At 41.7% G+C, this 57671-nt stretch carries 58 protein-coding genes and 1 other RNA gene (2 of these 59 only partly in view); 24 read left to right on the forward strand and 35 right to left on the reverse strand.

Annotated elements, in window-relative coordinates; translation table 11 throughout:
• The 3 genes from F885_RS10360 to F885_RS10350 all read left to right on the forward strand — a co-directional run.
• Positions 1 to 93 carry the 3' portion of an RNA-binding S4 domain-containing protein gene (locus F885_RS10360; protein WP_004807958.1) on the forward strand. 336 nt of this gene lie to the left of the window's left edge, so the window shows 93 of its 429 coding nt (coding positions 337-429); its start codon lies beyond the left edge, outside the window; it ends in the stop codon at positions 91 to 93.
• A gap of 169 nt (positions 94 to 262) precedes the next feature.
• Positions 263 to 1309, forward strand: a complete 1047-nt coding sequence (gene recA / locus F885_RS10355) for a recombinase RecA (RefSeq protein WP_004807961.1) — start codon at positions 263 to 265, stop codon at positions 1307 to 1309.
• Between the two features lie 39 nt (positions 1310 to 1348).
• Positions 1349 to 1831: a regulatory protein RecX gene (locus F885_RS10350; RefSeq protein ID WP_005202859.1), complete on the forward strand. Its 483-nt coding sequence runs from the start codon at positions 1349 to 1351 to the stop codon at positions 1829 to 1831.
• A gap of 10 nt (positions 1832 to 1841) precedes the next feature.
• Here the strand turns inward: F885_RS10350 and ffs are convergent.
• An RNA gene (gene ffs / locus F885_RS20670) (signal recognition particle sRNA small type) lies at positions 1842 to 1938 on the reverse strand.
• A 324-nt stretch (positions 1939 to 2262) separates the two neighbouring features.
• Here ffs and F885_RS10345 point away from each other — a divergent pair.
• The gene (locus tag F885_RS10345; RefSeq protein ID WP_005316353.1) at positions 2263 to 3120 is read left to right on the forward strand and encodes a YbgF trimerization domain-containing protein; all 858 of its coding nucleotides are present in this window, start codon (positions 2263 to 2265) and stop codon (positions 3118 to 3120) included.
• A gap of 62 nt (positions 3121 to 3182) precedes the next feature.
• Here the strand turns inward: F885_RS10345 and F885_RS10340 are convergent, their stop codons facing one another.
• The 3 genes from F885_RS10340 to F885_RS10330 form a co-directional block, all read right to left on the reverse strand.
• Positions 3183 to 5054, reverse strand: coding sequence for a SurA N-terminal domain-containing protein (locus tag F885_RS10340; protein WP_005316356.1), 1872 nt, complete (start codon positions 5052 to 5054; stop codon positions 3183 to 3185).
• Between the two features lie 139 nt (positions 5055 to 5193).
• Positions 5194 to 5466: an HU family DNA-binding protein gene (locus F885_RS10335; protein WP_004639426.1), complete on the reverse strand. Its 273-nt coding sequence runs from the start codon at positions 5464 to 5466 to the stop codon at positions 5194 to 5196.
• A gap of 168 nt (positions 5467 to 5634) precedes the next feature.
• Complete coding sequence (locus F885_RS10330; RefSeq protein ID WP_004807968.1) at positions 5635 to 6090, reverse strand: phasin family protein; 456 nt, start codon at positions 6088 to 6090, stop codon at positions 5635 to 5637.
• A 208-nt stretch (positions 6091 to 6298) separates the two neighbouring features.
• On the opposite strand from F885_RS10330, the gene F885_RS10325 reads away from it, so the two are divergent.
• The 8 genes from F885_RS10325 to fdx all read left to right on the forward strand — a co-directional run bounded on the left by F885_RS10325 (position 6299) and on the right by fdx (position 12419).
• A complete protein-coding gene (locus F885_RS10325) occupies positions 6299 to 6946 on the forward strand; it encodes a hypothetical protein (protein ID WP_005316359.1) in 648 nt (215 codons plus the stop codon).
• A gap of 107 nt (positions 6947 to 7053) precedes the next feature.
• Positions 7054 to 7527: an Rrf2 family transcriptional regulator gene (locus tag F885_RS10320; protein ID WP_004807972.1), complete on the forward strand. Its 474-nt coding sequence runs from the start codon at positions 7054 to 7056 to the stop codon at positions 7525 to 7527.
• A gap of 1 nt (position 7528) precedes the next feature.
• Positions 7529 to 8746, forward strand: a complete 1218-nt coding sequence (locus tag F885_RS10315) for an IscS subfamily cysteine desulfurase (RefSeq protein ID WP_004807975.1) — start codon at positions 7529 to 7531, stop codon at positions 8744 to 8746.
• Between the two features lie 79 nt (positions 8747 to 8825).
• Positions 8826 to 9212: a Fe-S cluster assembly scaffold IscU gene (gene iscU, locus F885_RS10310; protein WP_005316362.1), complete on the forward strand. Its 387-nt coding sequence runs from the start codon at positions 8826 to 8828 to the stop codon at positions 9210 to 9212.
• Positions 9213 to 9241: 29 nt separating this feature from the next.
• Entirely contained in the window at positions 9242 to 9562 is a 321-nt protein-coding gene (gene iscA / locus F885_RS10305; protein WP_004807977.1) for an iron-sulfur cluster assembly protein IscA, read from the forward strand.
• A gap of 84 nt (positions 9563 to 9646) precedes the next feature.
• Positions 9647 to 10165, forward strand: coding sequence for a Fe-S protein assembly co-chaperone HscB (gene hscB, locus F885_RS10300; RefSeq protein ID WP_004807979.1), 519 nt, complete (start codon positions 9647 to 9649; stop codon positions 10163 to 10165).
• Between the two features lie 38 nt (positions 10166 to 10203).
• Positions 10204 to 12063, forward strand: coding sequence for a Fe-S protein assembly chaperone HscA (hscA, locus tag F885_RS10295; RefSeq protein WP_005316366.1), 1860 nt, complete (start codon positions 10204 to 10206; stop codon positions 12061 to 12063).
• Between the two features lie 17 nt (positions 12064 to 12080).
• A complete protein-coding gene (fdx, locus tag F885_RS10290) occupies positions 12081 to 12419 on the forward strand; it encodes an ISC system 2Fe-2S type ferredoxin (protein ID WP_004652975.1) in 339 nt (112 codons plus the stop codon).
• A 34-nt stretch (positions 12420 to 12453) separates the two neighbouring features.
• Here the strand turns inward: fdx and F885_RS10285 are convergent, their stop codons facing one another.
• The gene (locus tag F885_RS10285) at positions 12454 to 13359 is read right to left on the reverse strand and encodes an NAD(P)/FAD-dependent oxidoreductase (RefSeq protein ID WP_005316370.1); all 906 of its coding nucleotides are present in this window, start codon (positions 13357 to 13359) and stop codon (positions 12454 to 12456) included.
• Positions 13360 to 13466: 107 nt separating this feature from the next.
• Between F885_RS10285 and F885_RS10280 the strand changes: the two genes are divergently transcribed.
• Positions 13467 to 13901: an Rrf2 family transcriptional regulator gene (locus F885_RS10280; protein ID WP_005316373.1), complete on the forward strand. Its 435-nt coding sequence runs from the start codon at positions 13467 to 13469 to the stop codon at positions 13899 to 13901.
• Between the two features lie 32 nt (positions 13902 to 13933).
• Here the strand turns inward: F885_RS10280 and F885_RS10275 are convergent, their stop codons facing one another.
• The 6 genes from F885_RS10275 to aceI form a co-directional block, all read right to left on the reverse strand.
• Positions 13934 to 15370: an adenylate/guanylate cyclase domain-containing protein gene (locus tag F885_RS10275; protein ID WP_005316376.1), complete on the reverse strand. Its 1437-nt coding sequence runs from the start codon at positions 15368 to 15370 to the stop codon at positions 13934 to 13936.
• 51 nt (positions 15371 to 15421) lie between these two features.
• A complete protein-coding gene (locus F885_RS10270) occupies positions 15422 to 15856 on the reverse strand; it encodes an HIT domain-containing protein (RefSeq protein WP_004807988.1) in 435 nt (144 codons plus the stop codon).
• Positions 15857 to 16054: 198 nt separating this feature from the next.
• Positions 16055 to 19513 (reverse strand): transcription-repair coupling factor, encoded by a 3459-nt coding sequence (gene mfd, locus F885_RS10265; RefSeq protein WP_032859297.1) that lies wholly within the window; start codon positions 19511 to 19513, stop codon positions 16055 to 16057.
• A gap of 106 nt (positions 19514 to 19619) precedes the next feature.
• A complete protein-coding gene (locus tag F885_RS10260) occupies positions 19620 to 19994 on the reverse strand; it encodes a hypothetical protein (protein ID WP_005316381.1) in 375 nt (124 codons plus the stop codon).
• Positions 19995 to 20089: 95 nt separating this feature from the next.
• A complete protein-coding gene (locus tag F885_RS10255; protein ID WP_004652967.1) occupies positions 20090 to 20485 on the reverse strand; it encodes a tautomerase family protein in 396 nt (131 codons plus the stop codon).
• A gap of 192 nt (positions 20486 to 20677) precedes the next feature.
• Entirely contained in the window at positions 20678 to 21109 is a 432-nt protein-coding gene (aceI, locus tag F885_RS10250) for a chlorhexidine efflux PACE transporter AceI (RefSeq protein WP_005316384.1), read from the reverse strand.
• An 87-nt stretch (positions 21110 to 21196) separates the two neighbouring features.
• On the opposite strand from aceI, the gene aceR reads away from it, so the two are divergent.
• The 4 genes from aceR (at position 21197) to F885_RS10230 (ending at position 25200) form a co-directional block, all read left to right on the forward strand.
• Positions 21197 to 22090 (forward strand): HTH-type transcriptional regulator AceR, encoded by an 894-nt coding sequence (gene aceR / locus F885_RS10245; protein ID WP_005316387.1) that lies wholly within the window; start codon positions 21197 to 21199, stop codon positions 22088 to 22090.
• A gap of 110 nt (positions 22091 to 22200) precedes the next feature.
• Entirely contained in the window at positions 22201 to 23190 is a 990-nt protein-coding gene (gene tal / locus F885_RS10240; RefSeq protein WP_005316390.1) for a transaldolase, read from the forward strand.
• Between the two features lie 72 nt (positions 23191 to 23262).
• A complete protein-coding gene (gene leuE, locus F885_RS10235) occupies positions 23263 to 23913 on the forward strand; it encodes a leucine efflux protein LeuE (protein ID WP_004807998.1) in 651 nt (216 codons plus the stop codon).
• A 108-nt stretch (positions 23914 to 24021) separates the two neighbouring features.
• Positions 24022 to 25200 (forward strand): benzoate/H(+) symporter BenE family transporter, encoded by a 1179-nt coding sequence (locus F885_RS10230; protein ID WP_005202837.1) that lies wholly within the window; start codon positions 24022 to 24024, stop codon positions 25198 to 25200.
• Positions 25201 to 25244: 44 nt separating this feature from the next.
• On the opposite strand, the gene F885_RS10225 is transcribed toward F885_RS10230, so the two are convergent.
• The 6 genes from F885_RS10225 to pepN form a co-directional block, all read right to left on the reverse strand.
• On the reverse strand, positions 25245 to 27077 hold the full coding sequence (locus tag F885_RS10225) for a monovalent cation:proton antiporter-2 (CPA2) family protein (RefSeq protein ID WP_005316394.1): 1833 nt from the start codon (positions 27075 to 27077) through the stop codon (positions 25245 to 25247).
• 115 nt (positions 27078 to 27192) lie between these two features.
• Entirely contained in the window at positions 27193 to 27912 is a 720-nt protein-coding gene (locus tag F885_RS10220) for an MgtC/SapB family protein (RefSeq protein WP_005316397.1), read from the reverse strand.
• Positions 27913 to 27968: 56 nt separating this feature from the next.
• On the reverse strand, positions 27969 to 28661 hold the full coding sequence (locus F885_RS10215) for a hypothetical protein (protein WP_005316400.1): 693 nt from the start codon (positions 28659 to 28661) through the stop codon (positions 27969 to 27971).
• A 311-nt stretch (positions 28662 to 28972) separates the two neighbouring features.
• On the reverse strand, positions 28973 to 29410 hold the full coding sequence (locus F885_RS10210) for an RDD family protein (protein ID WP_004808009.1): 438 nt from the start codon (positions 29408 to 29410) through the stop codon (positions 28973 to 28975).
• A 67-nt stretch (positions 29411 to 29477) separates the two neighbouring features.
• Positions 29478 to 30164: a dienelactone hydrolase family protein gene (locus F885_RS10205; RefSeq protein ID WP_005316403.1), complete on the reverse strand. Its 687-nt coding sequence runs from the start codon at positions 30162 to 30164 to the stop codon at positions 29478 to 29480.
• A 111-nt stretch (positions 30165 to 30275) separates the two neighbouring features.
• Complete coding sequence (pepN, locus tag F885_RS10200; protein ID WP_005316406.1) at positions 30276 to 32882, reverse strand: aminopeptidase N; 2607 nt, start codon at positions 32880 to 32882, stop codon at positions 30276 to 30278.
• Positions 32883 to 33315: 433 nt separating this feature from the next.
• Here pepN and F885_RS10195 point away from each other — a divergent pair, with 433 nt between their 5' ends.
• Entirely contained in the window at positions 33316 to 33573 is a 258-nt protein-coding gene (locus tag F885_RS10195; protein ID WP_004652954.1) for a hypothetical protein, read from the forward strand.
• Positions 33574 to 33631: 58 nt separating this feature from the next.
• On the opposite strand, the gene F885_RS10190 is transcribed toward F885_RS10195, so the two are convergent.
• The 3 genes from F885_RS10190 to F885_RS10180 form a co-directional block, all read right to left on the reverse strand.
• Positions 33632 to 34105: a DUF2147 domain-containing protein gene (locus tag F885_RS10190; RefSeq protein WP_005316409.1), complete on the reverse strand. Its 474-nt coding sequence runs from the start codon at positions 34103 to 34105 to the stop codon at positions 33632 to 33634.
• A 215-nt stretch (positions 34106 to 34320) separates the two neighbouring features.
• Entirely contained in the window at positions 34321 to 34797 is a 477-nt protein-coding gene (locus F885_RS10185) for a DUF2147 domain-containing protein (RefSeq protein WP_004808019.1), read from the reverse strand.
• Positions 34798 to 34940: 143 nt separating this feature from the next.
• Complete coding sequence (locus F885_RS10180) at positions 34941 to 35414, reverse strand: DUF2147 domain-containing protein (RefSeq protein WP_005316412.1); 474 nt, start codon at positions 35412 to 35414, stop codon at positions 34941 to 34943.
• A gap of 230 nt (positions 35415 to 35644) precedes the next feature.
• On the opposite strand from F885_RS10180, the gene F885_RS10175 reads away from it, so the two are divergent.
• Together F885_RS10175 and thiM are read left to right on the forward strand one after the other, a co-directional pair.
• Positions 35645 to 36805 (forward strand): hypothetical protein, encoded by a 1161-nt coding sequence (locus F885_RS10175; protein WP_005316417.1) that lies wholly within the window; start codon positions 35645 to 35647, stop codon positions 36803 to 36805.
• 24 nt (positions 36806 to 36829) lie between these two features.
• Positions 36830 to 37645 (forward strand): hydroxyethylthiazole kinase, encoded by an 816-nt coding sequence (gene thiM, locus F885_RS10170; RefSeq protein ID WP_005316420.1) that lies wholly within the window; start codon positions 36830 to 36832, stop codon positions 37643 to 37645.
• Positions 37646 to 37757: 112 nt separating this feature from the next.
• On the opposite strand, the gene F885_RS10165 is transcribed toward thiM, so the two are convergent.
• Genes F885_RS10165 through F885_RS10155 form a run of 3 tightly spaced genes read right to left on the reverse strand, consistent with a single transcriptional unit; the run spans position 37758 to position 40102 of the window.
• Positions 37758 to 38933 (reverse strand): cyanate transporter, encoded by a 1176-nt coding sequence (locus tag F885_RS10165; protein ID WP_032859361.1) that lies wholly within the window; start codon positions 38931 to 38933, stop codon positions 37758 to 37760.
• A gap of 19 nt (positions 38934 to 38952) precedes the next feature.
• A complete protein-coding gene (locus F885_RS10160) occupies positions 38953 to 39414 on the reverse strand; it encodes a nucleoside deaminase (RefSeq protein WP_005316426.1) in 462 nt (153 codons plus the stop codon).
• A gap of 1 nt (position 39415) precedes the next feature.
• On the reverse strand, positions 39416 to 40102 hold the full coding sequence (locus F885_RS10155) for an ankyrin repeat domain-containing protein (protein ID WP_005316429.1): 687 nt from the start codon (positions 40100 to 40102) through the stop codon (positions 39416 to 39418).
• A gap of 169 nt (positions 40103 to 40271) precedes the next feature.
• Between F885_RS10155 and F885_RS10150 the strand changes: the two genes are divergently transcribed.
• The 3 genes from F885_RS10150 to F885_RS10140 all read left to right on the forward strand — a co-directional run bounded on the left by F885_RS10150 (position 40272) and on the right by F885_RS10140 (position 43095).
• A complete protein-coding gene (locus F885_RS10150) occupies positions 40272 to 41129 on the forward strand; it encodes a LysR family transcriptional regulator (RefSeq protein WP_005316432.1) in 858 nt (285 codons plus the stop codon).
• Between the two features lie 183 nt (positions 41130 to 41312).
• Positions 41313 to 42176, forward strand: coding sequence for an alpha/beta fold hydrolase (locus F885_RS10145; RefSeq protein ID WP_005316435.1), 864 nt, complete (start codon positions 41313 to 41315; stop codon positions 42174 to 42176).
• Positions 42166 to 43095, forward strand: a complete 930-nt coding sequence (locus tag F885_RS10140) for a metal-dependent hydrolase (protein WP_005316438.1) — start codon at positions 42166 to 42168, stop codon at positions 43093 to 43095. Before F885_RS10145 ends, F885_RS10140 begins: the two co-directional genes overlap by 11 nt.
• Positions 43096 to 43200: 105 nt before the next feature.
• Here the strand turns inward: F885_RS10140 and F885_RS10135 are convergent, their stop codons facing one another.
• A complete protein-coding gene (locus tag F885_RS10135; protein ID WP_005316440.1) occupies positions 43201 to 44682 on the reverse strand; it encodes a flavin-containing monooxygenase in 1482 nt (493 codons plus the stop codon).
• Between the two features lie 344 nt (positions 44683 to 45026).
• Here F885_RS10135 and F885_RS10130 point away from each other — a divergent pair, with 344 nt between their 5' ends.
• Positions 45027 to 46022: an AraC family transcriptional regulator gene (locus F885_RS10130; RefSeq protein WP_005316442.1), complete on the forward strand. Its 996-nt coding sequence runs from the start codon at positions 45027 to 45029 to the stop codon at positions 46020 to 46022.
• Between the two features lie 67 nt (positions 46023 to 46089).
• Here the strand turns inward: F885_RS10130 and F885_RS10125 are convergent, their stop codons facing one another.
• The 11 genes from F885_RS10125 to F885_RS10075 all read right to left on the reverse strand — a co-directional run.
• Positions 46090 to 47283 carry a hypothetical protein gene (locus F885_RS10125; RefSeq protein ID WP_005316446.1) on the reverse strand — a complete coding sequence of 398 codons (1194 nt, stop codon included), beginning with the start codon at positions 47281 to 47283 and terminating at the stop codon, positions 46090 to 46092.
• Positions 47284 to 47432: 149 nt separating this feature from the next.
• The gene (locus tag F885_RS10120) at positions 47433 to 49073 is read right to left on the reverse strand and encodes a thiamine pyrophosphate-binding protein (protein WP_005316449.1); all 1641 of its coding nucleotides are present in this window, start codon (positions 49071 to 49073) and stop codon (positions 47433 to 47435) included.
• Positions 49074 to 49111: 38 nt separating this feature from the next.
• Positions 49112 to 50578, reverse strand: coding sequence for an aldehyde dehydrogenase (locus F885_RS10115; RefSeq protein WP_005316453.1), 1467 nt, complete (start codon positions 50576 to 50578; stop codon positions 49112 to 49114).
• 11 nt (positions 50579 to 50589) lie between these two features.
• Positions 50590 to 51381 (reverse strand): aspartate dehydrogenase, encoded by a 792-nt coding sequence (locus F885_RS10110; protein ID WP_005316456.1) that lies wholly within the window; start codon positions 51379 to 51381, stop codon positions 50590 to 50592.
• 9 nt (positions 51382 to 51390) lie between these two features.
• Entirely contained in the window at positions 51391 to 52185 is a 795-nt protein-coding gene (locus tag F885_RS10105) for an SDR family oxidoreductase (RefSeq protein ID WP_005316459.1), read from the reverse strand.
• A 22-nt stretch (positions 52186 to 52207) separates the two neighbouring features.
• The gene (locus F885_RS10100) at positions 52208 to 53023 is read right to left on the reverse strand and encodes an alpha/beta fold hydrolase (RefSeq protein ID WP_032859301.1); all 816 of its coding nucleotides are present in this window, start codon (positions 53021 to 53023) and stop codon (positions 52208 to 52210) included.
• A 33-nt stretch (positions 53024 to 53056) separates the two neighbouring features.
• Complete coding sequence (locus F885_RS10095; RefSeq protein WP_004652930.1) at positions 53057 to 53578, reverse strand: cupin domain-containing protein; 522 nt, start codon at positions 53576 to 53578, stop codon at positions 53057 to 53059.
• A gap of 34 nt (positions 53579 to 53612) precedes the next feature.
• The gene (locus F885_RS10090) at positions 53613 to 54836 is read right to left on the reverse strand and encodes an MFS transporter (protein ID WP_005316465.1); all 1224 of its coding nucleotides are present in this window, start codon (positions 54834 to 54836) and stop codon (positions 53613 to 53615) included.
• A 40-nt stretch (positions 54837 to 54876) separates the two neighbouring features.
• Positions 54877 to 56088 carry an NAD(P)/FAD-dependent oxidoreductase gene (locus tag F885_RS10085; protein WP_005316468.1) on the reverse strand — a complete coding sequence of 404 codons (1212 nt, stop codon included), beginning with the start codon at positions 56086 to 56088 and terminating at the stop codon, positions 54877 to 54879.
• A 27-nt stretch (positions 56089 to 56115) separates the two neighbouring features.
• Entirely contained in the window at positions 56116 to 57048 is a 933-nt protein-coding gene (locus tag F885_RS10080; protein WP_005316471.1) for a VOC family protein, read from the reverse strand.
• 11 nt (positions 57049 to 57059) lie between these two features.
• Positions 57060 to 57671, reverse strand: the 3' portion of a protein-coding gene (locus F885_RS10075) for an SDR family oxidoreductase (protein WP_005316474.1). 153 nt of this gene lie beyond the right edge of the window; the window shows 612 of its 765 coding nt (coding positions 154-765); its start codon lies beyond the right edge, outside the window; its stop codon occupies positions 57060 to 57062.

Below are 57671 nucleotides of genomic sequence, written 5' to 3' on the forward strand. Positions count from 1 at the left end.
CGACCTGATCATCGACCAAGTAAAAAAGATCGTCGTGATATCAATCGTTTTAAACAAGAAAATGTAGAATCCTGGTCTTATCATGATGAATAGACGGGATGAATATTTTCTATTTTTGGATGCGTCATCTCGTGTCGCATAGACACAGATCAGATGTAGAATAAACAACTAGAATCTGCCACTATACTCAAGTCCCAACAAGTTGAGATTCAATACATCCACTTGGGTTAGTCGTTAAGAAATAAAGTTTTGAGGTTTTGAGATGGATGATAATAAAAGTAAAGCGCTACAAGCTGCCTTAGGTCAGATTGAAAAGCAATTTGGTAAAAATACCGTGATGCGCTTAGGTGATAACACTGTATTAGCAGTTGAAGCTGTTTCTACGGGTTCTTTAACACTCGATATCGCATTAGGGATTGGTGGATTACCTAAGGGTCGTATTGTTGAAATTTACGGTCCTGAATCTTCAGGTAAAACCACTATGACATTGCAAGCGATTGCACAATGTCAAAAGAATGGCGGTACATGTGCATTTATCGATGCAGAACATGCCTTAGACCCTGAATATGCACGTAAACTCGGTGTAGATATTGATAACCTATTGGTTTCACAGCCCGACCACGGTGAACAGGCATTAGAAATTGCTGACATGTTGGTTCGTTCAGGTGCAATTGATCTCATCGTTGTCGACTCCGTTGCTGCATTAACGCCTAAAGCTGAAATTGAAGGCGAAATGGGTGATTCACACATGGGCTTACAAGCGCGTTTGATGAGTCAGGCACTGCGTAAAATCACAGGTAATGCAAAACGTTCGAACTGTATGGTGATCTTCATTAACCAAATCCGTATGAAGATTGGTGTCATGTTTGGTAGCCCAGAAACAACGACTGGTGGTAATGCGCTTAAATTCTACGCTTCAGTTCGTTTAGATATTCGTCGTATCGGTGCAGTAAAAGAAGGCGATGAAATTACAGGTAACGAAACACGCGTTAAAGTTGTTAAAAACAAGATGGCACCTCCGTTCAAAGAAGCGGTCTTCCAGATCATGTATGGTCGAGGTACCAACCAGTTGGGCGAACTCGTTGACTTAGCCGTTCAACAAGATATCGTTCAAAAAGCAGGTGCTTGGTATTCATACCAAGGTAACAAAATTGGGCAAGGTAAAAATAATGTGATTCGTCATTTTGAAGAGAATCCATTGATGGCTCAAGAAATTGAAAAAATCATTCGTGAACAGCTTCTCACCAAGAATAAAAATGAAGCAGCTCAAAATGAGATTGAAGAAGAACCAGATTTACTAGAAATCTAAACTGAAACGCCCTTCGGGGCGTTTTTTAATGAGGAAGGCATGTTTAATTCAGATCAAACCGAGAAACCCAAAACACTGACTGGGCAACGATTACGCTCCTATGCTTTTGCCCTGCTCACGCGTCGTGATTATTCAAAAGCTGAATTAATCAGCAAACTAAATCTCTATGCAATCAATCCAGATGAAGTGGCCAACCTTGTCGAAGAATTAGCACAACAGAACTATCAAAGTGATCAACGTGTCGCTGAGCTGACGCTCGCCAGCCAAATTAGAAAAGGTAAAGGCTTACAACGAATCAAACAGGCATTAAAAGCAAAACAACTGGATGCAGAGCTGATTACTGAGGAACTTCAAGAAGTAGACTGGGTTGATCAAGCCTATCAGCTTAAGGTCAAAAAATTTGGAGAAGAAGTCGCAACTGACCCTAAAATCAAAGCTAAACAAGTTCGATTTTTGCAATATCGTGGTTTTGATATGGGGGTAATTATGAAAGCGATTGCTCGAACGAGCGAAGAGGAATAAATGGTGGCAGCCCTACCAGCATGACTTCGGCACATCATAGTTCTACTACCGTTGCTACCTTCCGGTCCTGGCGGGGTTCGTAGAGTACAATTGCGAAGCTACCAGCAGGGCTACCATTGCCTGACAAAGTATAGAGATTTTTATCCGGGTTGCAAGCCTTGTCTCTGTTTTTCAGTGAGTTTTCAACTCAACTGCCTAATTCCTCATCAATCTCTATATATTTGTTATCTATTTATTTTAATTGTGTTTAAACATTAAACAACAACCAACCAATTCCCTTCAAAAGTGCTTGAAGATTGTAAATGCTTATTGCATTTAAATGAGTTGCTGTTTTAATGGCTTAATCAAAAATCTATATCTGATGTGTTGCAAGTAAAAGGTGAAGACTTGTTCGACCACAGCTTTATATTTCAACTTATGGATGAATTTTTATGCTAAAAAAGCATTCCGTACTTTTTATTGCCCTGCTCAGCAGTGCACATTTATATGCCAATGTTCCTATTGAATCGCGCTCTTTAAGCCAACAACAGGCCAATAATGTTGTTGCAGGTTCTCCAAGCTTGAACTGGGAAATCATGCAAAAGAACCAAAAACTTGAAGAAGAAATTCGTAAGTTACGTGGTCAACTTGAAGAACATGACAATGCGATAGAGCAATTAAAGAAAGAGCTCACCAATCGCTATACTGATCTTGATCAACGCTTAGAACTGCTTTCGCAAAAAATTGATCCACCAGAAGATAACCCTGAAGCTCAAGATGGAGCTACGGCAGGTGCGGCCACAGATACGGCTGCACCTGTTATTGCACCGACAGCACCCGCAGCACAGCAACAGACACCACCTGTGAAACCACAAGCACCAGCCGCCGAGCAACCACCACAGCCCAATACAGCAACAACCAGCAATACCACCAATCAAATCGAGTTAGAAAAAGCAGCCTATACTGTTGCACTTGATGCCTATAAACAAGGTGGTGCAAAAAAAGCCATTCAACCAATGCAAAACTTCATTAAAAACCATCCGAATGGTATTTATGTTGGTAATGCATATTTTTGGTTAGCTGAATTTTACTTGGCCGTTGAGCCTGTAGACTATAAGGCTGCCAAACAGAACTATAATATTGTAGCAACACGCTATCCAAATTCTGCTAAAGCGTCTCGTGCGGTTTATCAGTTATATAGTATTGCCAAAGAAGTAGACAAAAACCCTGCTTTAGCAAATCAATATAAAAGCAAGCTGCTCAGCCAATATCCACAATCTGAAGAAGCTAAATTTATTCAGAAAAAATAGTTTATCGCCTCCAATAAAAAAGCCAGTTTGTTTAAACTGGCTTTTTTATGCTTAGAACAAACTTATTTGATCTTTGCTTGTGATTTCAAGTATTCAGTATAGTCTTCCAAGACCTGCTGACCACGGAACTGTTGATAAAGCTTATTCAACTCTTGTAACTGTTCTGCTGGTAAAGTGCTTGCTACACTGCTATTTACATTTGAAACTGCAACGATCACTAATTCATTTGGCAACTTGGCAGTCGTTGCAGACCATAAACCATCTTTGCTTGGTACAGGGATACTGAATGCGGCACGTTCAATAGGACGTTTTAAGCCTTGTGAACGAGCAAATGTGCCTGCATTTTCAAAAGTGACTTGAGATTTAGCAACCACCTGAGCCGCTGGCTGAGTTTTAAAGTCAGCAAGGATTGCTGCAATTTTCGCTTGAGCAGCTTTGTATGCTTTTGCTTCAATGACTTTCGCTTTGACATCAGCAGTTGCCTCGTTTAAAGGTTTTACACCTGCTGCATGGTAATTACGTACTTTGATCCAAATCGTATCACCATTCGCCATTTGAATATTTGAAGATGCATTACGATCACCGTTTTTTACATCATCATTGAACAATTTTGCTTTAACGCTCAAATCACTTAAATATGGATTATCGGTTGTTAAGGTTACAGCATCAGCAGATTCAATACGTGCACCTTTTACTTCTTGCGCAACAACATCAAGTGAATCGCCACCAACAACCATTTCGTTTAAATTATTCACTGTATCACTGAATAAATTCGCTGCTTTCGATTTTTCAACCTCAGCCGTTAAGCGTGCTTTTTCAGCCTCAAATGAAGGAATATTGGCAACTGGTGCATTGGCTTCAATGATGTGATAACCATATTGTGTTTTAACAGGTTTAGAAATCTGGCCATTTTTCAATGCAGTAACCGCATTATCAAAGTCAGCTGAGAATACCCCAGGTGCATAGGCTTCAACTAAACCGCCATTTGCTTTAGAGCTTGGGTCTTCAGAGTACTGAGCTGCTGCTTGAGCAAATGACTCACCTGCTTGAATTTTAGCGTAAACTTCATTCGCAAGCTTTTGAGCAGCCGCGTCATCACGCGCATCTGTGGTAATTAAGATATGCTTAACTTCACGCTTTACATCTTTTTGTTGCTTGTCCACAAATGCAGTATAAGCTTGCTGTAAATCAGCTTCAGTTACCGCAAGGTTTGCTTTCGGCAATAATGCTGGTGTAAGTACGACATAATCAACATCGACACTGGCAACTTGCTTAAACTCGTTTTTATGCTTGTTGTAATAGTCAGCAATTTCTTGATTCGATACAGTCACGCCTTTTTTATAATCATCTAGCTTAATACTTGCCAAATGCAAAGTACGTTGTTCCGTTTGCAAATTAGCTAACTGCTGTACATCAGACTTGCTCACCAATGCATAATCCATCAATGATGTTGAAATCATTTTAAGCGCATGGTCTTGACGCAAGCTAGCAATCAACGCCTGATTCGTCATCCCTACAGAACGCAAATAGTTTTCATATAATTTTTGTGAAAACTGTCCATTTTCTTGGAAGCTTGGCTGCTGAGCTAACATTTGCTCAAGCTGTACATCACTTAAAGTCATACCTAACTTTTCAGCTTGCTGTTGCAACAAACTGCGTGCAACAAGTGCATCCAATGCTTTTTCCTGAATGACAGGTAAATTTAAAAGAGACTCATCACCTTTGACCAATGACAAATACTGGTCTTTATAGTTCTTGGTTGCACTTTCTAATTCTTTATTAGAAATATCTTGACCGTTTACCGATTTCGCAACGTCTGCTTTATTGCTACCACTAAAATATCCTTCAATCCCTACAAGTGCTAAAGGGGTCAAAAACAAAACGAGCAGGACTTTACCCAACCAACCCTTAATGAGAGTACGAAACGATTCCATAAGAATTCCAATATTTTATTTCGGGGCAATTTTAACTGAAAAACAAAGACGAATGAATGCAGAATAAAGATCAAATTAACTTTTTCATTCAATAAATAAAAAACGCACCCTGAATGGTGCGTTTATTGATTTAAAAAGATTACGCAACCGAATCTTTTAAACCCTTACCAGCTTTGAAGCTAGGTACTTTGCTTGCTTTGATTTGAAGTTCTTCACCAGTCTTAGGGTTACGACCAGTACGAGCAGCACGTTCTTTCACGCTGAAAGTACCGAAACCAACTAAAGTAACCGTGTCACCTTTTTTAAGTGCTTCAGTGATTGATGCAATTGTCGCATCGAGTGCCTTACCAGCATCCGATTTAGACACTCCCCCTTTTTCAGCAATCGCATCAATTAATTCTGATTTATTCATGATAAAAAATATCCTCTTAATATCGTTTGTTAAGATCCAAGGCTATAGTTTAAAAGGCCATGACGCCTTTATAGCAATGCTTTGGGGGAGAACGCAATACTAGAAAGACCTTTTAATTAAAATAAATACTGAAAAACGACATAAACGGACCAGTTACCAGCATTTTTTTTACTTTTTATTCAATTTAGCCTTCAATTGGTTATTTTCTTCAATCAAAGCATCCACTTTGATATGCAACTGCACAAGAAGCTGTTCGATATGCTGAAGATCCTTCGGCGTCACCAAGCCAATACGATTCAAAGAGTGATTCACGCCCGTATCTAAAATCTTTTCAACTTTGTCTTTGGTATCTGTTACAGACTCTTTGGCTTTCTCTGTGACCTTGCCAACCGTATTGTCTGCGAAATCGACTGTTTTCGACTCAAGCTCTTCACCGACCTTGACCAGTGAGTCAAACAATTTATTTCCTTCTTCTTCAGCACGTGAAAAAGCACCCAAACCAGCAAGCCAAATTTGTTGTGTATATTTTTTGAAATCCAGTGCAGATTTTTTAGAACTCTTTGATTTTGGCTTAGTTTTTACTTCAGCTTCTTCGTTAGGATTTTCTATGTTTGAGTTATCCATTGACCATTACTCCTAAGCTCTTTACAAACAGTATGTCGTATTTAACCATAAAAATGTTTTTATAATATCAAAGTTAAGACTTGATCGTTTTAAAAAACTGTTCTACAAAGCAATAAAGTCATGTAAATTATTTTTAACAATTGAGTAAGGATACTCAAAGTTTACAGATTTTATTGTTTTAACGTTATTGGCAAGGAAAAAGAGATCTATGAGTGATACGCAACAAAGACATAAACACCCCCATTTGTTGCTAAACATTGTCATCATTGTTTTAGAAACTTTTTTCTCCTTCGTCCTTACGCATGATGCGGGATTGCGCTTGCAAGCAAAAAAGCTCATCGATAAAAAGATGACGATTCGCATCAATAGCTACATTCCGTTCTTTGACTTTTATATCCAATTTACCGAAAAAGGTTTGTTGTTCGATATGAAAGCACTGGATCGTAACATCGATTTAGAGATTAATAGCACACTCATCGATCTGATTAAGATTTTTGTGTTTAACAATCAGCGCAGCATTACCAATATGCGTATCCTTGGTGATGCCGTTCTCGCTGAAGAATTTTTAGATTTACTTCCACACCTTACGCTCTCCAGCATTCTGGCAAACTGGAAACAATGGTTAAATCTATTTAATGATGAAGCTGAAGCCGTTGCATCTCAGCAACGCATTGCCCCACTCTTAGATAAAATTGATCAGCAGCGCTCTGAAATCAACACTTTGTTGGTTGAAGTAAAACAATATCAAAACCGTATTCACCGCCTGCAAAAACGTCAGCGCTTGATTAATATCAGCTTTGCGGTATTGAGCTTTATTTTCATTGCCTTTTTTGTTTATAATATGTGGATACAATAATTCCAATATATTTTACTTTTCACACTGATAATGACAATTTAAAACTTGACTATTTTAGTCGGAATTCATAAAATTTACCTATCTAGTCTAACCATGTGTACCGAATCATGCGTCTTACAACTCGCGGTCGTTACGCAGTGACTGCTCTACTTGATTTAGCTTTGCAGCCAACTGAACAAACGATCACGCTTGCGGAAATAGCAGCACGCCAATCCATTTCAGTCGCTTATTTAGAACAGTTATTCGCAAAACTTAAACGTCATGGGTTAGTTTCAAGCGTTCGTGGTGCAAATGGTGGCTATCACCTTGCGCGCACTGCAAGTGAAATCACCGTGCTAGAAATTATCGAAGCTGTAAATGAAACTGTTGATGCAACCCGTTGTGACCACAAAGGCAACTGCCAGAATGGTGCAATGTGTTTAACGCACGACTTATGGCAAGAACTCTCCCACCATATTGCCGATTATCTCGCAAAAATCACGCTTGCTGATTTAATTGCGCGTGACAACGTTCAAACTGTTGCTCTACGCCAAAATTCACCAAGTTTAGATTCAGCCCTTCTATCGGTTACAGGTATTTGACATGAAACGTCCAATTTATCTTGATTACGCAGCAACCACTCCTGTACTGCCTGAAGTTGCAGAACGTATGGTGGAGTGTTTAACGTTCGAAGGGACTTTTGGTAACCCTGCGTCACGTTCACATGCTTATGGTTGGCAAGCCGAAGAAAAAGCTGAGTATGCGCGTGAGCAAGTTGCAAATTTAATCAAAGCAGACCCTCGTGAAATCGTTTGGACTTCAGGTGCGACTGAATCTGACAACCTTGCATTAAAAGGGATTGCTCAATTCTACGGCTCAAAAGGCAAACACATCATTACAAGTAAAATCGAACACAAAGCTGTGTTAGATCCTTGCCGTGAGCTTGAAGAACAAGGTTTCGAAATTACATATTTAGAACCAGAACCACGTACAGGTTTAATTACACCTGAAATGGTTAAAGCAGCTTTACGCCCTGATACCATTCTTGTATCACTCATGATGGTGAACAATGAAATCGGTACCGTAACAGACGTTGCTGCAATTGGTGAATTAACTCGTGCCAATAAAACATTCTTCCATGTCGATGCCGCTCAAGCAGCTGGTAAAGTTGAAATTGATCTTTCAACCATGAAAGTCGACTTGATGAGTTTCTCTGGTCACAAAATTTATGGCCCTAAAGGTATTGGTGCACTTTTTGTTCGCCGTAGCCCACGTGTTCGCTTAAAAGCACAAATGCACGGTGGTGGTCATGAGCGTGGTATGCGTTCTGGTACTTTAGCGACTCACCAAATTGTTGGTATGGGTGAGGCTTTTGAAATTGCTGGCAAAACTATGCAAGCAGAGCAAGAGCGTATCCGTAAATTACGCGACAAGCTTTGGAATGGTTTACAAGACCTTGAACAAGTGTTCTTGAATGGCCACCCAACACAAAACGTTGCAAACTATCTAAATGTCAGCTTCAACTTTGTTGAAGGTGAATCACTGATGATGGCACTGAAAGATGTTGCTGTTTCAAGCGGTTCAGCATGTACATCTGCAACTTTAGAGCCTTCATACGTTTTACGTGCTTTAGGTTTATCTGATGAGTTAGCACACAGTTCAATCCGTTTCAGTTTTGGTAAATACACAACTGAAGCAGATATTGATCACGTGTTAACAATTACCAAAGCTGCAGTTGAGAAATTGCGTGAACTTTCTCCGCTTTGGGATATGTACAAAGAAGGTATCGACCTTTCAACAGTTGAATGGGCTGAACACTAATTCATTGAACCCTCAATTGAAAAACGTGTTTTTACCCTCATATTAATATTAGGCTGACCCCGAGGTTTGGAGAAGCAACATGGCTTATAGCGAAAAAGTAATTGATCATTACGAAAACCCTCGTAATGTTGGCGTTTTAGACAAAAATGCAGAAAACGTAGGTACAGGTATGGTCGGTGCACCAGCGTGTGGCGACGTAATGCGTTTACAAATTCAAGTCGATGACAATGGCATAATTGAAGAAGCTCGCTTCAAAACTTACGGCTGTGGTTCTGCAATTGCATCAAGTTCTCTTGTAACCGAGTGGTTAAAAGGTAAAACGCTTGATGAAGCTCAATCAATCAAGAATATTGATATTGCGACTGAGCTTGCACTTCCACCAGTAAAAGTACACTGCTCTGTATTGGCTGAAGATGCAATTAAAGCTGCGATTGAAGACTATCGTGGCAAGAAAGCGAAAGCTTAATTGATGAACGAAATAACATTGGAGTTTTCATGATCCATTTAACTGAAAATGCTGCGAGTCACATCAGCAATTACCTGCAAAACCGCGGTAAGGGCGAAGGCATTCGTATTGGCGTGAAAACTTCGGGTTGTTCTGGGTTGGCTTATGTACTTGAGTTTGTCGATGATGTCGATACGCATGATCAAGTATTTGAACAACTTGGCGTTAAAGTTTTTGTTGACCCGAAAAGCTTAGTTTATCTCAATGGTTTAGAGATGGACTATGTCAAAAATGGTCTGAATGAAGGCTTTGAATTTAACAACCCAAATCAAAAAGGTGAATGTGGTTGCGGTGAATCATTTACTGTTTAACTGGCAACACCCCTCTTTCTTTTCGTCAAAACAGTGTGTTCCGCACTGTTTTAACGTATTTATCAATAGCGGAATTCATCTCCCATGAATCATTTTGAGTTGTTCCAATTACCCGAAGCACTCGATATAGATTTAGCAGCTTTAAAAAAACAGTTTTTAAGTTTGCAACAGCAATATCACCCAGATAAAGCCACTGACAAAGATCAGGCATTGATCAAGTCGAGCGAAATCAATCAAGCATTTAAAGTACTTTCACAAGTTGACAGTCGTGCTGCGTATCTGCTTGCCTTAAAAAAACAAGATCATCATCTGGATCAATCCATTAGTGATTTTGAATTTTTGCAATCTGCACTCGAAATGCGTGAACAATTAGATGAAGCAACATCTACAGAGCAATTAAATACACTAAAAGTTGAAATTCAACAGTGGATCGATGGTTTAGTTCGCGAATTTAAAATTGATTTTGCTGACGAAGACTGGGCAGAAGCACGTGATACTGTTCGTAAATTACGTTTTTTCCAACGTGTTATGAATGATATTGATAAAGCTGAAGATCGCATGTTGGACGAAGAAGAAAGCTTCGACCTCGATGATGATTTTTAATCCGCTGTTACCGATTATTTTCAAGGGATACCGCACGCATGGCGCTTTTGCAAATTGCTGAACCAGGTCAAGCTACTGCCCCGCATCAACATCGTATTGCGATCGGCATTGACTTAGGGACAACCCACTCTTTAGTGGCGACAGTGCTATCGGGAAAACCGAAAGTTCTACAAGATGACAAAGACCGAGTATTACTGCCGTCTATTGTTCACTATGCAAAGGATGCAACGACGTTTGGCTATGAAGCTAAACCTTTTATGCTGACTGATCCTAAAAATACAGTTGTTTCAGTAAAACGCTTTATGGGTCGCTCACAAGCAGATATCAAATTCCAGCATCCCTACACACTCGTAGGTGCAGAAAATGAAATGCCGGCATTTGAAACCGCTGCTGGTCGTAAAACACCAGTCGAAATTTCTGCTGAAATTTTAAAACAGTTAAAAGATCGTGCTGAAGCAAGCCTGAGTAATCCTGTAAATGGTGCAGTGATTACCGTTCCTGCTTATTTTGATGAAGCACAACGTCAAGCCACCCGTGATGCTGCTCAGCTTGCAGGTTTGAATGTTTTACGTTTATTGAATGAACCCACTGCTGCCGCTGTAGCTTATGGATTAGATCAAGACACCAATCTCAGTACTGACCGCAACTATGTGATTTACGATCTAGGTGGTGGTACTTTTGATGTCTCGATTTTACGTTTTTCGCAAGGCGTATTTGAAGTTCTTGCAACTGGTGGACACACAGCCCTTGGTGGTGATGATCTTGATCGCTTAATCGTAAAATGGGCGAAAAAACAGCTTAATATAGAAACTTTAAGTGATGAAGAATACGCTGTTTTCATCATGGCCGCACGTCAAGCCAAAGAATATTTAACCGATCACGAATCTGCCGAATTAAAATTATTGGATGATCGTCTCACTTTAGATCGCTCAACTTTTGAATCGATTATTCAAGTTGCACTCGATAAAACCATGAGTGTCTGCAAACGTGTATTACGTGATGCTAAGCTTGAACTTGACGACATTGAACATGTAGTTCTTGTGGGTGGTTCTACGCGCTCTTATGCAGTACAAAAAGCGGTACGTGAATTATTTGAACGTGAACCACTTTGTACCATCAACCCTGATGAAGTGGTTGCGATTGGCGCATCAATTACTGCAAACCAGCTCATTGGCAATAGTCAAGATGGCTCATTATTACTTGATGTGACCCCACTCTCTCTTGGTCTTGAAACCATGGGTGGTTTGGTTGAGCGCCTGATTTCACGTAATACAGCGATTCCTGTTGCACGCCGTCAAGAATTTACCACTTATCAAGATGGCCAAACCGCGATGTTGATTCATGTGGTGCAAGGTGAACGTGATCTGGTTGAGCATTGCCGTTCATTGGGCCGCTTTGTATTACATGGCATCCCACCAATGACTGCTGGTCAAGCGCGTATTGAAGTAACGTTCCAAGTCGATGCCGATGGCTTACTCACAGTATCTGCGAAAGAAACAACGTCTGGTGTTCAAGCACAAATCGATATCAAACCATCTTATGGTCTATCTTCGGCAGACACTGAGCGCTTACTGGTTGAAGGTTTCCAATATGCCGAGGAAGATAAACATCTTCGTCACTTGCAAGAAACCAAAGTTGAAGCACAACGTGAGTTGGAGGCTTTAGAGCAAGCGTTAAAAGCAGATACTGATTTACTCTCTCAGCAACAGGCTCGTGACTTAATTCTTGCTGCTGAAGCGTTAAGAGCCCGTCTTAAAACAGATGAGCTGGCAGCGATTGAACATGCCGTTCAACAACTTAAAATTCATAGCGATGCCTTTGCCGCGCTTCGTATGAACCGACATATTGACCATGCCTTAAAAGGTACGAAACTTGAAGATTGGTCAAACTCAAACTAAAGGTATAGGTGATCAATATGCCACGTATTAAAGTTCTTCCTCATGCACAAATTTGCCCTGAAGGTGCAGAATTTGAAGTCGAACATAACGCCAATTTATGCCAAAGCTTATTAAAAAATGGTATTAAAATTGAACATGCTTGTGACATGTCTGCAGCCTGCACCACGTGTCACGTGGTTGTACGTAAAGGTTTTGACAGCCTTGAAGAGATGAATGATGTAGAAGCCGACTTACTTGACCGTGCATGGGGCCTAGAACCAGATTCTCGCCTGTCTTGCCAAGTAGAGATCGTTGATGAAGATTTAGAAATCGAGATTCCTAAATACACCATCAACCATGCTTCGGAAAATCATTAAGTCAACTGGTTTCTCTGACATAAAAAAGCTAGAGTTAATCTCTAGCTTTTTTTATTTGTTCAGTAAAAATTAGAGAACGATGTGCAGCAGCACCTGCCATAGTGCCATCACCAACTGCGAGCGGCACTGAGCTTCCCAAACGAGCAACATCACCACAAGCAAAAATACCGGCTACTGTAGTTTCCTTCATAGCATTGGTCTTTATTGCCTCACCCATCGTATTCTGTTCAATCTCACAACCTAGTTTGAAAATCCAATCTTGTGCGATAGTACATTTGGTGGTTGCAAAAATACCGTCCAACTGAATAACAGAACCATCTGCGAGTAAAACATCACTGTGTCCGATGATTTCTTGAATCAATCGTTTTTCTACACGGACACCTCGAGTGGCTAATTGGTCAAGTAACTCCTTTTCCACCGAATAATCATTCAAAAACAGCGTGGTATCCCCCCAATCGGGCAACATCATCGCCATATGTGCCGCATGCTCAGAGCTTGCAATAATCCCGATCTTGCCTTGATTCAGCTCATAACCATGACAATAAGGACAATGAAAAATGCTTTTCCCCCAACGCTCAACTAAACCCGAAATTTCAGGAAGCTGATCCGTGATTCCAGCGGCAATGATCAATCGTTTTGCTGTGATAAACCGAGTTGCATCAATACATACGGCAAAGCCACCATCAACTTTTTCAACACGCTTCACCCTACCATCTTCCCAATCTACAGTTTGGTAAGCTAAAAGCTGCTGCTTCGCTATCTCTACAATATCACTAGCCTTGCTACCATCCTGTGTTAAAAAGCCATGTGAATGTTCTGCATAGCGATTTCTTCTGTGTCCAGCATCAATCAGTACTACTTTTCTACGGGCTCTCACCAATGGCATCGCCGCCGCCAAGCCTGCATAACTTCCACCAATAATTGCAACATCGTACTGCATAAGTCCAATCCTATATGTAACTTTAAAAGTTACATTAATACTTTTTATTTTAATTTGCAACTTTTGATGTTACATTTAACTTAACTCCTTTTTTACTTATTGACTCAATGCGTACAGACAGCAAACTCTCGCGAATGCTTCATGTGTTACTGCACATGGCAAGACAAAATAAGATCTTTACCTCTGATGAAATCGCGCAGATGCTTTCCACCAATCCAGTCGTGGTCAGACGAACTATGTCAGGTCTCAAAAAGGCAGGTTTTGTCCACTCAGAGAAAGGCGCTGGTGGCGGTTGGCAGTTAACAGGTGATTTAGAAAAAATTACACTTTGGGATATTTATCAAGCTGTGGGTGAACCCACTATTTTCGCGATTGGCAATGAAAGAGAAAATCCAGAATGCTTGGTAGAGCGTGTCGTAAATGCAGCTTTAGATCATGCAATACAAGATGCGCAAAAGATACTGACACAACAGCTCAAGGGAACAACACTCGCCTCTTTAGCGCTTGAATTTGATCATTTATATGAGATTCATGCACACTAACGATGAACTTACAGCATATGTGCACGCTTTGATTATCTGACTTCATCATCCAAAGTCAGTTTTGGGATGCCCTGTGCATTAGTAATTTTTTGCTGGGTCTTGATCCGCTGAACCATATTTTCCAAGATTTCTACCAGTTCAGGATATTCATAGTTCTGCACTTCTTCCAAATTTAAGACCAAATGGAAGCCCTTATAATCGAAATCAAACCATTTTTGCGTATCTGATTTCTTACCTGTAAATTTCTCCATCACTTGCCAAGTTTTAACAGGACCTTGAATGCCTTTTAAATAAATTGGCACCTTAGGCACACACAAAAACCTATTCTTAATCAGTTGATGGGTATCATCGGCAATCAGAATTTCATCAACTTCAGCCGCAGACTGCAAACGTGCTGCTAAGTTTACATCACGACCAACAATGGTATAGGCCATACGATGAGAAGCACCATAGTTCCCGACGTGGCAATAACCTGTACTGATGCCCATACGAATATGCAAAGCGGGATAACCCATTTTCTTCCAGCGTTCACGCAACAGTTTCATTTGCTGACGCATTGCAATGGCCATTTCGACACAAGATTTTGCATCCTGTTCGACACCCTGCGAGTTTGGATCACCAAAGAAAATAAGAATCGCATCGCCCATAAACTTATCGACAGTTGCTTCATACTGCTTGGCAATTTCAGTCATATGACTCAAATAATCATTGAGCAAGAAGGCTAAATCGTCTGGGATTAAGGTTTCAGAAAGTTCAGTAAAACCTTGAATATCCGAGAAGAAAATGGTTAGTTTTTTACGCTTATATTCAATTTTTGCCTCTGCCTCACCACGCATGATTGACTGCCATAACTGCAATGGCGCATAACGGCTAAGCTGATTGGCAAAAGCGATATAACGCGTCATTTGATTATGATAATGCTGGCGTTGTTGACCCAGAATATTTAAACGACGGTGCTGATAATAGTTACCAATCACGATAAACATCATCAAACCAAGCAAACTAACGACTGTTAATTCAGGATTGGTTGGTTCGAAATATTCTTCCGCGCCAAAAATCACAAAAGTACTGAAATAGAAAACAATGACGCCAATCAAACCGATTAAACAAGAGACTGGCAGAGAAATTTTATTGTTCAATCCGACATACAGCAATCCAAATAGGATCGTAAAGGTGGGAACTAAACTGAGATGCAATGCGGCAAGAACCAGCGCAATGATCACAGCCTCATTGCCGAAAAGAACATTTTTTTCTATTTTTTTATCAAATTTATATTGCAGCCATTTTTCTAAACGGGGACAAAACAGAAAATAAATGAGTAATAAAGGAAGAAGGTAGAGTTGATAGCTAGCACTAGTTGAGGTAAATGTATAAATTACCAGAATTAGTGACAGAATCGAATATCCCATCAAACGATGAAAATAAGCAAACTGTCTAGGTTTTTTATCAATCAACCTATCTAGTGGCACTCTATCCTCCTTTTTTTATTATAGAATACTGTATTTATTCTATTTTCTGGATCAGTCCATACGCCAATCAAATGGCATATCACCCTGTCCACGCAATGCTAGCATTAACGTTTGACGCATGTGCGCAAGTACTTCATTGCTATAAGGCACCGCTGGTGTTCCCCACACTGGCTTAGGCCATGCAACATCATTTTGATAACGTACCACATGATGAAAATGAAGCTGAGGAACAACGTTTCCTAAAGCTGCTACATTCATCTTGTCTGCACGGAATACACGTGACAATTGGCTTGATAACCAGCTCGATTCTCGTAAAAACTGTTCTTGGTCTGCTTGGCTTAATTCATATAATTCTGTGACACCTGGAACACGCGGAATCAGGATCAACCAAGGAAATTGCATATCATTCATTAAACGACATGTTGAAAGCGGGAAGTCGCCTACAAAAAATGTATCTTGAGCAAGTTGTGGATGCAAACTAAACATATCTTTATAAATGATGCAGAATAATGATGATCAATACTATCACATCAGTTTTGATGTGAATATTATTAGTAACCCGTTTGATTACAAATAACAATGATTTTCCTCATTTATTGCATGAACATCTGATCAAAAACAGAAATGCTTTTGCTAAAAAACAGAACTTGCTCAATTAACCATCAAATCAAGTGCTTAAAAGCCTCAATTTAACTCACTCAATAACTTATTCAACAAGTCCACAATAAACTGAATCCGTTTGTCGTACTCTGCTAGTTGCACCATAACTTTCAAGCGTTGACCGCCTTCCATTCGGTAATAGGTCGGATTTTTCTGCATTAGTTGAATGATACTGATCGCCTGTACAGGGGTATCAGGTGCAAACTCGATATACCCCCCATTACTATTGATGTCGATTTTGGTAATACCCAACTGCTCTGCACGCAAACGCAGCTGATGCACACTAAACAATTGCTTCACAGGTTGCGGAGGAATACCAAAACGATCAATCAACTCCATACGGATATTGTCGAGCTTCTCTTGGCTATCAGTATTACTGATACGTTTATAGAACAACAAACGTTGATGTACATCACCCAAGTAGTCATCTGGAATCAACGCAGGCATATGCAAATTAATTTCAGCGGTTAAGGACAACGGCGCATCAAAATTAGGTGTTTTGCCTTTTTGAATGGCTTTGGTCGCTTTTTCGAGCATTTCCATATACAGGCTATAACCAATCGCCTGCATTGAGCCGCTTTGCTGCTCACCAAGTAATTCACCCGCGCCTCGAATCTCCAAGTCTTCAGTTGCCAGCATAAAACCAGCACCTAAAGTGGAAGCACGTTGAATGGCATCTAAACGTTTTTCAGCATCACCTTTCAGGTGCTTGATCGATGGAACCAATAAATAGGCATAGGCTTGGTGATGCGAACGTCCGACACGACCACGCAATTGATGTAATTGCGCAAGTCCTAATTTATCTGCACGCTCAATAATGATGGTATTAGCATTCGGCACATCAATACCCGTTTCAATAATCGTTGAACACACCAACACGTTATATTCTTTGTGATAGAACTGCTGCATCACTTGTTCTAGTTCACGCTCTCGCATTTGCCCGTGCGCTACAGCAACCCTTGCTTCTGGCACTAAATTACGAATGGTTTCAGCAGCACGCTCAATGGTATCCACCTCATTGTGCAACAAGTACACCTGACCGCCACGTAGTAACTCACGTAAAATCGCCTCTTTAACCGAATCATCAGTATGCTCTTGTACAAAGGTTTTCACTGCTAAGCGACGTGCGGGTGGTGTTGCAATAATCGAGAGATCACGCATCCCAGAAAATGCCATATTCAAGGTACGTGGAATCGGGGTCGCCGTTAGAGTCAACATATCCACATCGGCACGTAAGGCTTTAATCCGTTCTTTATCACGGACACCAAAACGGTGTTCCTCATCGACAATCATAAGTCCAAGATTCTTGAACTGGATATTTTCTTGCAGAATTTTATGCGTGCCGACCACAATATCGACTTTGCCATCTGCAAGATCTTCAATGATTTTTAAGTGGGTTTTATTGCTGCCAAAACGCGACAATACTTCAATGCGTACCGCTGTATCGGCAAAACGGTCTTTAAAAGATTCATAATGTTGTTGTGCTAACAATGTCGTGGGTACTAGAACTGCAACTTGCTTATTATTTTGTACCGCAACGAATGCTGCACGCATTGCCACTTCGGTTTTACCAAAGCCCACATCACCACAAACCAAACGATCCATCGGTTTGGCCAGCTGCATATCATGAATGGTTGCTTCAATCGCGTTAGCTTGGTCTAAAGTCTCTTCGTAGGCAAAGCCACTGGAGAATTGCATATATCCCGTATGATCCAGCTCAAAAGCAAAACCAGGTTTGGATTGACGACGGGCCTGAATATGTAATAGCTCTGCGGCAACATCATGGATTTGTTCCAAAGCTTTGCGCTTCGCTTTGCTCCATGTATCTGTACCTAATTTATGCAATGGCGCTAAATCAGGATCACCCCCACTATAGCGGCTAATCAGATGTAAATTGGTTACCGGCACATAGACTTTCGCACCATCTGCATAATCAAGCTGCAAGAATTCATGATCCTGCTCATCGATTTCTAGCGTAATTAAACCTGCATAACGCCCTACACCATGATCGATATGCACCACAGGTGCACCAATACTCAGCTCGGTTAAACTACGAATCAAGAACTCTTCAGATACTTCTTGCTGACGCTTACGACGGCGCTGCACCACACGGTGTTCATAAAGTTGATTTTCCGAAATCACCGACAGCTGATTACTCAGCAACAGCCCTCGATCTAGTGGCGCACTGGTAATCGCAACCTGCAACTTATCTTTTTGGAACTGAGCAAAACTGTCTACGTTTTGAATTTCACCCAATACACCACGCAACGCATCTTTTAAGGTCTCACGGCGACCAGCACTCTCAGCGACCAATAAAACAGGATGCTTGGCTTGGTCGATATAATGTTTTACTGCCTCAAACGGTTGTTCTTTTTTCGGATCAACTGCTAGTTTAGGTGGTTGTTCAGCCGCGACATTGAGTACACCCGCCTTGGTCTCGAAAGCTTCTGCTGAAGCCAAAATTCGAGGGAATTGATTTAATGCCTGTAAAACATGGTTAGGCATTAAAAATAATTCTTCTGGCGGTAGGATTGGTTGATCAATGTTATGACGTCGATCTTCATAACGACGCATCACTTCTTTCCAGAAGTTCATTAAATCATCTTCAATTTCACTATTTGTAATGACAACGCAATTATCTGGTAAGTATGTCGTCAACATACTCTGCGCTTCCATCAGCTTCTTATCAAAAAATAATGGCAAATAAAACTCTAAACCGGGCGTTGCAATTCCCTCTAATACATCCTGATAAATCGGATTTTTCTTTGGATTTGCAGTTGGGAAGCTTTCTGCATAGCGATCTCTAAAGGTAGAGCGCCCTTCTTTGAGTGGAAACTCTTTTGCAGGCAACACCGTAAAGTTCTTTAAGGATTCCGTCGTTCTTTGAGTTTCTGGATCAAAGAACTTTAGACTTTCAATTTCATCATCAAATAAATCAATTCGAATCGGTTCATCTTGTCCAGATGCAAAAATATCCATGATGCTACCGCGAACTGCAAATTCACCATGATCATAAACCGTGTCAACTAAACGATAGCCTGCTTGAACCAATTGTTTCTTTTGTGCTTCGAGGTCTAACTTCTGCCCGACTTTGATATCAAAGTGCTCACCCACGACCCACGAATAAGGGGCAACACGTTGCGCTAAGGTGCTGGCAGAAACCAGTAAAATACCCTTTTGTGGCATATTCGATAAAATTGCTAAACGTTCAGAAACAATATCTTGGTGCGGAGACAAGCGGTCATAAGGCAAAATTTCCCAATCAGGGAAAATAACAGGCGTTATGCCATAAAACTCAAGCTCACTTTCAAGCTGGGCAAGATGTTGATTATTCCTTGCAATAATCACATAAAGATTCGAATTTTGAGTGGCAATTTCTTTAAATAATAATGCAGCTGATGATCCAAGTAAGGAACCGACCCAGCGTTTTTCACCCGCTTTGAATTGTTGTAAGTTTAATTGAGAGATTTCTTGTTGAAACATAGAGAAAATCATGCAATCTAAAAAGATAAGTCCCCTATTTTAGCATGATGTTTTTTGAGGAGTGTGAGTTTTTCTACGACTGATTTGAGCTTCCGCTTCTTATAAATTACCGTCTAATTATTTCCTCAGGCGTGATATAAATTTCAGCATCGTCACCTTGTACTGTTGCATGAAGTTTGTTTGCAATCTCAATCATTTTCCTAATCGCTTCAGGACTTGGTTTTTTAATCGATAAACTACAAGAATCATGACTATATATTAGTGGAATTTCTTGCTTATCAATAAGAATTAGAAAGTCTTGTGCTGAATTCTGGAGATCACTTTTTACTGATGGATCTAGCATCATATAAGCGTGCCATTCTGCAGGAGTAATACATTCCCCCTCATTAAAATAAAATTCTTTTTTTGTGATATGTAAATCATAGCCCGCATAGCTGACTTGGCAAACAATGAATAGAATGAGTAAAATTAATTTAAACATCTTTTTATTTATCTCATCTTTTAAAATTACTTAGGCTATTTTCCTATTTAAATAAAAGAAAGCCCTGATAGAGCTTTCCTCTTTAACACTTTGATCTAAACATCAATTTTAAAACCTAAATTAACATCACAAGCTGCCTGACCACCACGAACACCAAAATTTTCTGAAGGCAGTTCACGAAGCATAATTTTTACATGATCTTTAGGAATGCCTATCGGCTCAAGATTATGCACAATCAATTTATACAGCTGACGTTTCGCATCTAAAGAGCGTCCAAGAAATGCATCAATACTAATCAAGGTATAACATTCGGGTTTTGCCTTTTCAGGCGGGCATTGAAAGCGATGTGCTTCATGCACAATTAAACGTACATTCCGATCACTGGCCATGATTTTAAAAGCATCTCTCAGTGCCGTATGCACTGCCTCCATGATCTCCAGTTCAACTGCGACTGGATATTGTTGCCTAACTTCAATAAGCACACTTGGCATGTTTTTATTCTCCTACGAACTAGCGTCATTAAATTTTGGTATTGTTTCTTATATTATTTAAAACTTGCTCTGACGATATTAAATAAACTTGAGCAATCTGACTTTATCAATACTGTAATCAAATCATGCTGAGCTGCAGACAATAAAAAAGCACTCTTCAGCCAATCCCGAAGAATGCTTTTCATCAAACAATTATGATGATGCTAGTTTTGCATTTGGGAAGAAACGATCTTCTACCACGTCATAACACCACTGGAAGATGAATGTATACACCAAGATACACATAGTCAAACCAAAATCGAGAATCAAGGCTTCAATAAAGCTCATCTTCATCAAGTACGCAATAATTGGAATAGTTGCAAGCATCAAGCCGCCTTCAAACCCAATCGCATGCATAATACGCACTGGAATGGTTCTTTCCCATTGATATTTATGTTCTACTTTCTCAAAGTAATGGTTAAAAATCATATTCCAGAATACGGAAATGACCGCCATGATCGTACCTAAAATACCAGTTACTTCTAGTGGCATACTAAAAATAAAACTTAAAGCAATCGCGATGATGACCAATAAAATCACTTCATAGCTAATTGCATGAATGAGTCTTCTTTTGGAAATCAACATTTCATAACACTCTCTTGTTTGGATAAGTGTCATTTTATTTTTATAATACTGATCAATCCAATTAGGTTCTTTCAGTTTTTTTGACAGATGAATATTAATCAAGAACAACTCATCATGTTTCAAACCGTCATTGAAACAGGTTCATTTTCGGCTGCGGCACGTAAATTAGGCAAAGTCCCTTCTGCTGTGAGTATGTCGATTGCCAATTTAGAAATTGATCTCAATCTCAATTTATTTGAACGGGTTGGACGTGAACCCATCCCGACAGCAGAAGCCACTGTGCTCTATGAGAAAACACAACAATTATTGATTGAAATGAATCAATGGAAGCAGCATGCGCATGCGTTGAGCACGGGCTTAGAGTCGACCTTAAATATTGTGGTGGTTTCAGAACTGCTCTATACCAACTGGACCGACTATATCACCCTGCTAGAACAGCAATTCCCTAGTCTGGCGATTAATATCTTTTCAGCACCACAAGAAGATGCTTTACAGATGTTACTGGATCAATCTGCACAGTTGGCATTGATGTTTGAACGAGAGCAACTGGATAGCCGTGAACAATTCGTAGAACTTAAACGGGAAGCGCTTGTGCCTGTGATTGCCAAGAGCCATCCTTTGGCATTGCTGGATAGAGTCTCTTTTGAGCAAGCCGTACAAACACGCCAAATTGTGGTGGCGAGCCGTGATCATAGCATCAAGCCTGAGTTGCTTTATTCTAAGGACTATTGGCGTACCGACAATCATCATTCTGCTTGTATGATGATTATTCGCAATTTAGGTTGGGGTGTGCTGCCCTTGCAAATGTTCAATGAAAATCCAGAGCTTAAAAAGAAACTCAAGATTTTGGATATGTATGATTTCACCCCTAAATTTGAATACTATGTTGATCTGGTCTGGAGTCGTGAAAGTGAATTAGGGGTTGCTGCCAAATACTTGATCGATCATATCCGACAGCAACGCAAACACAATGAGGGATAAGCGGTCACCAGATAAACAATTCAGCAAACAAATGCAGGGCTTTGCTTTCACGTAGATTGTGTTATAACAGAAGTTACCAATAATATTGTTTAAGTAAGAACGCGATATCAATGACTCAGACCGCATTACACCAATTAAAAAATCTAACCACCGTTGTTGCTGATAGTAGTGATCTAGAAGCGATTGAAAAATTTCGCCCACTCGATGCAACGACCAATCCATCACTCATTACGGCTGCGGCTGAACAACCAGAAAGCCGCGAGCTGATAGAAGATGCATATACTCAAGCCAAACAAGAAGGCTATCAACGTGATGAACTGATTGAACGTACCATTGATATTTTGACTGTGAAGTTTGGTGTCGAAATTTTAAAATTGATCGATGGTCGTGTTTCTACAGAAGTCGATGCTTCTCTTTCTTACAACACTGAAGCGACAATTGCCAAAGCACGTGAGTTATCTCAGCTCTATCAAGGTTACGGCATTGAACAATCTCGTATCCTGATTAAAATCGCATCAACATGGGAAGGCATTCAAGCTGCAAAAGTGCTTGAAGCTGAAGGTATTCCATGTAATCTCACTTTGTTATTCGGTTTACATCAAGCTCAGGCTTGTGCTGATGCGAAAGTCACGCTGATCTCACCTTTTGTCGGTCGTATTTTAGATTGGTATAAAAAAGCTGAAGGTGTTGAGCAATATCCGATTGCCAAAGACCCAGGCGTGCTGTCTGTGAAGAAAATTTATAATTACTACAAACAGCATGCCATTCCGACACAAGTAATGGGCGCAAGCTTCCGCAGTACTGCACAAGTGCTTGGTTTAGCAGGTTGTGACTTACTTACGATTGCCCCAAATCTTTTGGCGCAGTTGGAACAAGACCAACAGCTTGTTGAACCTCAACTGAGTGCTGAATTTGCGCAACAAGCAGAAAAAATTGAACGTGCAGCACAAAGCAAAGAGAGTTTTAAAGCTGAACTTGAGCAAGATTTGATGGCTTTCCAATTACTACAAGGGGGTATTGATGGCTTTATCAAGGCCCGTGATCAACTGAGTTTATTGTTACGTCAGTCTTTTGGTATTGATGCTGAAATCAAACCCTAATTAGTCGATTTTTCACCAATAAAAACCGATTTTTGTTATATTAGCGAAAATCGGTTTTTTAATGAGTTCATTGTGTTCGGTATAACAGATTTAACCACTTATATTATTGGTACAATCTTAATTGTGTTATTACCTGGCCCTAACTCTCTTTATGTCATGTCCGTAGCTTCTCGTTATGGCATTCGTACTGGTTACGCGGCAGCTTGTGGTGTATTTACAGGAGATTCCATTCTAATCCTGTGTACAGTATTAGGTGCAGCATCCTTACTCAAAGCCTTCCCGATCCTGTTTATTATTCTTAAATTAACAGGGGCTTGTTATCTCGCATACTTAGGTTTTAAATTATTACAAGGTGCTTATCAAACTTGGAATAAACCGCCTCATCATGCCGAGCTTGCTGATTTACCTAAACTTGATCAAGTTCATCCTTATCGAACAGCACTCAGTATCAGCTTACTGAATCCCAAAGCAATTCTATTTTTCCTGTCTTTCTTTGTACAGTTTGTAGAACCTGACTATGCCTATCCTGCATTAAGCTTTTTAGTTTTGGCATTGATTGTCCAAATTGTAAGTTTTAGCTATTTAACCGCCTTGATTTTCTCTGGAATTAAACTGGCCAGTTTTTTCAAACATAATTATAAATTGGCAGCCGCGGGTATTTGTTTGGTCGGCATCTTATTCTTTGGTTTCGGTTTAAGATTGGCAACTTCGACGCTCACCTAAGCATAAATTTGATTGAATGATCAATTTATTCAATCATTTTAGAACTACGATTTAAGACGCATTAACGATATACTTTTCAACAAATTTTAAACAAGTATAGATGCATAGATGCAACGTCTCCTCCAAGATTTTTCTATTCCAGCAGTTTTTGCTGGCTTTATTACGTTCTTAATCGGGATTAGTGTTTCCGCAATCCTCGTCATCCAAGGTGCACAGTCTTTAGGTGCTAATACCGCGCAAATCAGCTCTTGGTTTTGGGCATTGGGACTTGCGATTGGTCTCTCGGGCTTGATTCTATCTTGGAAATATAAATATCCAGTTGCTACCGCATGGTCAACTCCGGGAATTGCACTAATCATTGCATCAACTGGACATTATGATTTGTATGAAGCGATTGGTGCTTTCTTGGTCTGTGGTATTGCCATTGCAATTGTTGGTTTTTCAGGAATCTTCCAAAAACTATTGGCCCATATTCCACAAAGTCTGACCTGTGCCATGCTGGCAGGCATTTTATTAAAATTTGGTATTCAGATTTTTAGCAGCTTAGAAAGTCATCTTGGCTTTATTCTCAGTATGCTTGTGATCTATTTGGTTTCAAAACGCTTATTCCCACGTTATAGCATTGTACTGACGGTGATTTTAGGCGCAGCAATTTGCCCACTATTTATCGACTTTAAACTCCAGTCGATTACATGGTCACTGACCCAACCGGTATGGATGCAGCCCTCTTTTTCTTGGTCTGCGATCTTAGGCCTAGCTTTACCACTGTTTGTGATTAATATGACTTCACAGAACTTGCCAGGGATTGCCATGATTAAAAGCTATGGCTACCACCCGCATGTGAATCAATTGGTCGGTTGGACAGGTGTTGCACATACTGTTTTTGCGCCTTTCGGCTGTTTCTCAATAAACTTAGCGGCAATTAGTGCAGCGGTAAGTTTAGATGATCAAGTCCATCCCGACCCAAGCAAGCGTTATATTGCAGGCATTAGCTGTGGTCTGTTCTATATCTTAATGGGGCTCTTTGCAGCAACGCTCGTCAGCCTACTGATGTCATTCCCGCAAATCTTTATTGTGGCGCTTGCAGGGATTGCCCTATTTGCGACGATTAGCCATAACATTGCAGTTGCTTTTTCAAATGTAGAAGAACGTGAAGCTGCGCTACTCACCTTTTTATGCAGTGCTTCTGGTGTCCAATTCTGGGGCATTGGCTCAGCATTTTGGGGTTTGTTATTGGGTATCTTCGTATTGCTGCTATTTAGATTTAAAGCAAAAAATAAGCCTTAGTTGAACTAAGGCTTATTCAAAGCATGCATGGAAAGCATTGCAGATTACTTTTCCTCTAAATCCTTTTGCGCTTCCTCATCATTTAAAATACGTGCTGCTTTTTTAGGACGAATTAATGGCGCTGTTGGACGCGGATGTGAATGTGTATATTGCAAACCAACACCTGCATAAACATCATCCGCAGCAATTTCTGTTTCAAAACGTTCATCATCACGATCACGAATTTCATCCGTAATGCGTTGTACTTCATCTTCATCAACGCCTAATTCTTGCAAGATCACGCCGCCAAATTTGATCGCAGACTCGAAGGTTTCTCGAATCATATAATCCACTTTATGCTTCACTAAATAGAGTGAATGTTCACGGTCATAAGAACGAACTAGCAACTTGGCCAATGGAAATTCATGCGTAACCAATTCCACGATACGATTAGTCGTTTCTTTACTATCAACACAAACCACAATGGCTTGAGCGGTAGATGCACCCGAAGCATGCAGAATATCTAAACGACAGCCATCGCCATAATAGATTTTAAAACCAAACTTTTCCGCGTTTTGAATCATGTCGATGTCATTATCAATGATGGTGACATCCACTCCTCTTGCCAAAAGTAATTGACTGGTCACTTGACCAAAACGGCCAAAACCAATCATTAGCACACTACCGCTCAAACCTTCGGCAATATTGACATTGTCTAAATTGATCTGATCTTTGGTTTCAGTAAAACGCTTAAAGATAATGCCTAAAATTGGCGTCAGAACCATCGACAGCACCACAATCGCTGTGAGATTTGACTTCACCGAGTTATCAATCACTTGGGCACTGACTGCCGCTGCAAACAGGACAAAAGCGAACTCACCGCCCTGTGCCATCAACAATGCTCGATCTAAGGCTTCAGTATGTGGGCTCTTGGTGACACGTGCCACGATGTAAATCATCAGGGCCTTGGCAAACATCATGGCTAAAACACCACTGATGATGAGCTTCCAGTTCTGTGCAACGACGGATAAATCCAGTGACATTCCAACACCGAGGAAGAAAAGTCCCAATAACAAACCGCGGAAGGGTTCGATATCTGCTTCGATTTGATGTCTAAAGGTCGATTCAGACAACAATACCCCTGCCAAGAAAGCACCCATTGCCATGGATAAGCCGCTGACTTGCATCAACAATGCTGCACCTAAAACAACCAGCAGCGCAGCAGCTGTCATCACCTCTCGTGCTTTTGCCGCAGCCAACAGTCTAAACAATGGATTTAATAACCAATATCCTGCGGCAATTAAGCCTGCAATCGCAATTAAGCCAATCCCGATACTTTCTAAACGAGTTGAGGTCGTCTCAACCACATGATTAGGTGCCATAAAGGCAACTATCGCCAGTAACGGTACAATCAATAAATCTTCGAATAATAAAATGGCGACAATCTTTTGGCCTTGCGGTTGAGCGATATCACCGCGATCTCCCAACAGCTGCATCACAATAGCTGTTGAGGTCAAGACAAAACCAGCCGCACCGATAAAGGCAACTTGCCAAGTAAAACCAAACAATAAGCCCACGCCAGTCAATGCCAAAGCACAGGCAACAATTTGCAAGGTGCCTAGTCCAAAGATTTCACGCCTTAAACTCCATAAATGTGAGGGCTGCATCTCCAAACCAATCACAAATAAGTACATTACGATCCCAAGTTCTGCAATGTGTAAGATCGAAGCCGAATCATGAAAAAATGCAAAACCAAATGGGCCAATAATCAGGCCTGCAATTAAATAACCAAGGACGGAACCCAAGCCAATACGTTTAAAAATTGGAACGGCAATTACAGCAGCGGCAAGCAAGACCACTGGCGCAATTAAACTGATTGAATGTGCTTCTGAACTCATACTGTTCTCATTGTTATCAAGCTGGCGTCATTTTATGTGAAACAATAGACATTTTATATATCATTAATGAGACAATGTATCCCAATGCCATGATATAGAAACGATTTCTAATGGCTTAATTAATCATATTTTTATCCCAAAATGCCTGTCGAATTTGCGGCATGGCATTCAGATGGTTAGTAATATGCTGCGCTTCTTCTGCATCAATTGACGTAGCAATTAAAGTGACTTCAATTTCTACCTCTTTGTCACCAAAAGGGGTTACTTCAATATCTTTGGCAGGATAATTATGGTGTTGCAAGGTTAAATTCAATTCATCCATCACCACCTTACTCTGACTACGGTCACAAATAATATAGATGACATGTAAAACCTCGGTATCGTCATCAATTGGACGACGATCAATGGCATGAACAATCGGTCTTAACAGCGTATTGGCTGCCAAGATAAAAGCCGTTGCCAGTATTGCTTCAATAATAAGATCTGAACCAGCAGATGCCCCCACAGCAGCTGAACACCACAAAGTTGCAGCCGTATTGAGTCCATGAATATTGCCTTCTTGACGCATAATTACACCCGCACCCAAGAAACCAATGCCTGAAACCACATAGGCAATTACACGGACAGCCCCTTCTGCACCGGTTAAATTGGTAGCAATATCGACAAAGATTGCAGCTCCAACAGCGACCAGTACATTAGTTCTCAATCCTGCCGTACGCTGTCGGTACTGACGCTCAAAACCAATTAATGCACCGAGAATAAAAGCAACGGACAGGCTGACCAACGTGTCAGCAATATTTGATAAATCAATATTTTGTAAAAACTTTAATTGCATCTTACACCTATTTATTTTCAATCATTTTAAGGGTGGCTAAAGTGAGTTTAAGGCAATTATGATGACGGCGTATAACTCAAACCAAGTCCAAACCAATGCTGTTTTAAACGATGTAGGCGATCGCCAAAGGAGGCTTCCAAAGTAAGGACGTTCGGAATCAAACTATATTGCAACGCTGTCTGGAAAAATGGCGCTTGGCGATCTTGATTATATGTTTCAACTGTTACACCGACATGCTCGGTCAGCGTATAGGTTGAAGCAATTCCCCAGCGAACGAGACGCTCATCGGCCCGTTGATAACCGAGATTGGTATCCAATGCTAAACGTTGATCTAAAAGCTGAAAACTGACAGGAACATTCAAAAACCAGTTTAAATCCCCATGATGAGCCACATCATTACGTGATAGCTGTAAACTACTGGCAACAGCCCAATCATTCTCCATTGGCTTTAAAATGCTTTTCGCTTGAACCGAAAAGCCATGAATCTGATCTTGATCTTTACTGGAGTGATAACCCAACGATACTTCTAAATTTTGATTGAGGTTACAAGCAGGTACGACTTGATAAGACCAAGTTCCGTCTTTGTTATAGCTATAAGTGCTTTCTAGCTGACACTGCTGCGCTGCTGTAATAGAGACATCATCGGTGTTGATGAGTGGACCCGCCTTACTCTTTTGAGTCAGCAATAATCCACATAAAATAAATACGTTAACAATAGCAAGCCATTGAATGGAAGCATGAAAAAACATAGGCTTCTCCCCATTTTAGGTGAGAAACTAAACAGGATGCAGTCAATACAATAAATTTTGTGGATACAGCAAAATTTTATAGGAGGGTTTAGATAATTTTTAACAAAAGCTATCTCATTGCAAGATGGCCGACCTAAATAGCTCACTTGCTCAGTATTCGCTTTGGCTTAATCCTTTATTAAACCCGAACCTCGAACAACTTCCCATTTAGGATCTCCGTGAATAAACTCAACGGCATTATAGGACATGCGAATTGATTCACAAGCCCTATCGTATGAACTTTTTATTACATGATAAAATTTTGCTCTAAATTAAAGCTCTCTTACCACAACAGTTTTTGCCATTTTGTCGTGCCAGCCTTGCTTCTTCGCATCAAAAGCGACCCAGATTAAACCAATAAAAAACACTAATGTTGCTGGGATATAACCAATGTAGCGAATGATAGCCTGCCCGACAGTCACATTTTCACCCGTTTTTTCATCCAGCACTTTTAATCGAAGTAAACGCTTACCCGGTGTTCCTGCAAATTTAATCCAGCAGAAAATATAAAAGACTGCGGCGAGAATTTGCCAAATCCAATCTGCCGTAGACATAAATTGGAATGATGAAAAACCATCAGAAGCGACTGTGGTATTGCCACCACCAAAAATCATGGTTAATGGAATCATGGCAACCATCACAATGATTGAATCAATAATCGCGGCACCGAAACGTATCCAGAAGCCCGCGTATGCGTATTGCTGAGACATATATTCCCCTCACTTTTTTATTTCTATAAATGAATTTCAGTAAATAATAACCTGTTGTTCCAATGATTTATATTGTGTTTTGTTTTAATTCTCGCTCAAAGAAATCCACAGTCCGCTGCCATACCACTTGTGCTTCTGGCAAACCTCGACTCACGCTACGAAAGCCATGTGGCATATTATAAGTATAAGCTTCAACCCGATCACCCAATTGCTTGATCAATTTATTACGCTTGGTTGCTGGGCAAAATGGATCTACGGTAGACCAATGACCCTGTAGAATGCGAACCTCATCCAGAGACTCTTTGTTTGGAACGCCAGCACCTTGAATCCCCAGAGAATGATGATAAACCACAGGCGCTAACATATCTTCGCGCTTCGCCATCTGGATCACATAGCCGCCCGTTAAACACTGACCTAACATGCCTAAACGACCATTGGATCGAGGATCTGCCTTTAAGGCATCGAGCAAGACATGAATTTCTTGATTGACTTCACTATCTGCAGCATTGATACGGCCAGCCTTACTCACCATGGCACGAATACAATATTTGACTGCACCACCACTAAATAAATTAGGCACATAGACCAAATAACCTCGATCTGCCAAGTCTTGAGCATCATCACGGTAAACATCGAGAATGCCGAATAACTCATGCAGCAATAATATGGCTGGTGCTTTTTCCGAGCTTGATGCAGGTGCATACACTTCAACTTCAATTTGACGTGTCGGTAATGTGATTGTTTTTATTTCCATTGCAGTCATCCGTTACATTCGAATGATTTCCATACTATTTCTGACAATATAAATTGTCAAATAAAAAAGGATGTCTGACGACATCCTTTTTCTATCCATTCAATCAGTAAATTAAATACTGAGTAAACTATTCAATGTTTCTGCTACATTTTTCGATTTTACTTTAGGTTGCAATGCCTTAAGTGCTTGTTGCACCTGACTACGTTGCGGTTCAGCCAAGGTGTACCAGCGTGATAGGACTTGTAATAATCGAGAACCTAAAATTGGGTTTTTCTCATCCAAATAAGCGGCAAGCTCAATGAAATGATCGACACCAAAGCCCCACGTATTGACTGGATTTGCCGCTAGCCCACCACTTACGGCACGGATACGGTTCGGCGTTCCCAAATCATAATCCGCATGTTTGGTCAGATACTCAATTGTTTCCGCTGTGGCACATGGATTCGATGCTTGGATGCTAAACCACTGATCTAAAGACAAGGCTTCATCTTTAAAACGGTCATAGAAATCTGCGAGTGCAGCCTGTGCTTGCGGTGCATCATTCCAGACTAGAACTCGTAATGCCCCTAAACGCTCAGACATATTGCCTGTTTGTTGATATTGGGTATAAGCCAAATCAAACACAGACTCATCACCTTGACGAGCCAACATATTCAGGGTGATATTCTTTAATGAACGTACGCCCATTGCCAAAGAGAACTCTTTTTGCTGGTCTGGATCTAAGGCCAAATAAGTGTCTTTCCAGAATGAACCTAAATCACGTGCTAAACGGTCTAGCACAGCTTCACGCTTCTCACGAATCAATTCAGGCTCATAGTCTTGATCAATACGACTGCCTAAATAGTTTTCACTTGGTACATCAAATAAACGCGATGCCAATAACGGATCTTTATTCACTAGGTCTGGCAAGGTATTTTTAATTGCCTGAATATAGGTATCCACCTTATGGTCTTCTAAAAGAATACGTTCCAATAAGGTTTGTGTCGCTTGCCATTGGTTAAAGCCATTGGTTTCGTGCTGAATCAAGAAGGCAAGATCATCATTGGAATAATCAAAGACTAAATTCACAGGGGCAGAGAAATTACGTAATAACGAAGCTACAGGTTGCTCAGTCACACCTGTAAATTCAATTGTTGATTCATCTTGATCAAATAAATACACGCCATCTTTGACCTCATTCACAAACAGATCAGTGCTGTGCAAGGTATATTGTTCACCTGTATTGGCATTAAATAATGCCAGAGCCACAGGAATTGGCACTGCCTTGAGGTTTGGATATTTTGGATGTGCTTTCAAGCTTTGTTTGAAGCTTAAACGATAAGTCTGTGCAGCAGCATCATATTCACCTTTAGCTTCTAACTTTGGTGTACCAGGTTGGTTATACCAAGTGAGGAAGTTAGATAGGTCAACACCTGAACCTGCACTCAATGCTGCCACCCAATCTTCAACCGTAACCGCTTGCCCATCATGACGCAGGAAATATTCATCTGTGCCTTTACGGTATTTCTCTTTACCCAATAATGTTGCCATCATACGGTTAATTTCAGCACCCTTCTCATATACTGTCGCGGTATAGAAGTTGTTGATTTCGACAAAATGGTCTGGACGAGGCGGATGCGATAATGGACCAGCATCTTCTGGGAATTGATGCGATTTTAATACAGCTACATCATCAATTCGTTGTACGGCTGCTGATTGTAAATCCTCAGAGAAAGACTGATCACGGAAAACCGTTAAGCCTTCTTTTAAACACAATTGGAACCAGTCACGACAGGTAATTCGGTTGCCTGTCCAGTTATGGAAATATTCATGAGCAATGACTGACTGTACTCGCATAATCGCAGCATCAGTGGTGTATTCCTCATCGGCAAGCACACATGAGGTATTAAAGATATTTAAACCTTTATTTTCCATTGCACCCATGTTGAACTGACTGACGGCGACAATCATGTAATTATCGAGATCGTAAGGACGACCATAGTGCTCTTCGTCCCAACGCATCGAATGCTTTAATGCTTCCATGGCGATGTGACATTTCGGAATATCTTTCTCGATTGCATAAATTTCTAAAGCAACATCACGACCTTCAGACGTGGTGTAACGATCTTTCAATACCGCCAAATCACCAATCACACAAGCAAATAAATAGCTTGGTTTCTTGGTCGGATCTTGCCAGATCGCAAAATGACGACCTTCACCAGCCTCACCTGTTTCCAATAAGTTACCGTTGGCGAGCAACACAGGATATTTCTTGTCGGCTTCTACACGCGTAGTAAATTCTGCGAGAACATCTGGACGATCTGGATAGAAGGTAATTTTACGGAAACCTTCGGGCTCATTCTGAGTCACGAATAAATCGCCCGCCTTATATAAACCTTCAAGCTGCGTATTTGACTCAGGGTGAATCACCACTTGAATTTGCAAAATGACCTGATCTGGTGCATCTGTGATCAGCAATTGCTCATCGTCTAAATCATATTGCGCTGCACTCAGGATTTGCCCATTCAATTGAATAGACTTTAATTCAAGATCACGCCCCAAAAGCACCAAAGCACCAGTCGTTTGACGTTTCATCACTAAGGTTGAGTCAACAATCGTATGATCATCATAGACTTGAATATCTAGGTTAATGGATTCAACCAAGAAAGATGGTTTTTGATAATCTTTGAGGTAAATGGTTTGATCTGCTTGTACGGGAGGTTGTGCCGCAATATTCATCAGTATTCCTTATCTTTCATCATGTCGTTTAGATGGTCTTGTTGGCAAGACTTCTTGATTAAAGTCATTCGGTTGCACAAATCATGCCTTATTTCGCCTAAATTCTTGTGACAAATCACTTTTGTCACAAGCATCAGTGAAACTCTATCAGATCATACGCCAACTTATAAAACCTGTCTTTACAGCTCGGTATCAGTTTTAATAATTTTATTGGGTTTACTATTCAGGTTTTCAAATTTGATCTGCAAATTGCCCGATCATTTAGACAAAATTACAACATCGTTTTCCAATCTTAAATAAAAAATACAGAACCAATTGCGTTCTATCGCGCAACTTACATTTTTTTCCTGAGTTTTACATTTTGTGCACGGTTATTGCTTAACCCTATATGCCAATCTAGGTAAATACAATAAAACAAGTGAGGGTTATGACGATGGAATTAAAAGCACACCTATATCGTTTAGAAAATATCAAAGCAATCCATGATCTGGCTAAAGCTGGCGTCGATCATCATGTAATTTCCGTTTTTTTAACAGCAGAAGGAATTGAACTGACAACCTTAGAAGTGACTAATATCGTGAATACCTATGATGCACTTGGCAAAGAAAAACTGCCGAGTAAAAAAGTCCAAGCACTTATTGCAGCCAAAAAAATCGGTCAGGAGGACGAAAACTTACCATGCCCTGTTTAATCACTTACTTTAACCCAAAAAAAACCTCGAAGCGAATTCGAGGTTTTTTTATTTTCGATTAAGGTGTTGCATTATCAGTACGTAACCAAACGACAGTACGACCCAATGCTGAAACGCCCATATATCCACGCATACGTAAACGTTTGCCTTCTCCAGTCACGACACCTTTGCCTTTATAGACACGGCCAGAAGTTGGTTCCAGAACGCGACCATCAATATATGAATCCGGTTTATTCGGATCTTCTTTAAAGCCTGATAAAATTTCCAGCCCAAGGATCGGTTTATTGGTGTTCGGTGCTGCACATTTGGTGCAATTCGTCAGCGCAATACCATGAGAGTTTGGATAACGATAAACAATCTTTCCATGATAACGGCCGTCATTTCCTTTACGGATTTCTACGATTGAGAGTTGTTCACCAGTACGTTCTTCAATAATTTTCCAGTAGCCTTCAATAGAAGCTGCGAAAGTCGTTGCGCTTGCACAAGCAAGAGTGAGCCCCATGATTCCGTTCATGAGCATACGATTTAGCATATTAACCCCGTCTTAAAAAAGTAACCTATTCATCTTTATAGGTTTAATGCACGGAAATTATCACACTTTTACCCAAGTTACACTGTACGCTAGCGTTCATTTGTATAAGAAATAGCTGATCTAACCGCTCAATCTGACACCAATATATGTATTCTTTAGTACAAATAAAAAAGCCCAAACGAGTCGTTTAGGCTTTCTAAAAAAACAACTATTATTTAAGGATTGGCACTATCGGTACGAATCCAGACTTGAGTACGCCCCAAGGCCGAAATTCCCATATAACCACGCATACGCAGACGTTTTCCATCCGAACTCAGTTGTGCTTTTCCTTTATAGATATTGCCTGTTTTAGGCTCGAGCACTCGACCATCAATATATTGATTTGGATTCTTCGGATCTTCTTTCAATCCCCACGCAATTTGTAGTCCTTGAATCGGTTTATTTTTAAAAGGTTCAGGACATTTCACACAATTGGTGAGTACCGTCCCGCCACCTAAAACGGGATAACGATATACGATAGTCCCAGTGTAGGTATTATCTGGTTTTTTCTTAATTTCTACGATTGACAGTTGCTCGCCTGTACGATCATCAATACTTTTCCAAAATCCTTCAGGAGTTGAAGCAAAGCTCGTTGTGGTGAATACAACCAAAGAGATGCCCATGATTCCTTTCATGAGTGAGTTTTTTTGCATAATTCGCTCCGTAATGCAAAATTGATCCGTCTATCACTTCATTTTTATGCGAATGTATAGAAACAGTCAACACAACCAAAGCATATTTAATTGCTTAAAATCAAACAAAATTTTAAGCAATTCACATAATTAAAAATAAATGATTAGGGATTGGCACTGTCCTTGCGAATCCACACCACAGTACGGCCCAAAGCAGAAATTCCGACATAACCACGCATATGCAAACGCTTTCCATCAGCCGTTAAACGTGCTTTACCTTTATAAACTTTACCGGTTTTGCTTTCGACAATCCGCCCATTGATAAAGTTATCTGGTTTTTTCGGGTCCTCAATCAGCCCTGTTAACACTTCTAAGCCTAAACGCGGCTTCCCTGTATATGGCGGCGGGCAATTCACACAATGTGTGACCACGACACCTTGTGAATTAGGATAAATATAAACAATTTTGCCACGATAGGTATTGTCAGGGGCTTTTCTTATTTCAATGATGGTCAGTTGTTCTCCGGTTCGATCATCAATACTTCGCCAATACCCTTCGATTGAGTCTGCGTATGTGAAAATACTGCCCAAACACATCATTACGCCAATAACAGTTTGTATCCAAATCCGATTATTCATGTTTTCCCCTTTGCTTTTACTTTGTTCAATTCATATTGAGTTATGATTCTAATTGGCGCAGAAATTTACCATAATTTAAAAAAAGCAAAGTTGTAGGATTATCTTTTTATATAAAATTCAGTCAATTAAGTCTCATTTTAGTCTTAATTTTTATCTGTATATAATCTTTGCATCACTCCTTGGATTCAGCATGTATAATTCTCTATTTAAAGGTTATAGGCTTAATATCAATGGATTTACAGATTCTACAAAAACAGTTAGATGAAAGTAGCCATTGCCCACTGTGCCACGCCTCTATGTTTTGGGTCGAAGCCGAACAATTCAGCCAAGAATTTCAGTTTCATGAATGCAGCCATTGCCAGCACCGTGTTTTTAGAAGTGATAGCAAGCTGAATTGTCACTGTGCTCAGTGTACGGCGCAACGGAAAAAACAGACCCAACAAACAATTTTACAAGAACAACGCAAATATAAAATCAAAGACGAAGTGATTTATAGTCTGAATCAACTTAGTTTTTTACATAAATTATTCTTATTGAGCCTTTTAGATAGCTATGCACGTGAGGATGTACAGCATGATGAACTGATTCATTGGCAGAATATTAAATATCGCGAATTTACTCCCAATTACTTATTTCAGAATCATTTAGTTCAAGAATTAATTAAATTAGGCGTGTTTAAGCCAAAAGATCCGAGCTTAGAAACTGAGCATTTCTATCTCAACATCCGACTAGATGGCTATTCCGACCCTAGCTTGTTTAGTGTAACTCAGCAATTACGCCACTGGTTCTATGAGAACTTGAGTCAAGGTATTCCATTTAAAAGCACCGATGAAGTCAAAGATGCATTGTATCTCGTGCTCTATCAAGAAATTGTGCAGTTTATGCAGTTCTATTGTCGGACTTGGGGCATTCAAATTGCAGGTAATCGACCATTTCAAGCCTTTTGCTACCGCTTAATGGAAGGTCTCGCCGTGGGGCAGATTTTTTACCTAATCCAAACCGCTTTAGAATATTTACATAAACAAAATGCGTTGCAACCCAGAAATGATAAATTTATCAATACCAGTTTGCTCAAAAAGACTTTGGAACAATATCGTGAACGTGCTTTGACCGAGCGTTGGGAAACCACGACCTTACCAAGACCGTACATGATTCCATTTAGTAAAATGAGTGAAGTACTGCTGTTTAAATTTTTGGGTTACGACGAGAGTATATTTATTCAGCCTGTCTGGAAGTCTTGGCGAAAAATAGAACCTCGCTTAAGTTTTTACTCGGTTAAACGTTGTATGTATTGCGGCTCAAATGACTTGATCGTGGATTATGATGCGACAGATTATGTGTCATTGATTTGTCGCCGATGTAAACATCAAGATCATTATTTCACTCGTTAATAAAGACTTTATTCTGGATATCACATGTTACAAAAACAACAACTCATTGATCAAGTTATCGATGCTTGGCGTGCATTGCAGCAACAAACACCTTTAGTGCAATGTATGACCAATAGCGTTGCCAATAATTATGTGGCGAATATCTTGCTTGCAGCAGGTGCCTCACCTGCCATGATTGATAATCCTTTTGAAGCCGAAGATTTCACCAAAATCAGTGCTGCCTTAAGTATCAATGTCGGAACACCAACCACAGAACAAACCCAAGCGATGTTGATTTCAGCTCAAACTGCGCAACAACATCAAGTGCCGTGGGTACTTGATCCTGTCGGTTATGGGGCAGTGTTAAAGTGGCGTAGTGAAACAGTCGATCAACTGTTAAGGTTCCAGCCGAGTATCATTCGTGGCAATGCCTCTGAGATCAGTACCTTAGCAGGCAGCCAAACTCAGTCTAAAGGTGTAGACAGCACTTTAAATAGTCATGAGGTTTATGCACAGGCGAAAAGCCTCTTGCAACATACTGAATGTATTGCAATTTCAGGTGAATCAGACTTTATTATCTCGAAACAGCTCAATGCTGTGATTCAAGTCAATGGGGGCTGTTATTTACAACCTAAAATTACAGCAACAGGTTGTGCCCTAGGTGCCTTAACCGCAGCCTATCATGCGGTCAGTACCCCAAGCATTGCTGCACTCGCCTCACATATTCATTTTGCCATTGCGGGTAAGCTTGCCTATGACCATGCACAAACGGTAGGCAGTTTTAATGTGGCATTTTTGGATTATGTGCATATGCTAGATGACAATTTAATTCAGCAATATGTTGATATTGAAATCATTTAAGTTTTTTTATGCAGTAAAAATGCTGTACTTATGTTTCATAAAAAACATATCAAAAGATGTGTTTTTTATGATCAAGCTCAATTACAGCAATATGCTGATTTGCTTTGCTCATCTAAAAATTGATCACTTTCTCATAATGTGCTGGATTAAGTCGAATCATCAATCCTGCAACAATCACCACCATACATAAATGCCAGATCCATCCTGCAGCATAAGTCCCTGTCATGTCATGCAATACTGCAACCCACCAAGGCGCAATCGCAGCCAGTAAAAATCCTCCACCTTGCATCAAGGCTGAAAGTTGTCCCGCATGGGCAGCATCAGGCAAATGGTCGAGTACCACAATCATCAACAAAGCAAAGCATCCGCCTAAACCCGCTCCAACCGTGATTGCCCAGAGGTAAGGCAAAGCATCTGCAAAAAAAGCCAAGCCTGAAAAACCAATCAGTTGCAAGATTAGAGTTAATCCCACCCAGATTCGACGATCTCGCTGTTTTCGGGATAAATAAGGTAACAGCAATGCTGCCCCTGCTTGACTCAGGGTTAGCAAAGCCATCAGATTGCCACTGGCTGTTGCAGTCCAACCTTGTGCTTGAAAAGCAGGTGCAAGCCAAGCCACAATCGAGCTATAGCCGCCATTGATTAAACCAAAACAGCAGATCAGCAACCATGTTCTTGGCTGATTGAGCAGCCGCATCACCGAAGGCATTTTTTTATGCTGCTGTGCGGTCTGAGTCAACACACACCTTGCAAAGATCAACGCCAGCAATGCAGGTAATACAAAAACAGCCAGCCCGATTTTCCAGTCACCGCTACTGCTTGTCACCACGGGGGCAAGCAATGCTCCAAGCGCTCCACCACCCATTAACGTGGCTGAATAAAGCCCCATCATCGGACTCAGATGATCATGGAACTCTCTTTTAATCAGACTCGGGAACGCTGCTTGAATCATGGCAACGCCAAAGCCAATCACGGCAGCGGTAAAGATTAAAGCCCAACCATGTACCGTAAAAAAGCGTAAACCACAGCCCACGCAGATCATCAGCAATGCGCCAACAATCGTACGACGCTCACCAAACAGGTTTTGCAGAACTGGGCCAACAAAGGCGATTAGTCCCATCAATAACATCGGTACCAGGGTTAATAGCGCAATGCCTTGTAGGCTCAAACCGGTAGTGGCACGAATCTGATTGGCAACCGGCCCAACACTGGTCATAAATGGCCGAAGATTCAATCCAACCAAAGCAACGGTGATAATCAATAATGATCGATGCTTGATCGCGCTCATGGTTTTAACCATATATCAATCATGAGATAGACATCCAATAGCCGTACAAATCAGGCTTGGCTTCAATTCTTATAGGAACATAGCGGATCATCATCGACTGCTCAGCAAAGGGTTTTGCCAAATCCGCATAAATAGCCGCTGTGGATAAGCCATATGCCTCCGCATCATCATTGGAATGTGCATACGTTACACGGTTAATCCCTGCCATACGCATGGCTGCCATGCACATTGGACAAGGCTGCCCGCTGGCAAATACAGCACAGCCCTCTAGGTTGGCTGTCCCCAATTGTTGGCTTGCTGCACGTATTGCCAAGAGTTCTGCATGCGCGGTTGGATCATTGCTTTTCAGTATTTCATTTACACCTGACGCAATCACTTGGCCATCTTTCACCAAGACCGCACCAAAAGGTCGTCCACCTTGCTCACAGTTTTGATACGCCAGTTCAATCGCCTGACGCAAAAAATCATGATCCTGCTGCATTTTAATGCTCCAATAACGTTGCTTTTGCGCCTGCACGCAATAAAGCTTTTTCAATAGCGGTATAGCCACGTGCATGGGCATGCTCAAGCGGCGTAATTCCATCGCCATCAGCAATATTGACATTGGCTCCTGCTGTGATGAGTAAATCGACAATCTGTTGATACGGCTGAGTACCATTACCTAACATGATCGCTTCCAACAACGCTGTCCAGCCTAAGTTATTGATGTGATCGACATCCACACCTGCCTCAATCAGTGTCCGTACAGTATCGACATGACCTCGTTCAGCTGCAGGAATCAAGGCTGTGCCACCATAGCGGTTGGTACTTTTCAAATCCGCACCGTGCTTTAAGGTCAGTTTTAATATTTTTAAATAGCCACGTGCGCCCGCATAAAGATAAGGACTGTCCTGAATACGATCTTTGGCATTGACATCGGCTCCAGCATCGATCAGGACTTGTGCAGCATCGACATTATTGGCACGTGTTGCAATCATTAAAGCGGTTGAGCCTGATGCATCACGTACATCAATCTGAATGGGTTGAGCGAGCAACTGCTGGATTTGTGCAACATTATTGCGTGCAGCCGCAGTATGTAAGGCGCCGTCTGGCATAGCATCTCCTGAAGTTGCGTGGCTACATGCGGTCAAAGCCAGCGCACATACAGCCGACAGAAATGATTTGTGCATAAAGCCCTCCATGAATCAGCCCAAATTAGTAAATCAAAAATAAGATCTAAGCTTAGGATAATCAGCTTTATTACTATTTAAAAATTAAATTATTTAATCCAATGTATTAAGATTATGAATATAAAATTCAAAGTATCATTTTCAACACTGGTCTTCTGAGTAACTCGCTATGTTTGATCCACGCTTGCTCCGCGCCTTTGTCAATATCTTTGAAGCTGGTAGCTTTACCTTAGCTGCCGAGCGCTTGCATATGACTCAATCCACGGTCAGCCAACAACTGGCCCGACTAGAGGAATCTGTGGGCAAGAGCTTGATTGATCGCAATAGTCGTCCCTTACAACTCACAAGCTCAGGTGAATATTTGATTAGCTATGCACGGCGAATTTTAGCCCTGCAACAAGAAGCCCAGATGATTTTGGGTGATCCATCAGGCACGATTCCCATTCGAATTGGTTTGCCTGAAGATATTATGAATAGCGATATGGCTTTGGCCTTAAGTGCCTTTAGCAAACAATACCGTACAGTTCGGCTAGATGTGACTGCTGGACTCAGTCGTGATCTCATGGAACGTTACCGCAATGGGCAACTTGATATTGTGATCGTCAAAGAAACAGCAGCCAGTTCAGATCATCACGCCAGCTTCCCCGAGGAAATGGCCTGGTTTGAAAGTATCGATCATGGTGGAGAATGGTCTGATCCCCTGCCATTGGTGACTTTCCCACAAGGTGGACTCTATCGAGATGAGATGTTTGAAGCGATTGAACGTAACCGCCAACATGGCTATATCGCCTTTACCAGCAACAGTTTGGCCAGTGTATTGGTCGGGGTTGAAACAGGTCTCGGTTTATCACTTTTGCCAGTCACCACCACCACAGGTCATCGGGTACGGGAATATCTACCCTTGGGTAAGGCGCAAGCCATGACCGTTTCCATCTATGCTTGGGATAAAGAAGGACTGGTCGCCAATCTATTGCAGCAGATGACCACGGTGCTGCAACATCGTTTTGAACAAAGTAAAGCCAAATGATTGAACTGCAATACTCCCTTTAACCCTCGAATTAAGCGTCTTTAAGTGCCAAGTCATATGCTGCATGTGCCAAAAATATATGGCATGGCACAAGAAGTTAAATTCCATGCTCTACTGTCAAGACTGTGCCCATAACGCTGATTACTATCGATTGAAATCAACCTCTTTGATAAGTAGCTCAGCATGGCAAAACAGACAGAAAAACGATACAGCCAGTATTGTCGTAATAATCTGATTTTTAATGTGATTGATTCGGGTCCAATCGATGGAAATCCGGTTATTCTTTTGCATGGTTTTCCTGAAACCGCACACAGTTGGCAAGCCACCAGTACGATTCTCAATCAGCAGAATTTTCGAACCTTTGCCATTGAACAACGTGGCTACAGCTTAGCAGCTTCTCCCCAAGGTCGTTTTCAGTATGCAATTACAGAGTTAGTTGCAGATGTAAAAAGCTTGATTGATCTGCTTGGACAACCTGTGTATGTGATTGGTCATGATTGGGGCTCCATTGTGGCCTGTGAATTGGCCCAGCAATACCCCAATCTAGTCAAGCATCTCACGTTGGTCTCGGTTCCACATACAGGTGCATTCCTGAAATCCATGCTCAGCAGTACGCAAATTTTCACCTCGTACTATATTGGCTTTTTCCAGCTGCCCTTGATTCCTGAATTGCTCTTTAAAAGAGCCAAATCACTCAGTCATATATTGCTAAAAAACTCAGGCATGAATGCTGAACAAATCAAGGACTTTCAGCAACATTTCATTCAAGAAAACCGGATCGGCACCGCCATTAACTGGTATCGCAGTATGCCATTGGCTCCAATTCGCTCGACCTTTAAAAAAGTAAAAGTACCCACCCTGTTTATCTGGGGAAATCAGGATATTGCGATTGGCAAGAAAAGTGCTCAGCTCAACAAACAGTTTTTTACTGGCGTATATCAAGAGATTTATCTGGATGCCACACATTGGATTCCTGTCCAGAATGCCGAGCAACTGAGCCAGTCTTTTATCAATGCCGTGAATGGAGGAGAAGCAAATGCATCCTAAACAACGACTGGAAAATCATTATCTTGAGCAACGCCGTGTGCAATTTGATTTTAGCCATACGCCTGAACACTGGATTTATGACAACCCCTTTGCAACCCATTTAATCAATGCCGTGCATTTGATTTTACCTGTGGGTGAACTCTGGATGTGTCGCTCCTTTAATGAAGCACTGCCCTATGTCACGGACGAAAAGCTGCGCGCTGATGTAAAAGGATTTGTCCACCAAGAAGCGCACCATGCCTCTGCCCATAAAGTCGCGCAAGACTATTTAAGACATTATGGCTATGAGATTGATGACTTTATTGCTAGCTTAGATACCATATCAAAGCAACTGAATACAGCCCCTTTAGGCTTGGCATTACCACAAAATCTGGCTTATCGTTGGTTAACCATCCGCGTGGGTATCGCCGCTGCGGTTGAACACTTCACCACCATGTTAGGCACATGGTGCCTCGATGACCAACCATGGCAAAATAAAACTGCTGACCAAATGATGTCTGATTTAATGACATGGCATTTGGCAGAAGAAGTTGAGCATCGAAGTGTGGCTTTTGATCTGTATATGCATTTATGCGGCGAGGAAAATAAAACCTTTGCCTACTTACAACGCCAAATGATTATGTTGGCGGTTGCGCCAGGATTTACCTTTGCCATCTATCAATGCTTTAAGAAACTGGCCCAACAAGATGCTCAAGCCAAACGCTATCAGAACTATGGTCTGCTCCGTTCTTTAGCTCAAACCGCAATCGAAAATGCCCGCAGCCAACAAGTGCCGAGCTTTTTCTCGATGATCTTTAGCTTAAGACATTGGCTGAAACCAGGCTATCATCCATTTTATGAAGGCGATACCTTTAAAGCATTACAGGTCATCGATAACTCCCCCGCGGTTAAAGCCTTAACCCAACTTCGGGTTTGCTAAGCCACTCAATACTCCTTTCCTCTTTTAGGCACATGATGTGCCTTTTTTTGTGTTTAATTAAAGGTAGATATAAAAAAGCCTTATACAAATAAGGCTCCTTTGCTTTTAACGGTGGAAGCTATAACTATAGCTATCGAATTCCGCCATATCGTTTTTCATATATTGCATGGTCCATGGATAATTCACCACATTCACTTGCTGCGCATCCAAATAATAACTTGCACATCCGCCTTGCTTAAACACCGAGGCATTCAACTTGTTTTGCAGTTGTTGATTATATTGAGTATCGGCAAAAGTAGAAATTTCAAAGCTGCTTAAATGATGGTCCAATACAAAACGTATCGCTTTCACGGCATAATCAATCTGGTTTTCAACAGCACTGATTAAGGAGTTATAGCTAATACTATTGGGGCCGAGCAACATAAAGGCATTGGGCAGGTCTTTCACCACACAGCCTTTATAGGCTTGTACTGTATTGATTTCCCAAACATCATCCAGCAACACGCCCGTTTTGGTCATAATCCGTTTGGCAATCGGTGGTTTGGCTACCTCAAAACCTGTACTCCAAACAATAATATCCAAGGGAATTTCTTGACCATTGACAAGGATACCTTTTGCAGTAACTTCCTTCACGCCTTGATCAATCAATTCCACATTTTTGGCTGCCAATGCAGGATAATAAGTATTTGAAAATAAAATCCGCTTGCAGCCCAATGTAAATTTGGGTCTGACTTTCTCTCGTAATGTTGGATCTTGAATCTGGTAATGCATCCAGTGAATCAAGCCCTTACCTAAAGCCTCCAAGGTTTTTGGTTGATTGACACTGGAACTGAACATATCCATGGAGACACTGGTCAATTTACGGATGGAATTCAGGGTAAATGGTACTTTTTGCTGTGCATTTTTGGAGGTATTGTTAATGACCATATTGGGCTTTGGAATTACCCATGGTGCCGTTCGTTGAAATACATACAGTTGCTTCACAATGGGTTGAATCGCCGGAATAATCTGTATTGCAGATGCACCTGTACCAATCACGGCAACACGCTTGTTACTCAGATCAACTGAATGATCCCACTGTGCAGAATGGAAAATATGTCCTTGAAAATGATCTAAACCAATCACATCAGGTGTGGTGGGTTCACTTAGAGGACCTGTGGCAAAAAAGATAAATTTTGCCTTATATCTTCCGTTGCTGGTTTCAATTAGCCAAGCTTGTTGCTGCTGTGACCAAGCAGCTTGACGTAGCTCGGTATTGAATAAAATATGCTGATCCATGTTAAAGCGTCTTGCGACATCTTTAATATACTGCTGTATCTCTTTTTGTTTCGCGAAAATATGACTCCAGTTCGGATTCGGTGCGAATGAATAGGAATAAATCGAAGATGGCACATCACATTCACAACCCGGATAGGTATTTTCCCGCCAGACCCCACCTACTTCATTTGATTTTTCCAGAATAATAAAGTTATTGATATTTTGCTGTTTCAGCTTAATTCCAGCAGCAATTCCAGAAAAGCCGGCCCCGATAATCACCACATCAAACTGATGATTATTTACGACCACATCCTGCTTTAAATCTGACATTTTCCACTCCCAAATATAAAAATCGTGTCAGTTCAACCCATTCATAAATCGACAAATTTATGAACAGCGCTATCTGTGGAAAATAGTTTGATTGTGCAATAAAGACTTGACCGTCAATGCCAGATTAAAATAATCAAAGTCAAATGCATAAAGCATCAAAATAAATCAAATCTAATTGATGATTCATTCGACAGTTTGGGTACTAAATACTGCTATTCTGTCCTTTGATGATAAATAGGCTTGGATTTGAATCCGTTAAGATAAATACCGCAATCAGTGAGGATGATTGGCTGATTGATCGGGATAGAGTTAAAGGATGTGACTTCAAGACGAGCAGTGTAACTATGACTGAAATTCCAAGTATTCCATCGGTTCTGTTAGAGCTCATTGCAAAGTATCTACAACAAAACAATATTTCAAATTTGCAGTTAGATGAGCTCAGTAAACAGTATGCACATCAGGCCCGAATGCCATTACACAAATGGTGGAATTTACTCGAACAGATTTATCAACAACACCCCACCCCTGTGTTGGGACATTTTATTGGTGAGTTGGCCGAACCGCATCATATTCATATTTTAGGTTACTTGGCGCTTTCTAGTCCAAATCTGATTGGCTTTCTGAATTGTTTCAGAAACTTCCAGCCGCTGTTGCAAAATTCAGCCTCATTCTCCATTGTACAAAAGGAAGATCGCTTTTGTATGTGCTGGACGCCCGTGGTGCATAAGAACTCGCAACTCTCCAATGAGGTTCTTCTTTCAGGTGTGTTGAGTACCATCCGTAAGATCTTGCAACAACCTGAGATTTGTCCCTTAAAAATTGAATTTTCTGCCACTGCACCTGTTGATATCACCCCTTATGCCGAGGTATATGGCTGTCCCGTCAGTTTCGATTCAGATGTATTAAGACTATGGTTGCCGCTTGAAATTCTGCATCTGCCGATCCCAAGTCGTGATCCACATTTAAAAAAACTGCTAGACCAACAAGCAGAAGCCCTGCTCAAAAGTATTCCCAATCCAGATACCTTCTTGAAGGACTTGCAGTTGCTGATTGTGAATATGCTTAAAATCGGCGAACCTTCGGCGGAGAATATTGCCAAACAGATGAACCTGTCGCTAAGAAGCTTTTATCGTAAACTCAGTGGCTATAATTTACAGTACAGTGATCTGGTCAAAAGCATTCGCTTAGAACTGGCAAAAACCTACCTGACCAAGTCAGCACTCTCACTCACAGAAATCGCATTATTGCTGGGTTATGCCGAACAAAGTGCCTTTAGCCGTGCCTTTAAACAATGGGAAAATATCTCTCCTTCTGAATATCGAAAAAATCACCTTGCTTAAAACCTCTCAAAATAAAAAGAGTGAATCATAGAAATGACTCACTCTAACCACTGATTCATCGGAAGGTTTAGAAACTAAAGCCAATATTGAGATTGATGCGGTATAACCACTGGTCGCTATACGGCGAAACAGTGGAACTAAAACCCGTGGCATTGGAAGCCCCACCAATAATATTGGCATTTTTACCCCAAGTATAATCTGCCCACACCATAAACGGCGAAGCAATAAACATCATCCCTGTGGTATTCATTTGTGAAGCCGACCAGTCATCACGTTTCTTGTCCATATAACTATAATCATTATAGAAACGGATGGCTTTGAGTTTGCCCATGTCCTGCACAGGCAAGGTATAAGCTAGGTTTAAACTGGCCACGGTGGCTTCTGACGCAATGAAATAGGCAGGGGTAAAGCCATTATTACCCATCAAAGTCACATCATTACTCACCCCATCTGGATTTTTGGCATCATATTGATAATGAATCACAGAGCTTTGTAAATTAAAGCGTTTATAATTATTATCGCTATGTAGACCGACCGCATAATACTGACCATTCTTATCAGTGGCTTTATTATGCAATTGCGCAATAGCACCCGACACACCAAATTCTTGCTTACCGAATTCGGTTTCTAGCTTACGTACAATGCGTGTATTCAATTGATGGCGCTTTTCATTTTGATAGGCTTTTTGGGTTGGAAAGGCATTCTCGGCCAAATCATCATAGGTGGCACTTTCAGGTGAATAACGCAGACTGGTCTCCAGCATTTGTGGATAATAGCCCAGTTTGATATCCCAATCCTTGTTATTAAAATTCCAGTTCAAACCCGGTGCAATGTTGTTGCCGTAGCCCAAGAAAAATGGAATATGATAGGTCCAGCCATTTTGCGGATAAGGATAAATTGCAAAAGGTTTATACACCAGCCCGGCTTCAATACTATTATTTTGATCAAGCTTATAGCCGACATAAGCTTTCTCAATCGAACGTTTCTCTTGATCTTGGAATAAATAACTAGCATTGAAATAGGCATCGTCAAATTTGCCTTTTAGGTCGACCCTGAAAATATCAAAATACAGCTTTCCAAAACCGCCATTGGGTCCTTCCCAATTTTCATAGCGTTGGTTGAGTCGAACCAGACCACCGACTTGTACTGAATCCGTTCCGTCTTCACTTTTCCATTCTAGCGCTGAGCTTTGTGCAAAAACATGGGATGTGGTCCCCAAATAAAATGCAGCACATAGCATGGCTATAGAGGTCTTTTTCATCTCTTGATTCCTTGGTTTTTGTTCCAACGATCCTGTTGGCTAGCTTTTTTGTTTTACCTATGAAACATAGTTTTTATCGCTTTATGAGCAAAAAAATTTGCCCATAAAACGGTCTTCACATCAGCACGGGCTGCCAATGCTCAGTGGGATTAGTACAATTTTTTCTGTGGTGGCCCTGCGAAGTTCAATGGCCCAATTGAATGCATGTCCAGTTCAATCACGCTTGGCCCTTGAAATGCAACGGCTTCCTGAATCACGCTCTTGAATTCATCAGCACTACCCACTTTCCAGCTTTTCACCCCCATGGCTTCACCTAAAACTTTATAGTCTGGGGTATGCAATTCATTGAAATACTGACGACCACCAAAGTAATTCTTTTGGATGCCACGCATCACGCCATAGCCACCATCATTCATGATCATCAGCACCATATTGGTATTTTCTTGCGCCATGGTTGCAATTTCGCCGATGCCTAGCATCAAACCACCATCACCAACCAAGCCAATGACTTTCTTGTCAGGATTGGCAATCGACGCACCAATTGCCGTTGCCAGACCTAGACCAATGGCACCTGCTAGAGAATGAATATTTTGATTCGGTGCTTGTACCGGGAATAAACGACTGCCCCAAGTACTGCCGGACATGGTAATGTCGCGCACAAAAATACCGTCTTGTGGTAATGCGGCACGTAAGTGATCACAGATTAAAGCGTACTGATCTAACTGAGTACGTAGCGCATCGATTGCTGCCTGTTTTGCCTTCACCACAGCAGCATCATAATCTGCATCGACTTTTGAGATACCTTGTAAGCCCGTCAATACACGTTGTAATACATCTTTGGCGTCGCCACAGATGAAGTTACGAACTTTGTAATTACGTTGTTGTGCCACAGGATTGGCGTCAATCTGGATAATATTGTCAGGGAACTGCACCGAATAGGTTTTGGTTTCATTACTACGTAAACGCGAACCCACCACTACCAATAGATCAGCCTCTTTAAGTAACTGCTCAACGCCAGCCGAGTTATGGAATGCACCTAAGCTACGCGGATGATCATCTGCCAACACGCCACGCGCATGTGTTGATGACACCACAGGAATACCAAGATCAGCAATCGCTTTGACTTCCGCAATGCTATTCAACGTACCGCCACCGATCCAAAGCACGGGGCGTTTGGCTTTTTTCAGTTCTTCAACGATTAAATCGACTTCGACCTGTTCAGCCTGTGGCAATTCAAGGGCTTTTACTGGGCCTAAATTTAGCGGTAAATCAATTTCTGCTGCTTGTACATCAATCGGTAATTCAACACTGACTGGCCCCATCGGTACCGTCGTAGCTACACGAATCGCTTCACGAATCACACCCACCGCATTGTCAGGACTAGTGATACGGAAAGCAGCTTTGCTTGATGCACGTAAAAAAGTCAGCTGATCTTTGGTTTCATGAATAAAACTGGCATCACGATCTAAATATTCACGCTCCACCTGCCCAGTCAAGTGTAAAACAGGACTGCCTGCATTCATTGCTTCGATCAGTGAACCGACTGCATTACCTGCACCCGCGCCCGTACTGGTGAGCGCCACACCGAGTCCTTTAAAACGGGAGTGGCCATCTGCCATCGTCACCGCGCCCGCTTCACCACGTGCCGCCACAAAACGGATTTTTTCACGGCGACCCACTGCATCGGCAATCGGTAAGTTATGGATCGAGATCACCCCATACATACTGTCAACTTGATGTGCTTCTAAAACACGGGCGATGGCTTCGCCGACATTTACACGTTCTGTCATTGCTATATTCCTCAAAAACTGTTCATTCCATGAATGTATTAATTCGCCCAAGGATTTGGCTGCTCGCTTAATCCCATATAAATGCTTTTTTGTTGCATGTAAGACAAAATACCTAAACGACCTTTTTCCCGCCCGATTCCACTTTCTTTAAAACCGCCAAACGGCGCAGAAATCGAGAATTTCTTATAGGTATTAATCCAGACCGTACCGACTTCTAAAGCACGGGCAATTTGCCATGCCTTACGATAGTTTTCAGTCCAGATGCCTGCGGCAAGACCAAAACAACTGTCATTGGCTTGTGCAAGCAAATCTTGTTCATCGTCATATTTCATCACCACCAGCACAGGGCCGAAAATCTCTTCCTGACAGGTTTGTGCTGAATTGCTTAAACCAGTGATGATGGTGGGTAAGTAATAACTGCCTTTGGCAAACTCACCTTCGGTTAAGGCATGACCACCCACAAGGACTTGACCACCTTCTTGTTTCGCGAGCTGTACATAGGCATCGACAGAAGCCAAATGTTTCGGATTAATCAAAGAACCGAGATGTACACCCGCCGTTTCAGGATGTCCAACACGTAAGCCTTTGGTGATCTCAACCAGACGACTGAGAAATTGATCATAGATGCTGCTGTGTACAAACAGACGCGAACCCGCAATACAAGCTTGTCCTGCTGAACTAAAGATACCGTAAGCCACGCCTTTGGCTGCCAGTTCAATATCTGCATCAGGCAACACAATCGTTGGTGATTTCCCACCCAGCTCCAACGATGTGGTGATCAGTTTATCGGCTGCTAAATGTGCCAAATGACGACCAGTGGTGGTTCCGCCCGTAAATGAAATCTTACGCACCAAAGGATGCTTCACAATCGCATCACCAATCACCGAACCACGTCCGACCAACACACTGAGTAAACCTTTTGGTAGACCTGCTTCTTCAAAGATTTTGGCTAACTCCAATGCGATCAAAGAAGTCACTTCCGCAGGTTTTAGAATCACCGCATTACCGCCCGCAAGCGCTGGTGCCAATTTCTGTACTTCACTGGCAATCGGTGAGTTCCACGGGGTAATTGCAGCGACCACGCCCACAGGTTCATGCACACTCATGGTCATAAAATCTGCGGCACGTTGCGTGGTCAACTCATCATTCAAGGTTTCACAGGCTGCTGCCACATAACGCGCTGTTGCCGCTGCACTTAGGGTCAAGGCACGGGTTTCAGCCAATGGCTTGCCATTATCACGGGTTTGCAACTTTGAAAGTTCATCGACACGCGCTTCAATAATGTCTGCCACTTTATATAAAATACGGGCACGTTCATGCGGCATGCTGTTGCGCCACTCGGCTTTACGCCAAGCCGCATCTGCCTTTTCAATGGCTTCATTGACATCATCTAAACTCGCCGTTGAAATTTCAGCATTCACCGATTGATCTGCTGGAAATACACTTTGAATCGTACTGCCTTTACCTAATCGCCATTCACCAGCGATATAAATTTCCTTGATCATGTCACATCCTTTTAAATCTGAATTGCTTCAACACTATTGCGGCAAGCACGAATCACACTTAATGCAGCCAAGGTTGAGGTTTTGGGATTACTCGCCAATGGCACACCGACCAATTCAATAGTCATTTCACCGAATACACCTTCTGCCACAATGGTGTGCTTGTTCTTGTTGATGCTCGGATCAACCGTCAGCTCAACCATAGTTTCATCCATACCCAATCCTGCCAGTGCAATCGTGGCTGCCACATTGGCATTGGCTGGAAACTTCAAAGCTGCTTCTCTGGCTGTGCCACGGAAAAAAACCGTTGCTTCACTGACCTGATCGAGATCGACCAATTGTTCCGCATAGCTACCACGCCAGCTTTTTGGACTCTTACAACCTTTATAGGTGACCTTTTCCAAACCACCTTCTTTGGCCGCAGAGATACCATCGATCCCAGCAATGGCACCTGCCAATAAATGCAGATGTGCATCATGTTGTTCTGCGGTTGTTTTCAGTTGAATTAAGAATTCGTTATCCGCCAAAGTCCCAACTGAAATCAGGCCAATAGTCCAGCCTTTTTCCAGAACTTTTTGCGCGTGTTCTTTCACCGCAGCTTGGCCTGCCACTTCAATCACGTAGTCAGGTGTGCCCTCACATTCATCAATTGAAGAAATCACCTGTACATCAGCTGCAACCTGTGCCTGTACTTTTTCTATACTGCGTGCAGGGACCACAATCCATTTAAGTTGCAGGTCTTGGGGCATGTGGGCATACACTTCTGCCGCCATCGCACCGAAACCAATCATCATCAACTGTTTCATGTGAACACCTTATAAATGTTTGTTAAATCCACCAGAGACATCAAGTGTCGAACCTGTGGTATACGAAGCTAAAGGTGATGCCAAGAACACCAAGGCACGTGCTGGCTCTTCTGGTTTGCCTAAACGTTGCATTGGAATGCCACGGTTTTTGGCAATGTTGCCTGTCCACTGTTCCCAAGTCGCATTAGGATCAGAACGGGTTTCAAAACGGCGTTTCCACTGTGCTGATTCGACCATGCCCAAAAGAATTGAATTGACACGAACACCGTACTGGGTAAATTCATGCGCCAGTGAATGGGTTAGATTCAGCAATGCTGCACGTGCAGATGAAGTCGCAATCATGTGCGGTTCAGGCTGTAGTGCCAACAAAGAATTGACATTGGTAATCGACCCACATGCCGAATGTTTTAAATCATTTAAAAATGCACGTACTGGATGTAATACACTGAAATACTTCAGTTCAATTTCCTTCATCCAGTCTTCGTCTTGGGTATTTTCAAAATTAGACACACGTCCTTGACCTGCGTTATTGATCAGCATGTCAACATTGCCCAGATGCTGATTGACCTGTTGTGCAAAGCGTTTTACATCTTCTTTATCCAAAACATTGCAGATACTGGTGAAGATATTGGCATGCGGATATTTTTCTAAAATATATAGTTTTGATGAAGCTAGACGTTGCTCATCTCGACCACACCATGCCACCTTGGCACCTTCTGCAACTAAAATTTCGACAGCAGCCAAACCAATGCCTGACGAGCCACCTGTGACAACTGCTACTTTTCCTTCAACTTGGAAGCTCATATCCATATCTCTCGTTTAAGTCTTAATGTGCCGATAGAACAATGTCGTTAAACTGTTCAGGTTGATCGACATAACTCAGATGACCTGCATCCGTAATGAGATGACATCGGCTCAATTGCATTTCTACAGCAAGTTCCTTGATCGCTTGCGCAGGTGTAATTCCATCCTTGTCACCCGCAATCACCACACAAGGAACAGTAAGTTCTGTTAAATAATTTCGAATTTCGTCATAGGCCAACACATAAGATGCTCGGGTAAAACCGTCTAAGGTCAGTTGCCCCATCACCTCACTGACCAAAGCCAATGCCTGAGGGTCTTGCTTATAAATCAAATGCGGTCCACGACTGCTTGCCATACCTGCATTGCCCAAGCTTTTCAACATATTCGGGCGTTTTTGATAGACCTGTGCTTTGGTATCTTCATCGGAACGTTGATAACCTTGTGCTGCATTGGCAATCACTAGGGTCTGTACCCGTTCAGGATAAAGATGAGCAAATGCACTGGCCTGTAAGGCACCCAATGAATGACCAATTACAACAGCTTTTGCAATGTTCAACGCATCCATCAAACCCAATACTCGCTCCGCATAATCGGCTGCATTGGGTTGATCTGTGTTTAAACCATCGGATAAGCCATAGCCCGGCGCATCCCAAGCAATGACATGAAAATGCTGACTGAGTGTCTCTAGCTGATTGACCCAAGAGGCTGAACCTGAGCTAATCCCATGCAGTAAAATCAGCGGCTGGCCTTGACCTGCTTCACGATAGGCTTGGACCTGACCATCTACTGCAATAGTTTTGACTGGATATTTCGCTAAGTTCTCAATCAGTGTCATCATCTCATTCCTTTTATTTGGCTCTAATCAATCGGATTAACGTTTGATTTGCGACAATGGATGCTCAGGTGGATAGTTCGGAATGGTTGGTTTACCCGCACCCAACATCACACACATCAAGGCATCTTCCTGACCCGGATTGAACAGACCGCGATAAATACCTGGTGGAATTGAAATCAGATCACGCTCTTTCAATCGGGTCTCAAATTTTTCCCCGTTATGTTCGATGAACAGGTCAATCTCGCCACGCAACATGAAAAACACTTCTTCAACATCGTGATGAATATGCAAAGGCCCTTCACATTGCGCAGGTAAAACCATGGTCGAGAAGGTAAAGTTTTCTGCTGGAACCGTATTGCCATCATTGACCACGCCTGTTGCACCAGTACCCATATAACGCATTTGTGCACGACGATATTTTGGGTCGTAGTCCGCTTGGAACTTCAAAGCATCGAAATCATATTTACGTGTTTCAAAGCGTGCGATCCGTGTATTCAACCAGTCTTGTAAATTTGTACCTTCAGGTTGTGTCCATGATTCGAATTGTTGAGTAGTCATGTTTTAACTCCTAGGCTTTTGTTCAATAGTTTGATTAATAACGTTTCAATAAAGGAACTAAGAAAAACGATCCAATCACAGCGACGGCTGCCAAGAAGGTAATTCCTAAATTAAAACTATGTGTTTGCATCACGATATAACCGATCAGAACAGGTGCAATTGCACTGGCAAAATTCCCCATCCCGTTGAAAATTCCACCCGCAGTTGCACCAACATCGGCAGTTGTGACACGGGCAAGTAAAGCGAATACTGCTGCGACACCGAAGCCCCAAGCCATTGCGCTTAAAGACATCGCTGCGATCACGAGAATTGGGTCAGTCATAATCACCATGACATACATAAAGATGCCTGCCACCAACAGGCCACTGAAAACCTGAACAGCACGGCGGCCTAACTTGTCCGAAAGGAAAGCACCGATCACTTCACCAATCAGCATGGCAATAAATGGAAGGCTTGAATAAACACCAAACTCTTTCAGGTTAAAGCCCTTGTCCTGAATCAGATAAGAAGGCACCCAGCTATTTAAGCCCCAGAGATAAGTCATCAATGCAATATTGAAAATGCACACCAGCCAGAAGGCACGGTTCTGTAATAGCACTTTGGTGTTGTGAATATGACCTTTGAAATTCAGGCGTTTGCTGGTTGATTCAAGTTCAATGGTTTTCTTGAGTTGTAAATGACGTAGACCAAATGCAATCGCCAGTAGTGCAACCACTGTTAAACCTGACATCACAAAAAAAGTGGTGTGCCAGTCGTGCTTCGCAAGCACTGCGGCGGTAATTGGAAAACCCAGAAATGCACCAATCGGCGTACCTAACAGGAACATGGTCGAAGCACGTGCTTGCTGACGGTCGGTATAAGTTTGTTTGACAATGGCATAAGCCAGTGCAAACAATGGCCCCTCAGCCAAACCGAGCAAAACGCGCAGGATCAACATGCCTGTATAGTTGGTGGTAAAACCCATACAAAACATGAGCAAGCCCCATGATGCGACGCTCCAGAACAGCATTTTCTTTGGATTAAAAATATCGCCTAAGAAGCTTAAAAACACCGAAGAGAAGCCATAAGCCAACAAGAAGCTGGTCATCAGCCATCCGAGTTTTGCCTTATCTTGTGCAATGCCCATCGCACCTTGGAAGTGCGGGTCAGCAAACAAGACCGCGATACTAATTTTGTCGAAGAATGCCAGAACGACACATACCATTAGGACGAAAGCAGGAACCCAATGCTTTAATCCACTTTTCTCTTCATTACTCATACTTCATTCCTTCGATTGAGTCATGAACCGGATCTAATGTTTATGGTTTTAATTTCATGACATTAAATTCAGGGTCTGCTAATAATTTTGGGTCTAACTCGGTATTCGACTGCATCCAGCGCTTTGCCAGTTTGACCAGTTTTGAATCATTGATTGCGATCATGTTCAACAAACGGTTTTGATCATCTAAATACAAATAACTGCATTGATCATCTGCGCCTTTTCGAACCACAATCTGCTCGGTTTTTTCAGGTTGATAGGTGCCCAATATCTGAATATTAAAATGATATTGATCTGACCATAACCACGGAATATCGCTATATTCGGTTTCAATACCCAGCATTGATTTTGCAGCGGCAATGGCCTGATTCTGTGCATTTGCCCATGACTGGATGCAATAGCCAAGCCCCGGATGAATCGCAACATCACCTGCGGCATAAATATCTTGGTCAGAAGTCTGCCCAAAACAATTCACCACGATGCCATCTTTGACATCCAAACCCGCATTGACACCAAGCTCTTTGGCAATATCTGCGCCTGCACCCACAACCACACAGTCAAATAACTCACTCACATTCGGATGATTGACCACTTCAACTTTTTGCTGACCTGCTTCAATCAAATGCAGATTTTTACTGTCTAAATGAATCTGGGTACCTTGCTGCTCATGCATGCTTTTCAGAAAAGCAGATACATCAGGGCTAACACTACGTGCACAAAGACGATCGCCATATTCAAAAATATGAACCTCTTTGCCTTGTTTACGTGCCGTCGCTGCAATTTCCAGACCGATCCAGCCACCACCAATCACGGCTAACTTTTGCGAATGCTGCAAGATTTCGGCTAAACGCTCACAATCCTGAACATTACGTAAAGTCACCACATTGGGTATAAACTGCCATGTGTTCACAGGAACACGCGCACGGCTACCTGTGGCGATTAACAATTTGTCATAGGGTAAAACCTGACCGTTTTCCAGAACCACATGCTTCTGCTGGCGATCTACCTGAGTAGCAACTGCTGGCTTGTGCCATTGGATATTAAAATCCTGCACCTGCTCTGGAGAAAATAGATGCAAACTTTCGTAGCTCGCTTCTTTAGACAACACTTGTTTTGACAATGGTGGGCGTTCATAAAACACACGGTCTTCATTTGAGACCACATGAATTTCACCTGAATATCCATTCTGGCGCAAAGTACTGACTGCCCAACCTGCTGCTTGTCCTGCACCCACAATTACGATTCTTTGCATAGCTTGTTCTCCCTGCCTGATCTGTACTTATGCAGGTTTAACCTGACGACGGGTATGATCATCCAGACCGCCTTCAATCGCCCATTCTGTAAAGAGTTCCAGACGATGTTCTTCGATGCGTGGTTGCCATTCTTCGGTCAGATAATCATCGTTGGTATAGTATTCAAATGCGCCACCAAGCGGTGAATTGACATACCAGAAGTAAGCTGAAGAAATCGGATGACGTCCCGGGCCAATGAAAGTCGACCAATCAGAACGGTTCATGTTCAATCCACCACCAATCACCTCATGGATATCACGAACCACAAATGCCACGTGATTGAGTCCAGCAGGTTTATTTGGCACTGAAAGCAAGAACAGGTCATGGTGGAAACCTTTACCGCGACAGCGTAAGAATGCACCACGATTGCGATAAGCATCTGATAAGAAGAAACCAAGTTTCTCACGATAGAAATTTTCAGTTTTTTCTAAATCTGGGGTAAAAAACACCACATGACCAATCGCAACAGGTTGTCCTTTTTCATATACAGGACTTGCTGCATTGACACGTTGCACATTGCCATATTGGTTAATGCCTTCTGTTTTTAATGCAGGCAGCTCTTGAACGAAGCTTTGTTGAAAACGGATGGTCATACCATTCGGATCTAGGCACTTCACCATATCCGTACTGGCTTGATAACCCTCCACACCATTTAAAGCCAATGCTAAATTTGCCAAATCCTGTGCCGCATCATCTAGTCCCCAAGTCACTTCACGTAGCGTTGAACCTGACTCGATTGCTTTAGGTAAGCGGATATCATCGCAATCAAATAAATAGATCTTGCTGCCATTTTGTGTCTGGTAAAGATCAGTCCCTTCAATATCTGACTGACTTTGCTTGAGACCGAAATCTGCCAAAAATTTATTCGAAGCAGCTCTGTCTTCAACCCCAAACTTTAAAATCTCAATCCCTGTAATCATGAGATGACTCCTTAATTAAAGACAAAACCGCCATTTACTGGAATATTCTGTCCTGTCACAAACGAGGACAAATCTGATAGTAAATAAAGGGCTGTTCCGTTCAAATCCTGTGGTAATTGCTGACGTTGAATCGCACGACCGTTGACATATAAATCATGGCGTTCTTGCGGCACATAAGCCGTTGCTTCAACCAAAGTTAAGCCTGGTGACAGCGTATTAATACAGATATTAAATGGCCCAAGTTCTCTCGCCATGGAACGCGTCATTGCAGTCAAGGCACCTTTGCTTGCCACATAGGCCATCAAATTCGGTGCTCCCCATAAGGCGGTATCCGAAGCGACATTGATGATTTTGCCTGCATTCGATTCGCTGAGATAAGGCACACATGCCTTTGTGACTAACCACGTGCCTTTGACATTGATGTTCATGACGCGATCCCAAAGATCAGCGTCATAATCCATCATGCTTTTGCCACCCACATTGGTTGCAAGTGCGGCACAATTCACTAAACCATCCATTCCGCCCATGCGCTCAGCTGCTTGCTGAACTGCTTGCTGGATCGAGTCTGCATTTGCCAGATCAATGCTGACTGCATCAACCTTTAAGCCTTGTGCTTGCAAAGC

This window comes from Acinetobacter higginsii (assembly GCF_000369845.1).
In the GTDB taxonomy this organism is placed as follows: domain Bacteria; phylum Pseudomonadota; class Gammaproteobacteria; order Pseudomonadales; family Moraxellaceae; genus Acinetobacter; species Acinetobacter higginsii.

Coding starts and splice junctions, on each gene's coding strand:
- recA (WP_004807961.1), top strand. CDS start 263: ATGGATGATAATAAAAGTAAAGCGCTACAAGCTGCCTTAGGTCAGATT.
- F885_RS10350 (WP_005202859.1), top strand. CDS start 1,349: ATGTTTAATTCAGATCAAACCGAGAAACCCAAAACACTGACTGGGCAA.
- F885_RS10345 (WP_005316353.1), top strand. CDS start 2,263: ATGCTAAAAAAGCATTCCGTACTTTTTATTGCCCTGCTCAGCAGTGCA.
- F885_RS10340 (WP_005316356.1), bottom strand. CDS start 5,054: ATGGAATCGTTTCGTACTCTCATTAAGGGTTGGTTGGGTAAAGTCCTG.
- F885_RS10335 (WP_004639426.1), bottom strand. CDS start 5,466: ATGAATAAATCAGAATTAATTGATGCGATTGCTGAAAAAGGGGGAGTG.
- F885_RS10330 (WP_004807968.1), bottom strand. CDS start 6,090: ATGGATAACTCAAACATAGAAAATCCTAACGAAGAAGCTGAAGTAAAA.
- F885_RS10325 (WP_005316359.1), top strand. CDS start 6,299: ATGAGTGATACGCAACAAAGACATAAACACCCCCATTTGTTGCTAAAC.
- F885_RS10320 (WP_004807972.1), top strand. CDS start 7,054: ATGCGTCTTACAACTCGCGGTCGTTACGCAGTGACTGCTCTACTTGAT.
- F885_RS10315 (WP_004807975.1), top strand. CDS start 7,529: ATGAAACGTCCAATTTATCTTGATTACGCAGCAACCACTCCTGTACTG.
- iscU (WP_005316362.1), top strand. CDS start 8,826: ATGGCTTATAGCGAAAAAGTAATTGATCATTACGAAAACCCTCGTAAT.
- iscA (WP_004807977.1), top strand. CDS start 9,242: ATGATCCATTTAACTGAAAATGCTGCGAGTCACATCAGCAATTACCTG.
- hscB (WP_004807979.1), top strand. CDS start 9,647: ATGAATCATTTTGAGTTGTTCCAATTACCCGAAGCACTCGATATAGAT.
- hscA (WP_005316366.1), top strand. CDS start 10,204: ATGGCGCTTTTGCAAATTGCTGAACCAGGTCAAGCTACTGCCCCGCAT.
- fdx (WP_004652975.1), top strand. CDS start 12,081: ATGCCACGTATTAAAGTTCTTCCTCATGCACAAATTTGCCCTGAAGGT.
- F885_RS10285 (WP_005316370.1), bottom strand. CDS start 13,359: ATGCAGTACGATGTTGCAATTATTGGTGGAAGTTATGCAGGCTTGGCG.
- F885_RS10280 (WP_005316373.1), top strand. CDS start 13,467: ATGCGTACAGACAGCAAACTCTCGCGAATGCTTCATGTGTTACTGCAC.
- F885_RS10270 (WP_004807988.1), bottom strand. CDS start 15,856: ATGTTTAGTTTGCATCCACAACTTGCTCAAGATACATTTTTTGTAGGC.
- mfd (WP_032859297.1), bottom strand. CDS start 19,513: ATGTTTCAACAAGAAATCTCTCAATTAAACTTACAACAATTCAAAGCG.
- F885_RS10260 (WP_005316381.1), bottom strand. CDS start 19,994: ATGTTTAAATTAATTTTACTCATTCTATTCATTGTTTGCCAAGTCAGC.
- F885_RS10255 (WP_004652967.1), bottom strand. CDS start 20,485: ATGCCAAGTGTGCTTATTGAAGTTAGGCAACAATATCCAGTCGCAGTT.
- aceI (WP_005316384.1), bottom strand. CDS start 21,109: ATGTTGATTTCCAAAAGAAGACTCATTCATGCAATTAGCTATGAAGTG.
- aceR (WP_005316387.1), top strand. CDS start 21,197: ATGAATATTAATCAAGAACAACTCATCATGTTTCAAACCGTCATTGAA.
- tal (WP_005316390.1), top strand. CDS start 22,201: ATGACTCAGACCGCATTACACCAATTAAAAAATCTAACCACCGTTGTT.
- F885_RS10230 (WP_005202837.1), top strand. CDS start 24,022: ATGCAACGTCTCCTCCAAGATTTTTCTATTCCAGCAGTTTTTGCTGGC.
- F885_RS10225 (WP_005316394.1), bottom strand. CDS start 27,077: ATGAGTTCAGAAGCACATTCAATCAGTTTAATTGCGCCAGTGGTCTTG.
- F885_RS10220 (WP_005316397.1), bottom strand. CDS start 27,912: ATGCAATTAAAGTTTTTACAAAATATTGATTTATCAAATATTGCTGAC.
- F885_RS10215 (WP_005316400.1), bottom strand. CDS start 28,661: ATGTTTTTTCATGCTTCCATTCAATGGCTTGCTATTGTTAACGTATTT.
- F885_RS10210 (WP_004808009.1), bottom strand. CDS start 29,410: ATGTCTCAGCAATACGCATACGCGGGCTTCTGGATACGTTTCGGTGCC.
- F885_RS10205 (WP_005316403.1), bottom strand. CDS start 30,164: ATGGAAATAAAAACAATCACATTACCGACACGTCAAATTGAAGTTGAA.
- pepN (WP_005316406.1), bottom strand. CDS start 32,882: ATGAATATTGCGGCACAACCTCCCGTACAAGCAGATCAAACCATTTAC.
- F885_RS10195 (WP_004652954.1), top strand. CDS start 33,316: ATGGAATTAAAAGCACACCTATATCGTTTAGAAAATATCAAAGCAATC.
- F885_RS10190 (WP_005316409.1), bottom strand. CDS start 34,105: ATGCTAAATCGTATGCTCATGAACGGAATCATGGGGCTCACTCTTGCT.
- F885_RS10185 (WP_004808019.1), bottom strand. CDS start 34,797: ATGCAAAAAAACTCACTCATGAAAGGAATCATGGGCATCTCTTTGGTT.
- F885_RS10180 (WP_005316412.1), bottom strand. CDS start 35,414: ATGAATAATCGGATTTGGATACAAACTGTTATTGGCGTAATGATGTGT.
- F885_RS10175 (WP_005316417.1), top strand. CDS start 35,645: ATGGATTTACAGATTCTACAAAAACAGTTAGATGAAAGTAGCCATTGC.
- thiM (WP_005316420.1), top strand. CDS start 36,830: ATGTTACAAAAACAACAACTCATTGATCAAGTTATCGATGCTTGGCGT.
- F885_RS10165 (WP_032859361.1), bottom strand. CDS start 38,933: ATGAGCGCGATCAAGCATCGATCATTATTGATTATCACCGTTGCTTTG.
- F885_RS10160 (WP_005316426.1), bottom strand. CDS start 39,414: ATGCAGCAGGATCATGATTTTTTGCGTCAGGCGATTGAACTGGCGTAT.
- F885_RS10155 (WP_005316429.1), bottom strand. CDS start 40,102: ATGCACAAATCATTTCTGTCGGCTGTATGTGCGCTGGCTTTGACCGCA.
- F885_RS10150 (WP_005316432.1), top strand. CDS start 40,272: ATGTTTGATCCACGCTTGCTCCGCGCCTTTGTCAATATCTTTGAAGCT.
- F885_RS10145 (WP_005316435.1), top strand. CDS start 41,313: ATGGCAAAACAGACAGAAAAACGATACAGCCAGTATTGTCGTAATAAT.
- F885_RS10140 (WP_005316438.1), top strand. CDS start 42,166: ATGCATCCTAAACAACGACTGGAAAATCATTATCTTGAGCAACGCCGT.
- F885_RS10135 (WP_005316440.1), bottom strand. CDS start 44,682: ATGTCAGATTTAAAGCAGGATGTGGTCGTAAATAATCATCAGTTTGAT.
- F885_RS10130 (WP_005316442.1), top strand. CDS start 45,027: ATGACTGAAATTCCAAGTATTCCATCGGTTCTGTTAGAGCTCATTGCA.
- F885_RS10125 (WP_005316446.1), bottom strand. CDS start 47,283: ATGAAAAAGACCTCTATAGCCATGCTATGTGCTGCATTTTATTTGGGG.
- F885_RS10120 (WP_005316449.1), bottom strand. CDS start 49,073: ATGACAGAACGTGTAAATGTCGGCGAAGCCATCGCCCGTGTTTTAGAA.
- F885_RS10115 (WP_005316453.1), bottom strand. CDS start 50,578: ATGATCAAGGAAATTTATATCGCTGGTGAATGGCGATTAGGTAAAGGC.
- F885_RS10110 (WP_005316456.1), bottom strand. CDS start 51,381: ATGAAACAGTTGATGATGATTGGTTTCGGTGCGATGGCGGCAGAAGTG.
- F885_RS10105 (WP_005316459.1), bottom strand. CDS start 52,185: ATGAGCTTCCAAGTTGAAGGAAAAGTAGCAGTTGTCACAGGTGGCTCG.
- F885_RS10100 (WP_032859301.1), bottom strand. CDS start 53,023: ATGATGACACTGATTGAGAACTTAGCGAAATATCCAGTCAAAACTATT.
- F885_RS10095 (WP_004652930.1), bottom strand. CDS start 53,578: ATGACTACTCAACAATTCGAATCATGGACACAACCTGAAGGTACAAAT.
- F885_RS10090 (WP_005316465.1), bottom strand. CDS start 54,836: ATGAGTAATGAAGAGAAAAGTGGATTAAAGCATTGGGTTCCTGCTTTC.
- F885_RS10085 (WP_005316468.1), bottom strand. CDS start 56,088: ATGCAAAGAATCGTAATTGTGGGTGCAGGACAAGCAGCAGGTTGGGCA.
- F885_RS10080 (WP_005316471.1), bottom strand. CDS start 57,048: ATGATTACAGGGATTGAGATTTTAAAGTTTGGGGTTGAAGACAGAGCT.